Source organism: Kitasatospora sp. NPDC096204, from assembly GCF_044763205.1.
In the GTDB taxonomy this organism is placed as follows: domain Bacteria; phylum Actinomycetota; class Actinomycetes; order Streptomycetales; family Streptomycetaceae; genus Kitasatospora.
Window position 1 is genome coordinate 115343 of the sequence record NZ_JBIWFT010000003.1, and the last position, 57080, is coordinate 172422.

At 72.6% G+C, this 57080-nt stretch carries 51 protein-coding genes and 1 tRNA gene (1 of these 52 cut by a window edge); 12 read left to right on the plus strand and 40 right to left on the minus strand.

Annotation, left to right across the window (positions count from 1 at the left end):
- From ACIQ87_RS03955 to ACIQ87_RS03965, 3 genes are all read left to right on the plus strand, one after another.
- Positions 1–96, plus strand: the end of a protein-coding gene (locus ACIQ87_RS03955) for an AIM24 family protein (RefSeq protein ID WP_392873034.1). It extends 555 nt beyond the left edge of the window; only the last 96 of its 651 coding nucleotides appear in the window; its start codon lies off the left edge, out of view; it ends in the stop codon at positions 94–96.
- Between the two features lie 230 nt (positions 97–326).
- Positions 327–1139, plus strand: a complete 813-nt coding sequence (locus ACIQ87_RS03960) for an AIM24 family protein (protein WP_402401827.1) — start codon at positions 327–329, stop codon at positions 1137–1139.
- A gap of 40 nt (positions 1140–1179) precedes the next feature.
- Positions 1180–1695, plus strand: coding sequence for a MarR family winged helix-turn-helix transcriptional regulator (locus ACIQ87_RS03965; protein WP_402401150.1), 516 nt, complete (start codon positions 1180–1182; stop codon positions 1693–1695).
- An 84-nt stretch (positions 1696–1779) separates the two neighbouring features.
- Here ACIQ87_RS03965 and meaB read toward each other — a convergent pair whose 3' ends face one another.
- Positions 1780–2736 (minus strand): methylmalonyl Co-A mutase-associated GTPase MeaB, encoded by a 957-nt coding sequence (gene meaB, locus ACIQ87_RS03970; RefSeq protein ID WP_402401152.1) that lies wholly within the window; start codon positions 2734–2736, stop codon positions 1780–1782.
- 90 nt (positions 2737–2826) lie between these two features.
- Positions 2827–4020, minus strand: coding sequence for an acetyl-CoA C-acetyltransferase (locus ACIQ87_RS03975; protein WP_402401155.1), 1194 nt, complete (start codon positions 4018–4020; stop codon positions 2827–2829).
- A 254-nt stretch (positions 4021–4274) separates the two neighbouring features.
- Here ACIQ87_RS03975 and mce point away from each other — a divergent pair, with 254 nt between their 5' ends.
- The 3 genes from mce to ACIQ87_RS03990 all read left to right on the plus strand — a co-directional run bounded on the left by mce (position 4275) and on the right by ACIQ87_RS03990 (position 11424).
- Positions 4275–4715 (plus strand): methylmalonyl-CoA epimerase, encoded by a 441-nt coding sequence (gene mce / locus ACIQ87_RS03980; protein WP_402401158.1) that lies wholly within the window; start codon positions 4275–4277, stop codon positions 4713–4715.
- 508 nt (positions 4716–5223) lie between these two features.
- Entirely contained in the window at positions 5224–10377 is a 5154-nt protein-coding gene (locus ACIQ87_RS03985; RefSeq protein WP_402401160.1) for a hypothetical protein, read from the plus strand.
- Positions 10378–10494: 117 nt separating this feature from the next.
- Positions 10495–11424: a cellulose-binding protein gene (locus tag ACIQ87_RS03990; RefSeq protein WP_316526249.1), complete on the plus strand. Its 930-nt coding sequence runs from the start codon at positions 10495–10497 to the stop codon at positions 11422–11424.
- A 108-nt stretch (positions 11425–11532) separates the two neighbouring features.
- On the opposite strand, the gene ACIQ87_RS03995 is transcribed toward ACIQ87_RS03990, so the two are convergent.
- A complete protein-coding gene (locus tag ACIQ87_RS03995) occupies positions 11533–11853 on the minus strand; it encodes a hypothetical protein (RefSeq protein WP_402401163.1) in 321 nt (106 codons plus the stop codon).
- Complete coding sequence (locus ACIQ87_RS04000) at positions 11850–12647, minus strand: alpha/beta fold hydrolase (protein WP_402401166.1); 798 nt, start codon at positions 12645–12647, stop codon at positions 11850–11852. Before ACIQ87_RS04000 ends, ACIQ87_RS03995 begins: the two co-directional genes overlap by 4 nt.
- Before the next feature lie 93 nt (positions 12648–12740).
- On the opposite strand from ACIQ87_RS04000, the gene ACIQ87_RS04005 reads away from it, so the two are divergent.
- Together ACIQ87_RS04005 and ACIQ87_RS04010 are read left to right on the plus strand one after the other, a co-directional pair.
- On the plus strand, positions 12741–13745 hold the full coding sequence (locus tag ACIQ87_RS04005; RefSeq protein WP_402401169.1) for an ATP-binding cassette domain-containing protein: 1005 nt from the start codon (positions 12741–12743) through the stop codon (positions 13743–13745).
- A gap of 1 nt (position 13746) precedes the next feature.
- Positions 13747–14514: an ABC transporter permease subunit gene (locus tag ACIQ87_RS04010; RefSeq protein ID WP_402401172.1), complete on the plus strand. Its 768-nt coding sequence runs from the start codon at positions 13747–13749 to the stop codon at positions 14512–14514.
- Between the two features lie 37 nt (positions 14515–14551).
- Here the strand turns inward: ACIQ87_RS04010 and ACIQ87_RS04015 are convergent, their stop codons facing one another.
- Positions 14552–14875 (minus strand): ATP/GTP-binding protein, encoded by a 324-nt coding sequence (locus ACIQ87_RS04015; RefSeq protein WP_402401175.1) that lies wholly within the window; start codon positions 14873–14875, stop codon positions 14552–14554.
- A 371-nt stretch (positions 14876–15246) separates the two neighbouring features.
- Between ACIQ87_RS04015 and ACIQ87_RS04020 the strand changes: the two genes are divergently transcribed.
- Complete coding sequence (locus tag ACIQ87_RS04020) at positions 15247–16395, plus strand: LLM class flavin-dependent oxidoreductase (protein WP_402401830.1); 1149 nt, start codon at positions 15247–15249, stop codon at positions 16393–16395.
- Positions 16396–16477: 82 nt separating this feature from the next.
- Here the strand turns inward: ACIQ87_RS04020 and ACIQ87_RS04025 are convergent, their stop codons facing one another.
- Complete coding sequence (locus ACIQ87_RS04025; protein WP_392873067.1) at positions 16478–16870, minus strand: SCO5389 family protein; 393 nt, start codon at positions 16868–16870, stop codon at positions 16478–16480.
- A 481-nt stretch (positions 16871–17351) separates the two neighbouring features.
- On the opposite strand from ACIQ87_RS04025, the gene nucS reads away from it, so the two are divergent.
- On the plus strand, positions 17352–18011 hold the full coding sequence (gene nucS, locus ACIQ87_RS04030) for an endonuclease NucS (RefSeq protein ID WP_030057515.1): 660 nt from the start codon (positions 17352–17354) through the stop codon (positions 18009–18011).
- A gap of 4 nt (positions 18012–18015) precedes the next feature.
- Here nucS and ACIQ87_RS04035 read toward each other — a convergent pair whose 3' ends face one another.
- The 5 genes from ACIQ87_RS04035 to ACIQ87_RS04055 form a co-directional block, all read right to left on the minus strand.
- Positions 18016–20292: an ATP-binding protein gene (locus ACIQ87_RS04035; RefSeq protein ID WP_402401179.1), complete on the minus strand. Its 2277-nt coding sequence runs from the start codon at positions 20290–20292 to the stop codon at positions 18016–18018.
- A 259-nt stretch (positions 20293–20551) separates the two neighbouring features.
- The gene (locus ACIQ87_RS04040; RefSeq protein ID WP_402401181.1) at positions 20552–20881 is read right to left on the minus strand and encodes an STAS domain-containing protein; all 330 of its coding nucleotides are present in this window, start codon (positions 20879–20881) and stop codon (positions 20552–20554) included.
- A 359-nt stretch (positions 20882–21240) separates the two neighbouring features.
- Positions 21241–22110, minus strand: coding sequence for a 3-hydroxyacyl-CoA dehydrogenase family protein (locus ACIQ87_RS04045; protein WP_392873079.1), 870 nt, complete (start codon positions 22108–22110; stop codon positions 21241–21243).
- A gap of 199 nt (positions 22111–22309) precedes the next feature.
- The gene (locus ACIQ87_RS04050; protein WP_402401185.1) at positions 22310–22960 is read right to left on the minus strand and encodes a response regulator; all 651 of its coding nucleotides are present in this window, start codon (positions 22958–22960) and stop codon (positions 22310–22312) included.
- Positions 22957–24165, minus strand: coding sequence for a sensor histidine kinase (locus tag ACIQ87_RS04055; protein ID WP_402401188.1), 1209 nt, complete (start codon positions 24163–24165; stop codon positions 22957–22959). Before ACIQ87_RS04055 ends, ACIQ87_RS04050 begins: the two co-directional genes overlap by 4 nt.
- A gap of 155 nt (positions 24166–24320) precedes the next feature.
- Here ACIQ87_RS04055 and ACIQ87_RS04060 point away from each other — a divergent pair, with 155 nt between their 5' ends.
- Positions 24321–24914, plus strand: a complete 594-nt coding sequence (locus tag ACIQ87_RS04060) for a hypothetical protein (RefSeq protein ID WP_402401191.1) — start codon at positions 24321–24323, stop codon at positions 24912–24914.
- 8 nt (positions 24915–24922) lie between these two features.
- On the opposite strand, the gene ACIQ87_RS04065 is transcribed toward ACIQ87_RS04060, so the two are convergent.
- The 26 genes from ACIQ87_RS04065 to ACIQ87_RS04190 all read right to left on the minus strand — a co-directional run bounded on the left by ACIQ87_RS04065 (position 24923) and on the right by ACIQ87_RS04190 (position 52965).
- The gene (locus tag ACIQ87_RS04065) at positions 24923–25495 is read right to left on the minus strand and encodes a cob(I)yrinic acid a,c-diamide adenosyltransferase (protein ID WP_392873091.1); all 573 of its coding nucleotides are present in this window, start codon (positions 25493–25495) and stop codon (positions 24923–24925) included.
- 103 nt (positions 25496–25598) lie between these two features.
- Positions 25599–26099, minus strand: coding sequence for a DUF2550 domain-containing protein (locus ACIQ87_RS04070; protein WP_402401194.1), 501 nt, complete (start codon positions 26097–26099; stop codon positions 25599–25601).
- A gap of 148 nt (positions 26100–26247) precedes the next feature.
- The gene (locus tag ACIQ87_RS04075; RefSeq protein WP_030057524.1) at positions 26248–26631 is read right to left on the minus strand and encodes a F0F1 ATP synthase subunit epsilon; all 384 of its coding nucleotides are present in this window, start codon (positions 26629–26631) and stop codon (positions 26248–26250) included.
- Between the two features lie 186 nt (positions 26632–26817).
- Positions 26818–28263, minus strand: a complete 1446-nt coding sequence (gene atpD / locus ACIQ87_RS04080; RefSeq protein WP_402401197.1) for a F0F1 ATP synthase subunit beta — start codon at positions 28261–28263, stop codon at positions 26818–26820.
- 2 nt (positions 28264–28265) lie between these two features.
- Positions 28266–29180: a F0F1 ATP synthase subunit gamma gene (locus ACIQ87_RS04085; RefSeq protein ID WP_402401200.1), complete on the minus strand. Its 915-nt coding sequence runs from the start codon at positions 29178–29180 to the stop codon at positions 28266–28268.
- A gap of 32 nt (positions 29181–29212) precedes the next feature.
- A complete protein-coding gene (gene atpA / locus ACIQ87_RS04090; RefSeq protein WP_402401202.1) occupies positions 29213–30787 on the minus strand; it encodes a F0F1 ATP synthase subunit alpha in 1575 nt (524 codons plus the stop codon).
- A 156-nt stretch (positions 30788–30943) separates the two neighbouring features.
- Positions 30944–31759, minus strand: coding sequence for a F0F1 ATP synthase subunit delta (locus ACIQ87_RS04095; protein WP_402401205.1), 816 nt, complete (start codon positions 31757–31759; stop codon positions 30944–30946).
- Entirely contained in the window at positions 31756–32310 is a 555-nt protein-coding gene (locus ACIQ87_RS04100) for a F0F1 ATP synthase subunit B (protein WP_402401833.1), read from the minus strand. Before ACIQ87_RS04100 ends, ACIQ87_RS04095 begins: the two co-directional genes overlap by 4 nt.
- A 41-nt stretch (positions 32311–32351) precedes the next feature.
- Entirely contained in the window at positions 32352–32588 is a 237-nt protein-coding gene (gene atpE / locus ACIQ87_RS04105; RefSeq protein ID WP_031074289.1) for an ATP synthase F0 subunit C, read from the minus strand.
- Positions 32589–32679: 91 nt separating this feature from the next.
- Positions 32680–33492: a F0F1 ATP synthase subunit A gene (atpB, locus tag ACIQ87_RS04110; RefSeq protein WP_392913607.1), complete on the minus strand. Its 813-nt coding sequence runs from the start codon at positions 33490–33492 to the stop codon at positions 32680–32682.
- Positions 33493–33777: 285 nt separating this feature from the next.
- Entirely contained in the window at positions 33778–34221 is a 444-nt protein-coding gene (locus tag ACIQ87_RS04115) for a hypothetical protein (RefSeq protein ID WP_392873112.1), read from the minus strand.
- A 295-nt stretch (positions 34222–34516) separates the two neighbouring features.
- A complete protein-coding gene (locus ACIQ87_RS04120) occupies positions 34517–35806 on the minus strand; it encodes an MraY family glycosyltransferase (RefSeq protein WP_402401210.1) in 1290 nt (429 codons plus the stop codon).
- Positions 35807–35978: 172 nt separating this feature from the next.
- Positions 35979–37259, minus strand: coding sequence for a serine hydroxymethyltransferase (glyA, locus tag ACIQ87_RS04125; RefSeq protein WP_402401213.1), 1281 nt, complete (start codon positions 37257–37259; stop codon positions 35979–35981).
- Between the two features lie 143 nt (positions 37260–37402).
- Positions 37403–38044: a protein-tyrosine-phosphatase gene (locus ACIQ87_RS04130; protein ID WP_392874204.1), complete on the minus strand. Its 642-nt coding sequence runs from the start codon at positions 38042–38044 to the stop codon at positions 37403–37405.
- Between the two features lie 32 nt (positions 38045–38076).
- A complete protein-coding gene (locus ACIQ87_RS04135; RefSeq protein ID WP_392873119.1) occupies positions 38077–38724 on the minus strand; it encodes an L-threonylcarbamoyladenylate synthase in 648 nt (215 codons plus the stop codon).
- Positions 38725–38882: 158 nt separating this feature from the next.
- Positions 38883–39749 (minus strand): peptide chain release factor N(5)-glutamine methyltransferase, encoded by an 867-nt coding sequence (gene prmC / locus ACIQ87_RS04140; protein WP_360346986.1) that lies wholly within the window; start codon positions 39747–39749, stop codon positions 38883–38885.
- Positions 39750–39807: 58 nt separating this feature from the next.
- Positions 39808–40884 carry a peptide chain release factor 1 gene (gene prfA, locus ACIQ87_RS04145; protein WP_402401217.1) on the minus strand — a complete coding sequence of 359 codons (1077 nt, stop codon included), beginning with the start codon at positions 40882–40884 and terminating at the stop codon, positions 39808–39810.
- A gap of 145 nt (positions 40885–41029) precedes the next feature.
- A complete protein-coding gene (gene rpmE / locus ACIQ87_RS04150; RefSeq protein WP_030057539.1) occupies positions 41030–41251 on the minus strand; it encodes a 50S ribosomal protein L31 in 222 nt (73 codons plus the stop codon).
- A gap of 160 nt (positions 41252–41411) precedes the next feature.
- Complete coding sequence (locus tag ACIQ87_RS04155) at positions 41412–42527, minus strand: LCP family protein (protein WP_402401220.1); 1116 nt, start codon at positions 42525–42527, stop codon at positions 41412–41414.
- Positions 42528–42684: 157 nt separating this feature from the next.
- Positions 42685–44802, minus strand: a complete 2118-nt coding sequence (rho, locus tag ACIQ87_RS04160) for a transcription termination factor Rho (RefSeq protein ID WP_402401223.1) — start codon at positions 44800–44802, stop codon at positions 42685–42687.
- Positions 44803–45405: 603 nt separating this feature from the next.
- The gene (thrB, locus tag ACIQ87_RS04165; protein WP_402401225.1) at positions 45406–46344 is read right to left on the minus strand and encodes a homoserine kinase; all 939 of its coding nucleotides are present in this window, start codon (positions 46342–46344) and stop codon (positions 45406–45408) included.
- Between the two features lie 365 nt (positions 46345–46709).
- Entirely contained in the window at positions 46710–47810 is a 1101-nt protein-coding gene (gene thrC / locus ACIQ87_RS04170) for a threonine synthase (RefSeq protein WP_402401228.1), read from the minus strand.
- 10 nt (positions 47811–47820) lie between these two features.
- Entirely contained in the window at positions 47821–49113 is a 1293-nt protein-coding gene (locus ACIQ87_RS04175; protein WP_380667946.1) for a homoserine dehydrogenase, read from the minus strand.
- Between the two features lie 139 nt (positions 49114–49252).
- Positions 49253–50698: a diaminopimelate decarboxylase gene (lysA, locus tag ACIQ87_RS04180; protein WP_402401231.1), complete on the minus strand. Its 1446-nt coding sequence runs from the start codon at positions 50696–50698 to the stop codon at positions 49253–49255.
- A 90-nt stretch (positions 50699–50788) separates the two neighbouring features.
- Positions 50789–52450, minus strand: coding sequence for an arginine--tRNA ligase (gene argS / locus ACIQ87_RS04185; RefSeq protein WP_402401234.1), 1662 nt, complete (start codon positions 52448–52450; stop codon positions 50789–50791).
- An 83-nt stretch (positions 52451–52533) separates the two neighbouring features.
- Entirely contained in the window at positions 52534–52965 is a 432-nt protein-coding gene (locus ACIQ87_RS04190; protein WP_402401837.1) for a PleD family two-component system response regulator, read from the minus strand.
- A gap of 188 nt (positions 52966–53153) precedes the next feature.
- Here ACIQ87_RS04190 and ACIQ87_RS04195 point away from each other — a divergent pair.
- Positions 53154–53225: transfer RNA gene (locus tag ACIQ87_RS04195), tRNA-Arg, on the plus strand.
- 128 nt (positions 53226–53353) lie between these two features.
- Here ACIQ87_RS04195 and ACIQ87_RS04200 read toward each other — a convergent pair.
- The 3 genes from ACIQ87_RS04200 to ACIQ87_RS04210 all read right to left on the minus strand — a co-directional run bounded on the left by ACIQ87_RS04200 (position 53354) and on the right by ACIQ87_RS04210 (position 56993).
- Positions 53354–54325: a trypsin-like serine peptidase gene (locus ACIQ87_RS04200; RefSeq protein WP_402401237.1), complete on the minus strand. Its 972-nt coding sequence runs from the start codon at positions 54323–54325 to the stop codon at positions 53354–53356.
- Positions 54326–54456: 131 nt separating this feature from the next.
- A complete protein-coding gene (locus ACIQ87_RS04205; RefSeq protein ID WP_402401840.1) occupies positions 54457–55359 on the minus strand; it encodes a carbohydrate kinase family protein in 903 nt (300 codons plus the stop codon).
- An 80-nt stretch (positions 55360–55439) separates the two neighbouring features.
- The gene (locus tag ACIQ87_RS04210; protein WP_402401843.1) at positions 55440–56993 is read right to left on the minus strand and encodes an MFS transporter; all 1554 of its coding nucleotides are present in this window, start codon (positions 56991–56993) and stop codon (positions 55440–55442) included.
- Positions 56994–57080 lie beyond the last annotated feature (87 nt).

The following is a 57080-nucleotide window of genomic DNA, read 5'->3' on the forward strand; positions in this document are numbered from 1 at the left end:
CGCGACATGATCGGCCGCGGCTCGGGCGAGGCGTTCCAGCTGGAACTGTCCGGGCAGGGCGCGGTGTACGTCCAGGCGAGCGAGGAGAAGCTCTGATGTCCTACCCGCCGCAGCCCCCGTACGGCCCGCCGCACGACCAGCCGACCCAGCCCGGCTTCGCCGTCCCGCCGCCCCCGGCGAACTACGGTCCGCAGCCGGGGCAGGGCTACCCGCCGCCCCCGCCCGGGGGCTACCCGCCCCCGCCGCCCGCCCACCAGCCCCCGCCGCCCCAGCAGAAGCCGTACGCGCAGCAACAGCCTTACGCCCAGGAGCAGTTCGGCGGCCCGGTGGCCCCGCTGCCGACCGGCCACGGCGGCACCGGGCCGGTGGTGTGGGACGCCCACAGCCTGCCGGCCGGCGACAACGTCAACCCGTACGCCTTCTCGGTCGAACTGAACGGCTCGTACTTCCTGCAGAAGGGCAAGATGGTCGCCTACTACGGCGACATCACCTTCAAGGGCGTCGGCGCCGGGGCGGTCGACCGGCTGCTCGGGCAGCACTTCAACTCGCCGATGCACGCGGCGGACTGGGTGGTCGCCGAGGGCCGCGGCAAGCTGGTGCTGGCCGACCGGGCGTTCGACCTCAACTCCTACGACCTGGAGGACGGCAACCTGACCGTCCGCTCCGGCAACCTGCTGGCCTTCGACCCGACGCTGCGGCTCAAGCAGTCGATCATCCCGGGCTTCCTGACGCTGATCGGCACCGGCCGCTTCGTCGCCGCCTCCAACGGCCCGGTGCACTTCGTCGAGCCGCCGATCCGGGTGGACCCGCAGGCGCTGGTCGGCTGGGCGGACTGCCCGGCGCCGTGCCACCACTACGACCACGACTACATGCACGGGCTGATCGGCGGCCTGCGCCGGCTGACCGGCATCGGCGGCGCCTCCGGCGAGGAGCACCAGTTCGAGTTCATCGGCGCCGGGCAGGTGCTGCTGCAGTCGAGCGAGAAGCTGATGGCGGAGCGGTCGGTCGGGCAGGTCGGGGCCGAGGCGGGGGTGCCGGTCGGCGGCGTCCCGACCCAGCCGGCCGCGCACGGCGGCGGGAATCCGAACCTGCCGGGCCTCGGTAACCTGGGCGACCTCGGCCGACGTTTCGGCCTGTAAACTTGTACAAGATTGAACTAAACCGGCTATGCTAGTGGGCATGGAATCGCACACGATCGACACTGCGGACACCCCTCCGTCGCAGCCCGAGGAGGAGACTCCCTGGCTGACCGCCAGGGAGCAGCGGATGTGGCGCGCCCATCTGGAGGTCGCCAAGCTCCTGGATTACCAGCTCAGCCGCGAACTCCAGCCGCACAACCTCGCGATCAACGACTACGAGATCCTGGTCGTGCTCTCCGAGGCCCCGGAGCGCCGGATGCGGATGACCGACCTGGCGACCGCCACCCTCCAGTCGAAGAGCCGCCTCTCCCACCAGATCACCCGGATGGAGAACGCCGGCCTGGTCCTGCGCCAGGACTGTCCGGGCGACCGCCGCGGCCTCTACGCCCACCTCACCGAGCACGGCTGGGAGACCATGCAGCGGGTCGCCCCCGACCACGTGCGCAGCGTCCGGGCCCACTTCATCGACCGCTTCAGCCAGGAGCAGCTCGACGACATGTACCGGGCCCTCGCCCCCATCGCCGAACACCTCCGCGGCCTGCGCGGCAAGCCGTAGCACCCGCGCTCGGACGACGACCGCCCCGCCGCGATCCCGATCGCGGCGGGGCGGAACGCCTCACCCGGCCCACCGTTCGCGCGCTCAGCTCGCGGTGAGGCCCGCGACCAGCTCGTCGGCCGCGCCGTACGGGTCCAGGGCGCCCTCGGCCACCCGGTCGGCCAGGGCCGCCAGGTGGCGGTCGCCGCGCAGGTCGCCGATCCGGGCGCGCAGTTCGGCCAGCGCGATCGCCTCGATCTCCTCGGCGGCCCGGCGGCGGCGGCGCGCGGCCAGTTCGCCGTGCTCCTCCAGCCAGGCGCGGTGCTTCTCCAGCGCCTCGACCACCTCGTCCACGCCCTCGCCGCGGGCCGCGACGGTCTTGACGATCGGCGGCCGCCAGTCCCCCGCCTCCCGGGCCTCGCCGAGGCCCAGCATGTGGTTGAGTTCCCGCGCGGTGGCGTCGGCGCCGTCCCGGTCGGCCTTGTTGACCACGAAGACGTCGCCGATCTCCAGGATCCCGGCCTTGGCGGCCTGGATGCCGTCGCCCATCCCTGGGGCCAGCAGCACCACGGTGGTGTCGGCCTGGGCGGCGACCTCGACCTCGGACTGGCCCACCCCGACGGTCTCGACCAGGATCACGTCGCAGCCGGCCGCGTCCAGCACCCGCAGTGCCTGCGGCGCCGCCCAGGAGAGCCCGCCGAGGTGGCCGCGGGTGGCCATCGAGCGGATGAACACCTCGGGGTCGGTGGCGTGGTCCTGCATCCGGACCCGGTCGCCCAGCAGCGCGCCGCCGGAGAACGGCGAGGACGGGTCGACGGCCAGCACCCCGACCCGCTTGCCGAGCCGCCGGTAGGCGGAGACCAGCGCCGAGGTGGAGGTGGACTTGCCGACCCCGGGCGAGCCGGTCAGGCCCACCGTGTACGCCCGCCCGGTGTACGGCGCGAGCGCGGCCATCGCCTCCCGCAGCTGCGGCGCGGCGTTCTCGACCAGCGTGATCAGCCGGGCGACCGCCCGCGGCCGGCCCTCCCGGGCCTGCTCGACCAGCGTGGCGACATCGATCATCAGGAGCTCCTAGCGCAATGCCGTCGAATGCCGAAAGGGGCTGCGGACCGCCACACGCGGTCCGCAGCCCTGGGGATCAGATCCCGCCGGTCAGGCCTTCGGAACGCGCACGATCAGCGCGTCGCCCTGGCCGCCGCCACCGCACAGCGCGGCCGCGCCGACCCCGCCGCCGCGGCGCTGCAGCTCCAGCGCCAGGGTCAGCACCACGCGGGCGCCGGACATCCCGATCGGGTGGCCGAGCGCGATGGCGCCGCCGTTGACGTTGACGATGTCGGAGGAGACGCCCAGGTCCTTCATCGACTGGTGGGCGACGGCCGCGAACGCCTCGTTGATCTCGATCAGGTCGAGGTCGGCGACCTCCAGGCCCTCCTTGGCCAGCGCGTGCTTGATCGCGTTGGACGGCTGCGACTGGAGCGAGTTGTCCGGGCCGGCCACGTTGCCGTGGGCGCCGATCTCGGCGATCCAGCTCAGGCCCAGCTCCTCGGCCTTGGCCTTGCTCATCACGACCACGGCGGCGGCGCCGTCGGAGATCTGCGAGGAGGTGCCGGCGGTGATCGTGCCGTCCTTGGCGAAGGCCGGGCGCAGCTTGGCCAGGCCCTCGACGGTGGTGTCCGCGCGGATGCCCTCGTCCTGGCTGAACAGGACCGGCTCGCCCTTGCGCTGCGGGATGGCGACCGGGACGATCTCGGCGTCGAAGACCCCGTCGGCCTGCGCCTTGGCGGCCCGCTGGTGGGAGGCGGCGGCGATCTCGTCCTGCACCTCGCGCGGGATGCCCAGGCGGGTGTTGTGCTTCTCGGTGGACTCGCCCATCGGGATGTTCTCGTAGGCGTCGGTGAGGCCGTCGTGGGCCATCGCGTCGAGCATCGCGATCGCGCCGTACTTGAAGCCCTCGCGGGACTTCGGCAGCAGGTGCGGGGCGTTGGTCATCGACTCCTGGCCGCCGGCCACCACGATGTCGAACTCGCCGGCCCGGATCAGCTGGTCGGCCAGCGCGATGGCGTCGAGGCCGGAGAGGCAGACCTTGTTGACGGTCAGCGCCGGGACGTTCATCGGGATGCCGGCCTTGACGGCGGCCTGGCGGGCCGGGATCTGGCCGGCGCCGGCCTGGAGCACCTGCCCCATGATCACGTACTGGACCTGCTCGCCGGTGATCCCGGCCCGTTCCAGGGCCGCCTTGATCGCGACGCCGCCGAGGTCGGCACCGGAGAAACCCTTGAGGGAACCCAGCAGGCGGCCCATCGGGGTCCGCGCACCGGCAACGATCACAGAGGTGGTGTTGGTCATGGGACGGGCCCCTTCGCACGTCGTGGCCAGGTGAGGATGCGCTCAATGTACTGACCTGTTACCCGCCCGTCACCGGAGCGACGGTGTGATCGAGCGCACTGGCACCATCCAGTCAACACCGTGCCGACCCGCCCCGGGTGAACCGCCTGCCGTGTGAGCAGGCTCGCACGGCAGGCACTGGCGCGCGTCGCGGGCCATGCGCTGCACTGGGTGCACCTTCCCGCCACCACCTTCTCCCACCACCGGAGGCCGTCGTGCTGACCCGCATCGACCACATCGGCATCGCCTGCCGAGACCTCGACAAGACGGTCGAGTTCTACCGCGCCACCTACGGCTTCGAGGTCTTCCACTCCGAGGTCAACGAGGAGCAGGGCGTCCGCGAGGCGATGCTCCGGATCAACGGCACCGACGACGGCGGCGCCTCCTACCTCCAGCTGCTGGAGCCCACCCGGCCCGACTCCACCGTGGCCAAGTGGCTGGAGAAGAACGGCGAGGGCGTGCACCACATCGCCTTCGGCACCGCCGACGTGGACGGCGACTCCGAGGCCATCCGGGACAAGGGCATCCGGGTCCTCTACGACCAGCCGCGGATCGGCTCGATGGGTTCGCGGATCACCTTCCTGCACCCCAAGGACTGCGGCGGCGTACTGACCGAGCTGGTGACCTCCGCGCAGCAGGCCCACGACGAGCACTGATGCCCTCCTGGACCGCCCCGGGGCGCACCGCGCCCCGGCGGCGGCCGACGCCTGATCGGTCATGACCCGTCAGTAACCTGGCGGAAGAGCCGGAAAACACCCCTGCGGCCATTCCCCCGCAGTGCGCTCCCACTACAATGCCCAGGTGCGCGAAGGCTCCGGGGGACGGAGGCGACGGGCACGGCCGAAGACAGGCCAGTCCGCCCGCCGGCGGGCGGCCCGTCGCAAGGGGAGTCCATTACGCGGGCACGGCTGAACAGTCGCAAGACGGATCTGTCACCATTCTCCACAAGGCAAGAGTTCGCCCAGGAGTCCACCCGGACGGGGGAACGCGGAACCCCGCGATCCCACGCCCCGGACTCCGACGACCGCGGCGGGCGGCCCCGGCATGGCGGGGGACCGTCCACCGGCTGCGGATGCAAGGAGCCAGTCGGACCGGCACCCGGGATACGGGAGCCAGGCACCGGCCGGGTCGAGGACGCGACCAGGAGATGGATGGGACCGCGGAGTGCGGGGCAACGACCGCTACGAGGTTGACGATCACCTCTCCCAGTTCGAGGCCGAGATGGGTCGGACTCGGAAGGAGCGGGACAAGGCAGTCGAGCATGCCGAGGACCTCGCCTACCAGGTTGAGGTACTGCGGGCGAAGCTGCACGAGTCCCGCCGCATGCTCGCCCAGCCGCGCGCCTTCGACGCCGTCTCCGGCCAGGCCGAGCAGATGCTCCGCACCGCCGAGATGCAGGCCCAGCAGCTGCGCGCCGACGCCGAGCGCCAGCTGCGCGACTCCCAGGCCGCCACCCAGCGGATCATGGCCGAGGCCGCCGAGCGCACCGCCCGGCTGGAGGCCGACCTCGCCGCCCGCCGCCGCCAGCTGGAGGACGAGCTCACCGAGCTGCGCCGCTCCGCCGAGCAGCACGTCAACGGCTGGGCCGAGCAGACCAGGGCCGGCTCCGAGCAGGAGGCGCAGCGGCTGCTCCAGGAGGCCCGCGCCGAGGCCGAACGGATGGTCGCCGCCGCCCGCGCGGAGGCCGTCGCCCTCTCCGACCAGGCCCGCGCCCAGACCGCCGCCGACGTGGACGCCGCCCGCGGTGAGGCCCAGGCCGCCGCCGAAACCACCCTGCAGCGGGCCCAGAACGACGCCGAGCGCCTGCTGCGCGCCGCCTCCGAGCAGGCCCAGCAGGCCGGCGCCCAGGCGGCCGCCGACGTGGACGCCGCCCGGGGCGAGGCCCAGCAGCAGCTGGCCGCCGCGCACGCCGCCGCCGAGGGCCAGCTGGCCGCCGCCCGGGCCGAGATCGGCCGGCTCAAGGCGCAGGCCACCGCCGAACAGGAGCGGGCCGAGCAGCAGCTCGCCGCGGCCAAGGCCGAGATAGACCGGCTGCGCGCCGAGGCGATCGCCGAGGCGGAGCGCACCCGCCACGAGGCCACCGCGCTGCGAGCCCAGGCCGAGCAGGCCGCCGAGCGGCTCCAGGCCGACGCCGAGGCCGCCGCCGAGCGCAGGGTCGCCGACGGCGAGGCCGCCAACGAGCAGCGCTCGCAGACCGCCCGGGCCGAGGTGGCCCGGATGGTCGCCCAGGCCACCCAGGAGGCCTCGGCGATCCGTGCCGAGGCCGAGGCCGTCCGCACCGAGGCCGCCACCAAGCAGGCCGAGGCCGACGCCGCCAAGGCCGCCGCGGCCGAGGAGAGCGAACGGCTTCGCGCCACCGCCGAGTCGGTGGCCACCCAGCTGAAGACCGAGGCCGAGGCGGCGATCGCCGAGCTGCGCGCCCAGGCCGAGCGGGACCTCGCCGAGCTGCGCGCCCAGGCCGAGGCCGACGCCCGGCGACTGCGCGGCGAGGCCGAGGAGGAGGGCCGCGCGGCCGGCGCCAAGGACGCCACCGTCCACCTCGCCAAGGCCGCCAAGACCGCCGAGGAGATCCTCGGCCGGGCCAACAAGGACGCCGAGTCGGCGCGCGGCGAGGCCGCCGCCGAGGCCGAACGGATCCGCGCCGAAGCCGCCGCCGAGGCCCAGCGGCTGCGCGAGCAGGCCCAGGCCGCCGTCGAGCAGGCCCAGAACGCCGCCCTGGACGACGCCGCCGCGATCCGCGAGCGGATCGAGCAGATGCAGGACGAGGCGGCCCGGCTGCGGGCCGAGGCCGAGGAGCTGCGTGCCCAGGCCGCCGCCGAGGCCGACCGGGTGCGCGGCGAGGCCCGCCGGCAGGCCGTCGTCCAGATCGAGGAGTCGGCGAAGAACGCCGAGGAGCTGCTCACCAAGGCCAAGGCCGACGCGGACGAGCTGCGCGCGGGTGCCGCCGGGGAGATCGAGCGGCTGCGCGAGCAGGCCCAGGAGCAGGCCGCCGAGACCCAGGGACGGGCCGAGCAGACCCTCACCCGGGCCCGCGCCGAGGCCGAGAAGATCACCGGGGCCGCCGAGCAGCAGGGCCAGGACGCGCTCGCCGCCGCCAAGGCCGCGGCCGCCGAGAACCGCGCCGCGGCCGAGCGTGAGACCGCCGAACTCCGGCGCGACGCAACCGAGTTCGACCAGCGGGTGCGCGCCGAGGCGTCCGCCGCGGCGGAGGCCCTGACCACCGAGGCGCAGGCCGAGGCGAACGCCGTCCGGGACGCCGCGGTGGCCGACGCCGAGCGGGTGCGCACCGAGGCCGACACGGAGGCCGCCCGCACCCGGGCCGAGGCCGAGGCGGCCGCGAACGCGCTGCGCGAGGAGAGCCGGCGCGAGCGCGAGGAGGCCGCCGACGGGCTGCGGCGGGAGCGCGAGGAGACCTCCGAGCACCTGGACGCCGCCGAGTCCGCCCGCGAGGAGGCCGAGCAGGCCGCGGCGCGGACCCGGGCGGAGGCCGAGCAGGCCGCCGGGGAGCTGCGGGCCCTCACCCAGCGCGAGACCACCCAGCAGCGCGAAGCCGCCGAGGCCCACGCCGACCGCGTCCGCACCGAGGCCGAACAGCACGCCACCGACCTCACCGAACGCACCGCGGCCGAGACCGCCGAGGTCCGCGAGGCGGCCAACAAGCACGCCGCCGAGGTCCGCGAGGCCGCCGACACCTACGCGAACGAGCAGCACGCCACCGCCGACACGTACGCCGCCGAGACCCGCGAGCAGGCCGACGCCTACGCGAACGAGCAGCACACCGCCGCCGACACGTACGCCGCCGAGACCCGCGAGCAGGCCGACACCTACGCGACCGAGCAGCACGCCACCGCCGACACGTACGCCGCCGAGACCCGCGAGCAGGCCGACACCTACGCGACCGAGCAGCACGCCACCGCCGACGCGTACGCGGCGCGGACCCGGGCGGAGGCCGAGCAGGCCGCCGGGGAGCTGCGGGCCCTCACCCAGCGCGAGACCACCCAACAGCGCGAAGCCGCCGAGGCCCACGCCGACCGCGTCCGCACCGAGGCCGAACAGCACGCCACCGACCTCACCAAGCGCACCGCGGCCGAGACCGCCGAGGTCCGCGAGGCGGCCAACAAGCACGCCGCCGAGGTCCGCGAGGCCGCCGACACCTACGCGAACGAGCAGCACGCCACCGCCGACGCCTACGCCGCCGAGACCCGCGAGCAGGCCGACGCCTACGCGAACGAGCAGCACACCGCCGCCGACGCGTACGCCGCCGAGACCCGCGAGGCCGCCGACACCTACGCCGCCGAGCAGCACACCGCCGCCGACGAGGTGCTGAAGCGCGCCGAGGCCACCGCCGAGCAGCGCCGCGCCGAGGCCGTCAAGGACGCCAAGGCCACCCGCGAGAAGGCCGCCGCCGAGCTGGCCCTGGCCAACGAGCAGGCCTCGACCGTCCGGGCCGAGGCCGGCCGCGAGCTGTCCGAGGCCCGCGCCACCGCCGACGGCATCCGGGCCGAGGCGACCGCCGAGCTGGAGCAGGCCAAGGCCGACCGCGCCGAGCTGATCGCCGCCGCCAAGGCCGAGGGCGCCGAGCTGGTGGCCGTCGCCGAGGAGGAGGCCGCCGAGGTCCGCCAGGCGGTGGCCGGCATGCACGAGGCCGCCGCCGAGCAGATCGCCGCGCTCAAGGCCGCCGCCGAGGAGGCGGCCGCCGAGGTCCGCGAGGCCGCCGAGCAGGACGCCACCGAGCTGCGTATGCTCGCCGAGCGCGAGACCACCGAGCAGCGCGAGGCCGCCGACGCGTACGCCGCCGAGCTGCGCGCCCTGGTCGAGCGCGAGGCCGCCGAGCAGCGCGAGCTCGTCGACCGCGAGACCGCCGACCTGCGGGCCCGTACCGAGGCCGAGACCACCGCCCTGCGCGAGCAGACCGAGCTGGAGCTGGCCGCCGAGCAGGAGGCCGTCGAGAACGAGCTCGGCCGGCAGCGCGCCGAGGCCCTGGCCTACGACGAGCAGCTGCGCGCGGACGCCGAGGCCGAGCTGCGCGCCGCCCGGGAGGCCGCCGAGCAGCTGCGCGCCGACGCCCAGGCGCAGGCCGCCCGTACGGTGGCCGAGGCCGAGGCCCAGGGCGCCCGCAGCATCGCCGACGCCGAGGAGCTGTCCGCCGGCCTGCGCGCCGAGGCCGACGAGTACGCCCTCGCCACCCGCACCCTGGCCGACGAGTACGACTCCGCCACCCACTCCCGCGCCGACGCCTACGACGCGCAGACCCGGGAGGCCGCCGAGCAGTTCGACAAGGCCACCCGCGACCAGGCCAAGTCCGTCCTGGAGAAGGCCTTCGCGGACGCCGAGGCGCTCGGCGAGGACGCCCAGACCACGGCGCTGGCGACCACCGCCGCCGCCGAGGAGCAGGCGGACGCGATGGTGGCCGCCGCCCGCAAGGAGGCCGACCGGCTGGTCGCCGCGGGCGAGGCGGCCGGTCAGGCCGAGGTCGAGAAGGGCCGTTCCGACGCGGACGCCCTGCTCGCCGAGGCCCGCCGGGACGCGACGGCGATCCGCGAGCGCGCCGAGGAGCTGCGCGAGCGCACCGACGCCGAGGTCGAGGCCCTGCACGAGCGCGCCCGCAAGGAGAACGCGGCGGCCATGAAGTCGGCCGGCGAGCGGGTGGACGCGCTGGTGACGGCCGCCCAGGAGCAGCTGACCGAGGCCGAGGAGCAGGCGGTGTCCACCGTCGCCGAGGCCGAGGACCGCGCGGCGGCCCTGGTCGCCGCGGCCGAGGACCGCGCGGCCGAGCTGACCTCGGAGGCCTCCGCGGAGGCCAGCAAGGTCCGGCTGTCCGCCGTCCGCAAGGCCGAGGGCCTGCTGAAGGAGGCGGAGACCAAGCTCGCGACCTCCACCGACCGGGCCGAGTCGCTCATCGAGAAGGCCGAGGCCAAGCTGCGGTCCTCCGAGACCGAGGCCGAGGAGCGGCTGGACCGGGCCGCCGCCGAGGCGGAGAAGCGGCTGCGGGAGGCCGACGAGGCCGCGGACGAGCAGATCGAACTGGCGAAGGCGGAGGCCGAGCGGCTGCTCGCCGAGGCGAAGGCCGAGGCGAAGCGGGTCACCGACGAGGGCCGCCGCGAGCTGGACGAACTGGTGCGCCGCCGCAAGGACATCAACACCGAGATCTCCAGGGTCCAGGACGTGCTGTCCGCCCTGGAGGCGTTCGAGGCACCGTCACCGGTCGCCCAGGCCAACGGGGGAAACACCAAGAAGGACGGGGGCGCCAAGGCCGGTGCCGGAGTTGGCTCCCCCCGGTCGGGTGGCAATCGCTCCAAGAGCTCACCACCCGATTGAGCGGACATTGGCGGTCATTGTCCGTGAGAGAACGGCATATCGCCGTCGACACTCCGGTACCGTGTCAGGATTCCCTCAACCACCTCAGCGGTTTGACGACAGGAAGCCCAGAACCCCATGAGCGACAGTCACTCCCCTCACGGCTTCGACCTGGTGCGCCGTGGGTACGAGCGCGCCCAGGTCGACGAGCGGATCACCAAGCTGGTGGCCGACCGTGACAGTGCCTTGACCCGGATCAGCGCGCTGGAGAAGCGCATCGAGGAACTCCACCTGGAGACCCAGTCCGCCCAGGCGGCGGTCGTGGAGCAGGAGCCCTCCTACGCCGGTCTCGGCGCCCGGGTCGAGAAGATCCTGCGACTCGCCGAGGAGGAGGCCAAGGACCTGCGCGACGAGGCGCACCGCGCCGCCGAGCAGCACCGCGAGCTCGCCGAGGCCGCCGCGCAGCAGGTCCGCACCGAGGCCGAGAACTACGCCAAGGACCGCAAGGCCAAGGCGGAGGACGAGGGACTGCGGATCGTCGACAAGTCCAAGAGCGACGCCGCCCAGCTGCGCGCCGAGGCCAACAAGGACGCCCAGAACAAGCGCGAGGAGGCGGACGCCCTCTTCGAGGACACCCGCACCAAGGCCGCCCAGGCCGCGCTGGAGTTCGAGACCAACCTGGCCAAGCGCCGCGAGCAGTCCGAGCGCGACCTGGCCGCCCGTCAGGCCAAGGCCGAGAAGCGCCTGGCCGAGATCGAGCACCGGGCCGAGCAGCTGCGCCTGGAGGCCGAGAAGCTGCGCACCGACGCCGAGCGCCGCGCCCGCCAGACCGTCGAGACGGCCCAGCGCCAGTCCGAGGACATCGTGGCCGACGCCAACGCCAAGGCCGACCGGATCCGCAGCGAATCGGAGCGCGAGCTGGCGGCGCTCACCAACCGCCGCGACAGCATCAACGCCCAGCTGACCAACGTCCGCGAGATGCTGGCCACGCTGACCGGCGCGGCCGTGGCCGCCGCCTCGCTGCCGACCGACGACACCATGGGCGTGCCCGCCCAGCAGTCGCGCTGACGCACACCGGCCGAACGGCACGACGGGCCCTCACCCTCCCGGTGAGGGCCCGTCGGCTTTCGCGCCGTCATCGCCCCTGGCGCTGCCGGGCCCGTCGGGCCGGGGCCGTCACCTGGGGTAGGCGCCGTCCGGCCGCTGGTACCCGCTGCTGAGCTGGTTGCCCTCGTCGTCGGAGACGGTGCCGAACCAGGAGGTGCACCAGACCGACACCGAGTCCGGCCAGTACTGCACCTCGAAGGGGTGCCCGGACCCGTAGTCGCCGTACGAGGTGACGATGAAGGTCTCCCCCGGGCGCATCCAGTAGTCCTCGCCGAGCGGTTCCAGCGTCAGTTCGAGCAGCCCCTCGCCCCGGTTGGTCACGGGCATCCGGCCGGTCACCTCCAGCGCCGAGAAGTCCCAGGCCGCCGAGTCCTGGCTCTCCTGGCTCATCCGACGGCCACCCGGGCGAGCAGGGCGCGCACGGCGGTGTCGAAGGCCCCGGGTGCCTCCAGGGCGCTCAGGTGGCCCACCCCCGGCAGGACGGTCAGCTCGGCGTCCGGCCGGGCCCGCAGCATCGCCTCGGCCTCCTCCACCGCCACCAGGGCGTCCTGGGCGCCCGCCACGATCGAGACCGGCACCCGCAGGCCGGCCAGCACGTCCAGGGCGTCCGGGCGGGCCGCCATGGCCCGCTGGGCCCAGGCGACGGCGGCCGGCGGCGCGGCGGCGACCAGCTCCTGCACCCGCTCCACCAGGTGCTGCGACTCCGGCCCGAGCTGCCCGGCCGCGACCTGCTCGTCCAGCAGCAGCCGCACGCTGTCCCGCGCGGTGACGGCGGCGGCGATCCGCTCCCGGTTGGCCCGTACGGCGTCGGTGTCGGCGGTGGCCCGGGTGTTGGCCAGCAGCAGGCCGGACAGCCGGCCGGGGTGGCGGCGGGCGAAGGCCAGCGCCACGTAGCCGCCCATGGAGAGCCCGCCGACCACCGCGCGCTCGATCCCGGCCGCGTCCAGCAGCAGGGCGAGGTCGTCCGCGACCAGGTCCAGCGAGGGCTCGTCGCTCCCCAGCGCGGTGCCGCCGAACCCCCGCTGGTCGGGGGCGAGCACGCGCACTTCGTCCCCGGTCAGCCCGGGCAGCTCGTCCAGTTGGGAGGACCACATCGAGGCGTTCAACGGAAAGGCGTGCAACAGCACGAGTGGTGTTCCGGTACCGCTCTCGCGGACCGACACTGCGGAGGGACTCTGGGTCATGCGCCCAACCTATTCCGGCACGCCCGGCGGGCCCACTCAGCGGGCCGCGATACCCCCTTTGTCCTAGCCTGGCAAGGAACTGAGGGAGCACGAATGATCGAGCTGCACGAGCTGACAAAACGTTACGGCAAGACGCTTGCGGTGGACCGCCTCAGCTTCCGGGTCCCCCAGGGCGTGGTGACCGGCTTCCTCGGCCCCAACGGCGCCGGCAAGTCCACCACGATGCGCATGATCCTCGACCTCGACCGCCCGACCGCCGGGCGGGTCACCATCGACGGCAGGCACTACGGCCAGCTCAGCGAGCCGCTCAAGTACATCGGCGCGCTGCTGGAGGCCAAGGCCGTCCACCCCGGCCGCACCGCCCGCGACCACCTGCTCTGGCTCGCCCAGAGCAACCGCATCCCCGAGCGCCGGGTGGACGAGATGCTCGCCCTGGTCGGGCTCACCCCGGTCGCCCGCAAACGGGCCCGCGGCTTCTCGCTCGGCATGGGCCAGCGCCTGGGCATCGCCTCCGCCCTGCTCGGCGACCCGGAGATCATCATGTTCGACGAGCCGGTCAACGGCCTGGACCCGGAGGGCATCCTCTGGGTCCGCAACCTGATGAAGCGCCTCGCCGCCGAGGGCCGGACGGTCTTCGTCTCCTCCCACCTGATGAGCGAGATGGCCGTCACCGCCGACCACCTGGTGGTCATCGGCCGCGGCCGCCTGCTCGCCGACCTGCCGATGCCGGAGTTCATCCGGCGCAACTCCCGCTCCGCCGTACGGCTGCGCAGCCCGGAACCCCAGCGGCTGCTCGACGTCCTGGCCGAGGCCGGCCTGCGGCACGAACCGGGCCCGGACGGCTCCTACGAGGTGGTCGACGGGGACATCGCGCACCTCGGCGGGCTGTTCGCCGGGCACGGCGTGGTGCTGCACGAGCTCAGCCCCCAGCAGGCCTCGCTGGAGGACGCCTTCATGCAGATGACGGCCGACGCGGTCGAGTACCACGCGGGCGAGGGGCCGGGCCGGGACGCGGCCGGCGCGCCCGCCGAGTGGGGCGCCGGCTGGAAGGCGGACGGCGCCCGGCAGACCACCATGGCACGGCAGGAGAAGATCTGAGATGGCGTCCTTCCCCGCGGTCCTGCGCTCCGAGTGGACGAAGATCCGCACCGTCCGCTCGACGCTCTGGACGCTCGCGCTGACCTTCGTCGTCACGGTCGGCGTCGGCGCGCTGCTGTCGCTGCTCACCAACAACAACTTCACCGAGTTCCGACGGCACGACCCCAACCCGTTCGACCCCACCAGCACCGCCTTCTCCGGCATCGTGCTCGGCGAACTGGTGATCATCGTGTTCGGCGTGCTGGCGATCGGCAACGAGTACAGCAGCGGCATGATCCGGCTCACCCTGGCCGCCGTCCCGCAGCGCGCCACCCTGCTCGCCGGCAAGCTGGCGGTGCTCGGCGCGCTCGCGCTGGCGGTCTCGGTGGCGACGGCCTTCGTCACCTTCTTCGCCGGCCAGGCGCTGCTCGGCTCGCACTCCACCACGATCACCGAGCCGAACGTGCTGCGCGCGGTGTTCGGCGCCGCGCTGTACCTGACGATGCTCTGCCTGTTCGCGGCGGGCGTCACCACGATGCTGCACAACCAGACGCTCGCGCTCGGCGTGCTGGTGCCGTTCTTCTTCCTGCTCTCACCGATCCTCTCGGCGGTGCCGAAGGTCAAGACCCTGGCCCACTACTTCCCCGACTACGCGGGCTCCCGGATGACGCTGGTGTACGAGCAGCAGGGCCAGCCGTACGGGCCGTGGGCCGGCTTCCTGATCTGCCTCGTCTGGACGGCGGCGGCCCTGGTCGGCGGCGTGCTGGTGCTCAAGAAGCGCGACGCGTAGCCGGGCCCGCGACCCGCGGCGGCCCCGCGGCGGGCCGTCAGTACCGCGGAGCGCCGCGGCCCCGCAGCAGGTTGGAGGCCCGGCGCTCCCGCGCCCCCCAGCAGGCCCGGTGCCAGTGCCGCCGGTCGTCCACCCCCGCGCCGTGCGTCGGCCAGGCCACCACGTGGCCCATCCCCGGCGGGATCTCCTGGTCGCAGCCCGGGCAGCGGTAGAACCGCCCCGCCGTCCCGGCGACCGTCTGGACCACCCACTCGTCGCCCTGATAGGTCTCGGTACGGCGCAGCGAACCGCCGAGCGGGGCGGTCGGCTCCGCACTCTCCTGGGGGGCGGCGCTCTTGATCCGGTTGCGGCGCGGCGACACGGCGGACTCCCTCTCCTCCTGGGCCTGGGTCGTTCCAGCCTACGGCCGACCGGGCTACCCCACGGCTCCTACCACGGCCCCGTCCGGTACTTCGGCGTTTTTGCCGAGATCCACCCGATCATCGGGGAAATCCAGGGTTCCGCGTGCCATTGGCACATGACATCGGATACCCACAAGGGGAGAAGGCGGGGCCCGCAGACCCTGCGCGCACCCGAGGAGGACCAACGATGAGCAAGACCAGCGCCCGCGCCGAGAGCGGTCGGCCCGCCCCCGGCCCGACGCTGACCTCCGTCCCCCCGGTGACGGCCGTCGCGGGCGAGCCGCTGCCGGCGGCCCTGCGGGCGGGCGCGGTGCCGCCGTCCACCGGTCCGGTGCGGGTCGGCCTGTTCCTGCTGTCCGCGCAGTTCCCCGGACAGGGCCACGGCGAGGCGCTGGAGCGCACCGTCAGCGCGGCCGTCGAGGCCGAACGCTCGGGCCTGGACAGCGTCTGGCTGGCCGAGCACCACTTCGTGCCGTACGGGGTGTGCCCGGACGCCGCCACGCTGGCCGCGATGCTGCTCGGCCGCACCCGCCGGATCGGCGTCGGCACCGCGGTCAGCGTGCTCTCCACCCGCCACCCGGTGGGGCTCGGCGAGCAGGCCGCGCTGCTGCACCTCACCTCCGGGGGACGGTTCACGCTCGGAGTGGGCCGCGGCGGGCCGTGGATCGACCTGGACGTGTTCGGCGGCGGCGTGGACGCCTTCGAGACCGGGTTCCCGGAGCGGCTGGACCTGCTGCTGCGCTGGCTGCGCTGCGCCCGGGTGGGCGCGGACGGCCCGCAGTTCGCCTTCCCCGAGGTCGCCGTGGTGCCCCGGGCCACCGAGCCGCTGCGGCGGGCGGGCCTGGTCAGCTGGCTCGGCCTGGGCGAGCGGTCCGGCCCGGTGCGCTTCCCGCGCCAGCGCCGGGACGACGAGGGCCTCGGCGAGGAGCTCACCGCCGACGGACGGCCGGTGGCCGGCCCGCCCGTGGTGGTCGCCTGCACCTCGCCGGGCGGGGTGCGGCTGGCCGCCGAGCGAGGCCTGCCGATGCTGCTGGGCATGCACTCCGGGGACGACGACAAGCTGCGGATGCTGGAGCTGTACCGGGCCGCCTGGCTGGCCGCCGGGCGCAGTGAGGAGCAGCTGCGCCGGGTCGGCCGTCAGCACGTCGCGGCCGGGGTGGCCCAGGTCGACGACCGCGCCGCGGCGGCCCGCTCCACCCTGCTGAACGCGATGCCCGGCTGGTTCGAGTACGGGCTCGGCGCGCACCGCACCGTGGACGGCCGCGAGCGCAAGATGCGCGACCCGCGTCAGTACACCGAGCTGCTCTGCGACCTGCACGCGGTGGGCACCCCGCGGCAGTGCGCCGACCGGCTGGCGGCCACCGCCGAGCGCACCGGCATCCGGCGCTTCGCCCTGCTCGCCGAGGGCAGCGGCGACCAGGAGGCGACCCTGCACAACATCGCCCGGCTCGGCTCCGAGGTGCTGCCGCAGCTGGGCTAGGGCCTGGCCGGGCCCGGGCCGCCGCCCCTCCCCCGCACCCGGGGACGGGGCGGCCGGCGCCGCGGCGCGGTACGGCCGGGGCTCAGCAGTCCCGCAGTTCCTCGGACTGGTTGAGCAGCTGTTCCCGGACCGAGGTGAAGCGGTCGTACCGCGCCTCGTTGGCCTCCGACGGCAGGAACACCGCCACCCGGTGGCAGTTCTGGAACGCCAGCCGGACCCCGAAGTGGCGCTGGAGGGCGCCCCGGATGGCATCGCTGGCGAGGGCGCGCAGCAGCTGGCCCCGGGCCTTCTCGCTGGGGGGCGGTACCTGGTTGTCGGCGAAGTCGGTGCCGTCGACCTTCGCCTGGGCGACCAACGAGCTGATCAGGTCCCAGGCGTACGGCAGCGAGACGCGGACGCAGTCGACGAATTCCCGCTCGTCGACCTCGCCCCGCTCGGCCTTCTCGAGCAGGGCCGGTGAGACGTCGAGCGACATGGATTCTCCTCTCGCGGTCCACCCGCGCGGCGCCCGGGTGGTCGTGCGTAGGTCAAGCTCACAGTGAGGGTGGCTGATTCGCGCGGGACGTCCGGAACACCGAGGGACAGGGGTTTCCGGCACCTTCGCGACAGCGGCGGCACCACGGGACGTGACGTCCTGGACACCGAACGCGCTCAGAACAGCGTGGCAGTCAACGGCGCGACAGGCCTGTCATTCCTGCGGATTGCTTCGGAAATATGTTGCGCTGCACGGGATTGGCCGGATCCCGTCGGATCGTTCATCTGAAGTCTCCATCCCCGTTGACAGCGATCCCGCGAGCGTGCCGTCACACACCGTAGCGACCCGAAGGGGGCGGCGCCAGACCTCGACGGGCGGGGAGCGGGACCACAGGCCCTCCATGGTGGACGGGTTCGCGCTTCCTTCACCCTGCCGTCGCGGAATCGCATCAACTGGCCCCGGTGGGCTAGCGTGGTCGACCGTGCGTCTCGTAATTGCCCGCTGCTCAGTCGACTATGCCGGTCGGCTCTCCGCCCATCTGCCCTCCGCCACCAGGCTGATCCTGGTCAAGGCCGACGGCAGCGTCAGCATCCACGCCGACGACCGCGCCTACAAGCCGCTCAACTGGATGTCCCCGCCGTGCGCCCTCAAGGAGGCCGACGGGGTCTGGACGGTGGAGAACAAGGCCGGCGAGAAGCTCATCATCACGCTGGAGGAGGTGCTGCACGACTCGTCCCACGAGCTCGGGGTCGACCCGGGCCTGATCAAGGACGGCGTGGAGGCACACCTCCAGGAGCTGCTCGCGGACCGGATGGAGGTGCTCGGTGCCGGCTGGTCGCTGATCCGCCGCGAGTACCCCACCGCGATCGGCCCGGTCGACATCCTCTGCCGCGACTCCGACGGCGCCACGGTGGCCGTCGAGATCAAGCGCCGCGGCGAGATCGACGGCGTCGAGCAGCTCACCCGCTACCTCGAACTCCTCAACCGGGACCCGCTGCTGGCCCCGGTCAAGGGCGTCTTCGCCGCGCAGGAGATCAAGCCGCAGGCCCGCGTCCTGGCCACCGACCGCGGCATCGGCTGCGTGGTGCTGGACTACGACGAGCTGCGCGGCATCGACGACGACAAGCTCAAGCTGTTCTGACCGCTCAGGACGGTCCCGGGGCGGCCGGACTCGTCGTCCCTCCCGGGGTCGTCGGCGATCCCGACGTGGCCGGCGGCGACGTCGGGGTGGACGCCGGGGAGGACGGGCTGCGGCTCGGCTCCGTCGGCTGCGACGGCCCCCCGGTCGACTGGGACTGACCCGGCTGCGGGGCCGGCGGTTGCGGCTGGCCCGGTGCGGGCGACTGCGGCTGCTGCGTGGGCTGGGACTCGCCCGCGCTCGGCGAGGAGCTCGGCTTCCTCGTCGGCGAGGCGCTCGGCGAGTGCGAGGCGCTGCCGCTCGCGGACGGCTCCGGGCTGCCGCCCTGCCCCGCCGGGCTGCCCGGCCCGGCACCTGTCGCCCCCGGCCCGGCGCTGCCGGAGGACTGCGGGAACGGCGGGTCCTCGGCGCCGCTGCCGCGGTCCGGCCGGCTGGTGTGCGGATCGTTCCCCTTGACCTCCTCCGGCCCGCTGAAACTCATCGCCACCGCCGTGCCGAGCACCCCCAGGGTCAGCACCGCCGTGGAGAGCACCGCCGCCCGGCGCCGCCGGCTGGACTTCAGGCCGGCCGGCACCCGGGCCGCGATCTTGCGGATCACCGGGGCGCGGCCGGGCGCCGCCGCCGCGGGCGCGGCGGCGGGCAGCTGCCGGCCGTCGGCGCGCAGCAGGTCGAGCATCCGGCGCGCGGCGGCCACCCCGCGCTGCTCGCCCGCCGTGTTCCGCAGGGTGAGCGCGGTCTCCAGTTCGGCGATGGCCCGGGAGGGCTGCTGGACGCAGATCGCGTGCACGCCCGCCTCGTGGTGGAACCAGGCCTGGTCGACCACCGAACCGGTGCGGCGGGCCGCCTCCAGACCGAGCTGGAGCACCCGCTCCCAGGCGCCCCAGCGCAGCGCCAGCGCCAGCGCGGGCGCCGCCGCGCGGGCGAGCCTGACCACCGCGTCGTGCCGCCCGGCGGTGCGGTCGGCGAGCAGCACCCCGATCATCACCTCCGCCTCGGCGGCGATCTGCTCCAGCGTCACCGAGCTGTGTCCGACCCACCAGGCGAAGTGCCGGGCGGCGCCGTCGACGCAGCCGCGGGGCGGCCAGTGCGGGGCGAGCAGGTCGAGCGCGCCGGCGGTCAGCCGGTGGTGCCCGCCGATGGACACCGCCAGTCCGGCGTCGGTGAGTTCGGCGAGGGCGGCCTCGCCCTGGCCGACGTCGATCAGCGCCGGCAGGTGCGGCGCGGCGGGGCACTCGCCGCCGAGCGCGACGGCCAGGCGCAGCACGGCCTGGGCGGGTTCGCTCAACCCCTCGGCGAGCCGGACCGCGGGCGAGGCGGTCTGCGCCACCGAGGGCAGCGGGACGGTGCGGCGCAGCGCGTTCTCCCGGATCGCCGGGTCCGGGTCGTGGGCGGGCTCCTCGACGGCTCCGAAGACGTCCATCCGGTCGTCCTCGGCGGCGACCAGCGCGTCCACCGCGAGGTCCCGCTGGCGCAGCAGCGCGGCGGCCTGGACGAAGCGCAGCGGCAGGCCCTCGGACTCGAACCAGAGGTCCACCGCCCAGGCCTTCTCGTCGACGTCCAGCGGCCGCCCGGCCAGCCGGGCGGTGAGGGCGAGGCAGGCGGAGCGGGAGAGCCCGGCCACCAGGTGGTCCTGGAGCCGGGAGCCGGCGGGCAGCGGCGGGCCGTCCGGGGCGGCGGAGATCAGGAAGGCGCAGCCGGGGGCGGCGGCGAGCAGCTGCTCCAGCTCGGCGCCGGAGGGCTCGGCGGCGTCGATCACCACGATCGCGCCGACCTCGGCGAGGTGGGCGGCCAGCTGCCCGGGGTCGGGGCGGTAGCCGGGCGCGTGGTGGGTGGCCGTGAAGAGGTCCTGGAGCAGGTCGGGGACGGTCCGGCGGTGGCCGCAGAGCTGCACCACACCGCCGGGGGCGAGGTCGGCGGCGGCCTCGGCGACGGCCGACAGCAGTGCGCTGCGGCCCGAGCCGGCCTGGCCGACCAGGCGTATCGACCGGCCCTCGGCGAGCAGGCCGAGCAGTTCGGTGATGTCGGCCTCGCGGTCCAGCAGCGGCAGGTCGGCGGGCCCGGCGCCGAGCGCGAGCGGGCCGACCGCGCGGCCGACGCCGCCGACCGGGCCGCGGGCGGGCTCGCTGCGTTCGATCCGGCGCGGGTGCGGCCGCCACTCCTCGGGACAGGGCCCGGCCTCGGAGCCGTCCGGAGCGCCGACGCCCACCAGCAGGCCACCGGAGACCAGTTCGCCGCCACGGGTGCGGACGGCGTCCTGCCGGAACTCCCCGGATGGCTGTGCCACGTTCTGCTCCGCATCGTGCTCGGCCGTCGGCGCCCCGCGCCGTCCGGCTGACGTCCCGGTAGCGGCCGCGGCCGGGCTGGAGGCAGCCCCGGCGGCCGTCTTCTGACGGGCAGACTCTTGCACATTCGGACCCGCCCGTGCAGGGCGGTCCGCGGCGTACGACCGGCCGGTGGCGCTGACCAGCGACGTTGCGCGGGTGGGGCCGGGGGGTGCGCGGGCGCGCGGTCCGGCGCGCGGCGCCGGAGCGGATGCGGAGCGGCTAGAGCGCGACCCCGTGCGCCTCGGCGACGCCGGTCACGCCGTCGACGGCCAGGATGCGGTGCAGCTTGGTGGCCACCAGCAGCCGCTGGAGCTGGGCCGGGACGGAGCGCAGCACCAGCCGGCGGCCGATCCGGCCGGCCCGCCGGTGGGTGCCCATGATCACGCCGAGCCCGGTGGCGTCCCAGAACTCCAGCCGGGCGAGGTCGAGCACGAGGTCGCCGAGGCCGCCGTCCACGGCCTGGTGCAGCCGGGCCCGCGCGTCGGCGGCGGTGCGCACGTCGAGGCGGCCTTCGATGGCCAGCGCCGTGTGGTCGCCGGTGATGCGCATGCTCTCCTCCTTCGCCTGGACGGCCTGGTGCGGGGCGGGTCCGCCCCGGTCGTACCGGGTGCGGGAGCGATGGGTGCATCCGGGCGGGCCGCAGCCCCACACCCGGACCCGGGCGGAATGCCGGGTTCCTTCATCTGAATCTGACGGTGAACCGGCTCCACAGGTTGCTGGTTCCGGCCAGATCTGAAGCAACTTCACCCGTCCGAGGGAATATACGCAGGTCGACCCCACACCTACGCTCGATTACCGCCCAAATCACCCGTCTGCGGCACCCCGCGTGAGGAAACTCACCCGGCCCGGCGGAGCGGGCCGTACGATGCTCCGATCGCACGGCCCGGCGGCCGTTCAGCCCGGCAGGCTCACTTGCCCTCGTACGGGTAGAAGCCACGGCCGCTCTTGCGGCCCAGGTCACCGGCGGTGACCATGCGGGCCATGATCTCCGGCGCGGCGAACTTCTCGTCCTTGGTCTCGGTGTAGATGTTGTCGGCGGCGTGCAGCAGGATGTCCACGCCCGTCAGGTCGGCGGTCTGGAGCGGGCCCATCGCGTGGCCGAAACCGAGCCGGCAGGCGGTGTCGATGTCCTCGGCGGTGGCCACGCCCGACTCGTACAGCTTCGCGGCCTCGACGACCAGCGCGGTGATCAGGCGGGTGGTCACGAAGCCGGCCACGTCGCGGTTGACCACCACGACGTCCTTGCCGACACCCTCGGCGAAGGCGCGGGCGGCGGCCAGCGTCTCGTCGCTGGTCTTGTAGCCGCGGACCAGCTCGACCAGCTTCATCATCGGCACCGGCGAGAAGAAGTGGACGCCGACGACCGACTCCGGGCGCTCGGTGGCGGCGGCGATCCGGGTGATCGGGATGGCGGAGGTGTTGGTGGCCAGCACGGCGCCGTCCTTGGCGAGCTTGTCGAGCTCGCGGAAGACGCCCTCCTTGACCTCCAGCTTCTCGAACACGGCCTCGACCACGATGTCGGCCTCGGCGACGGCGCCCAGGTCGGTGGTGGTGGTGATCCGGCCCAGCGCGGCCTCGGCGTCCTCGGCGCTGAGCTTCCCCTTGGCGACGAACTTCCCGTAGGAGGCGCGGATGCCCGCCAGGCCCCGCTGGAGCGCCTCCTCGGTGACGTCCCGCAGCACCACCGGGTGGCCGGCCTGCGCCGACACCTGGGCGATGCCGGCGCCCATCAGGCCGGCACCGATCACGGCGATCTGCTTGCTGGACGCATTGCTCATGGCTGGGTCTCCCGATGCCGTCGCCGCCCCGCGGGCGGGCCCTGAAGGCGGCTCAGGGCAGGGGTCACCGCCGGCGAGCCGCGTCGCTCGTTTCCGGGACTCTAATGCCCAAATCCCCGGTGCAGTAGCAATCGAGAGTGTGATCTGCAACCGACCTGGTCAGGCGCTCGGACGGCCGGGCGGACGGATGGCCGTACGGTCAGACGGTCATCCCGAGGTCCTGGGCCAGGATCGCCGCCTGCACCCGGCTGCGCAGCCCCAGCTTCGCCAGGATGCGGCTGACGTGCGTCTTGGTGGTCGCCTCCGCCATCACCAGCCGGGCCGCGATCTCCCCGTTGGACATCCCCGCCCCGATGCAGGCCAGCACCTCCCGCTCACGGCCGGTCAGCGCCCCCACCGCGGCCCTGGCCTCCGGCCCGACCGGCCGCTCGGGGCGGGCGAAGGCCCCGATCAGCCGCCTGGTCACCGAGGGCGCCAGCATCCCGTCCCCGCGCGCCACCGTGCGGATGCCCTCGACCAGGGTGTCCGCCTCCAGGTCCTTGAGCAGGAACCCGGACGCGCCGGCCCGCAGCGCGCCGTAGACGTACTCGTCCAGGTCGAAGGTGGTCAGCACGAGCACCTGGCCGGCCCCGGCGGCGACCACCTGGCGGGTCGCCGAGACTCCGTCCAGCCGGGGCATCTGCACGTCCATCAGCACCACGTCGGGCCGCAGCTCCAGCGCCAGCCGGACGGCCTCCTCGCCGTCGGCGGCCTGCCCGACCACCTCGAACTCCGGCTCGGCGCGCAGGATCATCACCAGCGCCGCCCGTACCGCCGCCTGGTCCTCGGCCACCAGCACCCGGATCGTCATGCCCGCCCCTCGTTCCCGTGGGCGCGCGGCAGCACCGCGCGCACGCTCCAGTACCCGTCCTTCGGCCCGGCCTCGAAGCTGCCGCCGAGCAGCCCGGCCCGCTCCGCCATGCCCACCAGCCCGGCCCGGGCGCCGGGCAGTTCGCGGCCCGGCCCGGCCCGGTAGGGACTGTCGACGGCGATCCGGAGTTCCTCGGGCGCGAACTCCAGCCGCAGACTGACCAGTCCGGGCCCGGCGTGCTTGAGCGCGTTGGTCAGCGACTCCTGGACGATCCGGTACGCGGCCAGCCCGACCGGCACCGGGAGTTCGCCCCGCTCGCCGCGCTCGTCCAGCTCGAAGTCCAGCCCGACGTCCTGGCCCGCCGCCCGGGCCTTGGCCAACAGGGTGTCCACCGCGGCCAGGTCGGGCGCCGCGTACGACTCGTCCACCTCTCCCCCGCCGCTGTCCCGGAGCAGTCCGATCATGCGACGCATTTCGGCCAATCCCTGGACGCTGTTCTCCCGGATCACCGCCAGCACCTCCACCAGTGGGTCGTCCTCGGCCAGCCGGCGCCGCCTGGCCACCGACTGCGCGCCGGTGGCGTGGATCGCGATCGCCGACAGGTGGTTGGCCACCACGTCGTGCAACTCCCGTGCCATCCGCGCCCGTTCGGCGCCGATCGCCTCGCGCCGGTCCATCTCCGAGAGCAGCGCGGTCTGTTCCGCCCGCAGCCGCTCGGTCTCCGCCTCCTGCCGGTGCTTGCGCACCACGTCACCGGTCCACACCGGCCCCAGGAAGACCAGCGCGCTGACCACCACCACCAGCAGCGCGAGGGAGGTGCCCCCGTTGATCGCCGCCAGCGTGGAGAGCGCCAGCACGGTGGCCCCACCGGTCAGGTGCAGTACCCGGGACATCCTCGGGCTGCCGTAAATCACCGCCGCGTACAGCAGATCGGTGTACATGATCAGCGTGGCCACCAGGTTGCCGGCGAACACGCTCCCCGCGAAGACCAGCCCGCCGAGCGACACCGCCAGCACCGGCCTGGTCCGCCGGACCAGCTCCAGCCCCGCCATCACCAGCAGCGGCGGCAGCACCACCCAGGGCGGCACCCGGCCCGCCTGGTCGTACGCCCTGAAGACGATCAGCACCGAACCGCCGAGCAGCCCGAACAGGGCGATCAGCTGGTCCTGGCGGCGCGGGGACAGGGCGGGGAAGGGGAGCGGCACGTTCCCATCTCACCACTCCCGCGCCCCGCCCGGCTCCGGTCCACGGAGGAGCCCGCTACATCGAAGGATGCAGGCCCGGACGGCACCACGCGACGACGACACCGGCGCGCCCGCGCCCGAGGCTGGGAGCACCACGCAACGTCCGGGAGCAGAACGTGATCGTCACCCTCATCGTCGCGGCCGAGATCTCCTTCTGGATCCTGCTCGGCCTCGGCCTCGCCATCCGCTACCTGCTCCGGTGGCGCCGCGCCAGCACCGCGCTGCTGGTCGGCCTGCCGGTGGTGGACCTCACCCTGTACGCCCTCACCGTCCTCGACCTGCGCGGCGGCGCCACCGCGAGCTGGACGCACGCCCTGGCCGCGAGCTACGCGGGCTTCTCGATCGGCTACGGCCCCTCGCTGGTGCGCTGGGCCGACCGGCACTTCCAGCACCGCTTCGCCGGCGGCCCCAAGCCGCCGCCCTCACCGAAGTACGGGCCGGAGCGGACCAGGTACGAGTGGCAGATCGCCGGCCGGACCGTCGTGTCGGCCGCGATCACGCTCAGCCTGATCACCCTGCTCGTCCCGCTCTCCGCGGGCGCTGCCCACTTCGGCACCTTCCTCCAGTGGTACCTCAAGCTGGGCATCGCGGCCGTCGTCAACGTGATCGTGGCCGGCTGCTACTCGCTCTGGCCCAAGGAGCCGCCGGCCGGCGTCCTGGTCGAGAACGGCCGGGTGGTCAAGGAGAGGACCCCGGCCGACCGGCCCTGAGAAGGCCCCTAGCGGTTCTCGCCCGGCACCCAGAGCACGTCGCCGCGCTCCTTGTTGGCCACCCGGGCCAGGATGAACAGCAGGTCGGACAGCCGGTTGAGGTACTTCGCGGTCAGCGGGTTGACGCTGTCGCCGTGCTCCGCGATCGCCGCCCAGGTCGAGCGCTCGGCCCGCCGCACCACCGTGCAGGCCAGGTGGAGGTGGGCCGCCCCGGGCGTGCCGCCGGGCAGGATGAAGCTGCGCAGCTTCTCCACCCGAGCCAGGTACTCGTCGCAGTCCGCCTCCAGCCGGTCGACGTAGGACTGCAGCACCCGCAGCGGCGGGTACTTCGGGTCCTCCACCACCGGGGTGGACAGGTCGGCGCCGACGTCGAACAGGTCGTTCTGGACCCGGACGAGCACCGCCGTGATGTCCTCCGGCAGCTCGCCGACGGCCAGCGCCACCCCGATGGCGGCGTTGGCCTCGTTGGCGTCCGCGTACGCGATCAGCCTCGGGTCGGTCTTGGTGGTCCGGCTCATGTCGCCGAGCGCCGTGGTGCCGTCGTCGCCGGTACGGGTGTAGATGCGCGTCAGATTGACCATGCGGCCAGGGTAGCCGCCGGGTTAGGCGGCGTTAACCCGCACTACGCGACATTCACCCTCCCCCGGCCTCCGGCCGGGGTGCCCCATCCCGAGAGCCCCGTCGCTACGCGACATTGACTCTCTGCCCCGGCGGGGCCGCCTCCAGCCAGGCCAGGAAGCCGGTCAGCGCGTCCTCGCTCATCGCCAGCTCCAGCGGCGCCCCGTCGTGCAGGCAGCGCAGCACCACCGATCCGGAGAGCAGGGCCAGCTCCTCCTGGCCCTCCGGGTAGCGCCGGCCGAGCACCTCGATCTCCCGGCGCGGAAGCACCTTGCGCGGGCGCGGGGCGTACGAGAAGACCCGGAACCACTCGATCGAGTCACCGCTGTAGCGGCCGATACCAAAAACCCACCCCTTGCCGTCGGTCGGGGGGACCGGGGCCGAGGTGGGTTTGCCGTTCTCGTCGAGGTCGGGCTGCGTCGAGGCGTCGGCAGGCATTTTGAGCCGGTAGCTGCAGTCGAAGGTGCCGCCGACCCGCTGGATCAGGCGGCGCCGGACGGCGAAGGCCATCAGCCCGATCACTCCCAGGGCCACGACCGCCGCACACACCACAAGCGCGAGGACCATGCTCACCTACCTCCTCGCTACCCGCGTTCCCCGTAGCGGTCGTATCAAGCGACCGCGCTGACCTACCAACTACGACGACAGTCCCGGGGTCACGCTCACGCGTCCCCGGGACCGTCGGTCGACCCCGCTAAGCCGGGGTCCGGCGCACTCAGGCGTGGGCCTTGAGGCCGCGCGCCGCGAACAGACGGACCTCGGCGCGCCGCTCGGCGTGCTCGTCCAGGTCCGACTTGGCCTTCTCCAGTGCGCGCTCGGCACGCGCGACGTCGATCTCGTCCGCCAGCTCGGCGATCTCCGCGAGCAGAGACAGCTTGTTGTCGGCGAAGGAGATGAAGCCGCCGTGCACCGCGGCGATCACGGTGCCGCCGTCCACCGTGCGGATGGTGACCGGGCCGGTCTCCAGCACGCTCAGCACCGGGGTGTGGCCCGGCATGATGCCGGTGTCACCGGAGGCCGTACGGGCGACGACGATGGTGGCCGCACCGGACCACACCTTGCGGTCGGCTGCGACCAGCTCGACGTGCAGCTCAGCCAACGTGGGCTCCTAGGCTCATGCAACGCCCGATTACTCGGGAGTTTCGGTAAGAATAACGGCCCCGCGCCTCCGGCATGAAACCGGCGGCACGGATTTGACCGGAATCACAGCCGATGCGACGTGAGGGGTGGTCCCCAGGCTCGGGGGCCACCCCTCACGGTCACGCACAGCTGCTACCGGCCGCGATTACTTCTTCGCCAGCTCGGCGGCGTTCTTCTCGAGGTCCTCGATGCCACCGCACATGAAGAAGGCCTGCTCCGGGACGGAGTCGTACTTGCCGTCCGCGATCGCGTTGAAGGCCTCGATGGTCTCCGACAGCGGCACGGTCGAACCCTCGACACCGGTGAACTGCTTCGCCACGTAGGTGTTCTGCGAGAGGAAGCGCTCGATGCGACGGGCACGGTGGACCGTGACCTTGTCCTCCTCGGACAGCTCGTCGATACCGAGGATCGCGATGATGTCCTGGAGGTCCTTGTACTTCTGCAGGATCCCCTTGATACGGATGGCCGTGTCGTAGTGGTTCTGCGCGATGTACCGCGGGTCGAGGATGCGGGACGTGGAGTCCAGCGGGTCGACGGCCGGGTAGATGCCCTTCTCCGAGATCGGGCGCGACAGAACGGTGGTCGCGTCCAGGTGGGCGAAGGTGGTGGCCGGCGCCGGGTCGGTCAGGTCGTCCGCGGGGACGTAGATCGCCTGCATCGAGGTGATCGAGTGACCGCGGGTCGAGGTGATGCGCTCCTGCAGGAGGCCCATCTCGTCGGCCAGGTTCGGCTGGTAGCCCACCGCGGAGGGCATGCGGCCGAGCAGGGTCGACACCTCGGAGCCGGCCTGGGTGAACCGGAAGATGTTGTCGATGAAGAGGAGCACGTCCTGCTTCTCGACGTCACGGAAGTACTCCGCCATGGTCAGCGCGGACAGCGCGACGCGCAGACGGGTGCCCGGCGGCTCGTCCATCTGGCCGAAGACCAGCGCGGTCTTGTCCAGAACGCCCGAGTCGACCATCTCGTCGATGAGGTCGTTGCCCTCACGGGTGCGCTCGCCGACACCGGCGAACACCGACACACCACCGAAGTTCTCGGCGACGCGGTAGATCATCTCCTGGATCAGAACGGTCTTGCCGACACCGGCACCACCGAACAGACCGATCTTGCCACCGGTGACGTACGGGGTGAGCAGGTCGATGACCTTGATGCCCGTCTCGAACATCTCGGTCTTGGACTCGAGGTCCTTGAACTCCGGGGCCTTGCGGTGGATCGGCCAGCGGACCTGGACCTGCGACTCGAACTCGTCCTTGTCGACGTTCAGCACGTCGCCGAGGGCGTTGAAGACCTTGCCCTTGGTGATCTGGCCGACCGGGACGGAGATCGCGGCACCGGTGTCGGTGACCTGCGAACCACGGACCAGGCCGTCGGTCGGCTGCATCGAGATGCCGCGGACCATGCCGTCGCCGAGGTGCTGGGCGACCTCGAGGGTCAGGGTCTTCCGGCCCGTGCCGTCGGGGTTGTCCACCTCGACGTGCAGGGCGTTGTACATGTCCGGAATCGCGTCGACGGGGAACTCCACGTCGACGACCGGGCCGATGACCCGCGCGACGCGGCCCGTCGCCGTGGTCGGCTCAACAGTGGTGGTCATACTCATTCGCTCCCGCGGCTCGCGTCAGCGAGCGCGTTGGCGCCACCGACGATCTCGCTGATTTCCTGGGTGATCTCGGCCTGACGGGCCGAGTTGGCAAGCCGCGTGAGCGACTTGATGAGCTCGCCGGCGTTGTCCGTCGCGCTCTTCATCGCACGGCGGCGGGCGGCGTGCTCGGAAGCGGCCGACTGCAGCAGCGCGTTGTAGATCCGGCTCTCGACGTACCGCGGCAGCAGCGCGTCCAGGACGCCCTCCGCCGACGGCTCGAAGTCGTACAGCGGGAAGATCTCCGCCTTGGCCGGCTTCTGGTCGCTGAGCTGGACCTCGTCCAGCTTCAGCGGCAGCAGCCGCGCCTCGACCGCGTTCTGCGTCAGCATCGACACGAACTCGGTGGAAACCAGGTGGAGCTCGTCCACGCCGCCCGTCTCGGCCGTGAAGGCCTCGATCAGGTCGGCCGCCACCGTCTTCGCGTCACCGTACGTCGGCTTGTCCGAGAATCCCGTCCACGAGCCCGCGATCGCCAGACCGCGGAACGTGTAGTACGAGACGCCCTTGCGGCCGACGATGTACGTCACCACGTCCTTGCCCTCGGCCCGCAGGCGCTCGGCGAGCACCTGCGAGGCCTTGATGGCGTTGGTCGAGTAGCCGCCGGCCAGGCCGCGGTCCGCCGTGATCAGCAGGACCGCCGCGCGCTTGGCGTTCGGGTTCTCGGTGGTGAGCGGGTGCTTGGCGTTGGACCGGGTGGCCACCGCCGTCACCGCCCGGGTGAGCTCGTCGGCGTACGGAGTGGAGGCGGCCACCGCGCGCTGCGCCTTGACGATGCGCGACGCGGAGATCATCTCCATCGCCTTGGTGATCTTCTTCGTCGCGGTGACAGAGCGGATCCGGCGCTTGTAGACCCGAAGCTGTGCTCCCATGGGTCGTTACGTCCTTTCCCTCGCTACCGGACTCAGGCCTGCTCGGAGAGCAGCTTGCCGTCAGCGGTCTGGTAACCCTGCTTGAACGCCTCGATCGCGCTGGTCAGCGCGTCGATGGTGCCGTCGGCCAGCAGGCCGGTCTCGACGATGCCGGCGAGCAGGTCCTTGTGCTGCAGGCGGACGTGGTCCAGGAACTCGCGCTCGAAGCGGCGGATCTCGGCGACCGGGACGTCGTCCAGCTTGCCGTTGGTGCCGGCCCAGATGGAGACGACCTGCTCCTCGACCGGGAACGGCTGGTACTGGCCCTGCTTCAGCAGCTCGACCATGCGCGCACCGCGCTCCAGCTGGGCCTTGGAGGCCGCGTCCAGGTCGGAACCGAAGGCGGCGAAGGCCTCCAGCTCGCGGTACTGGGCGAGGTCCAGACGCAGGCGGCCGGCGACCGAGCGCATGGCCTTGATCTGGGCGGAGCCACCGACGCGGGAGACCGAGATGCCGACGTTCACGGCCGGGCGGATGCCGGCGTTGAACAGGTCGGACTCCAGGAAGCACTGGCCGTCGGTGATGGAGATGACGTTGGTCGGGATGTACGCCGAGACGTCGTTGGCCTTGGTCTCGATGATCGGCAGACCGGTCATCGAGCCGCCGCCCAGGGCGTCGTTCAGCTTGGCGCAGCGCTCCAGCAGGCGGGAGTGCAGGTAGAAGACGTCACCCGGGTAGGCCTCGCGGCCCGGCGGGCGGCGCAGCAGCAGGGAGACGGAGCGGTAGGCCTCGGCCTGCTTCGACAGGTCGTCGAAGATGATCAGGACGTGCTTGCCGTCGTACATCCACTCCTGGCCGATGGCCGAGCCGGTGTACGGGGCGAGGTACTTGAAGCCGGCCGGGTCGGAGGCGGGAGCGGCCACGATGGTGGTGTACTCCAGCGCGCCGGCCTCCTCCAGGGCGCCGCGGACGGACGCGATGGTGGAGCCCTTCTGGCCCACGGCGACGTAGATGCAGCGGACCTGCTTCTCCGGGTCGCCCGAGCGCCAGTTGTCGCGCTGGTTGATGATCGTGTCGACGGCCACCGCGGTCTTGCCGGTCTGGCGGTCACCGATGATCAGCTGGCGCTGGCCACGGCCGATCGGGGTCATCGCGTCGATGGCCTTGATGCCAGTCTGCAGCGGCTGCTTGACCGACTTGCGGGCCATGACACCGGGGGCCTGCAGTTCCAGGGCGCGGCGACCGGTGGCGGCGATGTCGCCCAGGCCGTCGATCGGGTTGCCCAGCGGGTCCACGACGCGGCCGAGGTAGCCGTCGCCGACCGGAACCGAGAGGACCTCGCCGGTGCGGCGCACGGTCTGGCCCTCTTCGATGCCGCCGAACTCACCCAGGACGACGACACCGATCTCGCGGGTGTCGAGGTTCAGCGCGAGGCCGAGCGTGCCGTCCTCGAACTTCAGCAGCTCGTTCGCCATGACCGAGGGCAGGCCCTCGACATGCGCGATGCCGTCCGCCGCGTCAGTGACCGTGCCGACCTCTTCCACAGAAGCGGCGTCCGGCTGGTACGACTGGACAAAGTCGGCCAGCGCGTCCCGGATCTCCTCCGGACGGATCGTAAGCTCCGCCATCAGGCTTCCCTGCTCTCCTAGTTTGCGATCCTCGGCCCGCCATTGAGGGCCGCAAGTATTCGACTCTCGGCCGGGTCTTGCGAACCGGCCGTACGATTTGCCGGCTCCTTGGGGAACCGGTTTCCCGACCGAGGGTCGGATGTGCTGCTTCGGTGCTCAGCCTTCGAGCGACTGGCGAGCGCCCTCGAGGCGGCTCGACACGGTGCCGTTGATGATCTCGTCGCCGATCTGCACCCGGACGCCGCCGACGACCTCGGGGTCGACGTCGATGTTCAGGTGGACCTGGCGGCCGTACATCCGGGCCAGAGCACCGGACAGGCGCTCCTTCTGGGTGTCCGACAGCGGCACCGCGGTGGTGACCAGGGCCACCACGCGGCCGCGACGCGCGGCGGCGAGCTTCGAGTAGGACTCGAGACCCTGCTCCAGGCTACGGCCACGCGGCACGTTGACGACGGCGGTGACCAGCCGGACGGTGCCGGCGTTGGCGCGGCCGCCGAGCAGCTTCTTGATCAGCTCGGCCTTCGCGACGGCACCGGCCTTCGGCTCGGTCAGCGCGGCACGCAGCTCGTGCGAGCCGCTCACCACCCGGCCGAAACGGAAGAGCTCGTCCTCGACGTCGTCCAGGGCGCCGGCCTTGTCCGCGGCGATGATCTCCGCGTAGGCGGCGAGCTCCTCGGTCGCGTCCACCAGGTCGCGCGAGCCCGACCAGCGGGAGCGGACCAGACCGGAGACCAGGTCGACGGCCTCGCCGGAGACCTGACCGGTCAGCAGCGAGGTGACCAGCTGGGCCTTGTCCTGGCCCGACCGGGAGGGGTCGGTCAGGACGCGGCGCAGCGACACCTCACGGTCCAGCACGGCCGTGACGGCGGCGAGCTCCTCGGCGAGCTTGGCCGCGTCCACCGAGGTGGAGTCGGTCAGGCTCTCGAGGTTCTGCCGGCCGGCGGCGAGGGCCTCACGGCTGGCGCCGATCACTTGGCCGCACCCTGAGCAACGGCGGCCTTGGCCTCCAGCTCGTCCAGGAAGCGGTCGATGACGCCGCTCTGCCGGGTGTGCTCCTCGAGGGACTCACCCACGATGCGGGACGCCAGCTGGGTGGCCAGCGAGCCCACGTCCTGACGCAGGGCGGCAGTGGCCTGCTTCTTGTCCGCCTCGATCTGGGCGTGACCGGCGGCGACGATGGCCTCGCGCTGACGCTGGCCCTCCTCGCGCATCTCGGCGAGCTGGGCGGCACCCTGCTCGCGAGCCTGCTCGACGATGCGGGCAGCCTCGTGGCGCGCCTCGGCGAGCTCGGCGCGGTACTGCTCAAGCAGGGCCTGGGCCTCTGCCTGGGCGGCCTCGGCGCGCTCCATCCCGCCCTCGATCGCGTCCCGGCGCTCCGACAGCACCTTCTCGATGCTGGGGAGGAGCTTCTTGCCGAGCAGACCGAAGACGATGAAGAAGCAGAGCAGGCCGATGATGATCTCGGGCCACGCGGGGAGGAGAGGGTTCATCTTCTCCTCGGACGCGAGCTGGACGATCGCCATGCTCATATCTGGACCTTCCTCAGAAAGGGTCTACGGCGGGATTACTTGTTGCCGAAGACGAACGGCATGACGATGCCGATGAGGGCGAGCGCCTCGGTCAGCGCGAAGCCGATGAACATGTTGGAACGGATGAGACCGGCAGCCTCGGGCTGGCGGGCCATGGCCTGGACACCGTTACCGAAGATCAGACCGACGCCGATGCCGGGGCCGATGGCGGCGAGGCCGTAGCCCAGGGAGGCGACGGAACCGTAGACAGTGCCCTCAGCGAGGATGCTCATTGACGTTGTCCTTTGCAGGGTGGTGAACCGGTGGTGATTGGCCACCGGGCGATCCGGGAGGTGGTTCTCGGCGGGGCCGCGGCCCCGGGGCTCAGTGCGCCTCTTCCAGGGCACCGGCGATGTAGCTGCTGGCCAGCATCACGAAGATGTAGGCCTGCAGGAACTGGACCAGCAGCTCGAAGGCGGTCAGGCCGACGGCGACGATGAACGAGGCCGAGCCGTACAGCGCGCCCAGGGACGGGCTGAGCAGGTACCAGGAGGCGATGGAGAACATCACGATCAGCAGGTGGCCGGCGAACATGTTCGCGAAGGCTCGGACCGCGAGCGTGAAGGGGCGCACGAAGATGTTCGAGAAGAACTCGATCGGCACCAGGATGAACATGACCCAGCCGGGGATGCCCGACGGCCAGCAGAGGTTCTTCAGACCGCCGACGAAGCCGTGCTTCTTGAAGGTCAGCGTCATGTAGGTGATCCACACGACCGCCGCGAGGCCGGCCGGGAACGCGATCGCCGCCGTCACCGGGAACTGCGCGAACGGGATGATCGACATGATGTTCATCAACCAGATGAAGAAGAACATCGAGACGAGCATCGGGACGTACTTCTCGCCCTTCTTGCCGATCGTCTCCAGCACGATGGAGCGCTTGACGAAGTCGTACCCGATCTCACCGACCAGCTGCAGCTTGCCGGGGACGAGGCGCGGCTTGGCAAAGGCGGCCCAGAAGAACACGACGACCAGGAGCGCGACGATGATCGACAGCAGCATCGGCTTGTTGAACTCGATGCTGCCGATCGTGAAGATCGGCTTGAACTGGAACTCGTTCAGGCCCGGGGCCGGGAAGCCACAGCCAGCGTCCCCGAAGTGGCAACTGCCTGAGGCGAGGGACGTGAGTTCAGCACTCACCGCGGACTCCTTCGTCGTGACGCATGGTTACGGCAACCTCGGTGTGTCGGCGTGGCCTGCGACCACGGAGCGGCACTGGTACTTGATGGGTTTCTCGCCGACCCCGCGCGCCAGTGCACTGCACCACAGCGGGATCATCGAAGACTGCGCGGATCAGGGGGGCGATCCGTCCGCTCTCCGGACAGACCAGGCCTCTTCCCGTACTCCGTTGTTGCGACGGACGATAGCAGCCCGTCAGTGCGGCATAAACACCGCCCCCCTCGTTGGGGGGACAGCCGGGCCTCGTCACTGTTGACGCCCCTTGTCGGAGGGCTTGTCGCCCTTCTTTTCGGAGGCGTCGGGGTCGACGTAGAAGGTCTTGGCCTTGAGCGCGCCGCGCACCTGGAAGCCCGTCCAGATCAGGGCACAGCCGAGCAGGGTGAAGGCGAACGCCTGTCGGTTGAAGAGCTCGGTGTCCTTGAAGACCGCGAGCACGATGCCGACCAGCAGGATCTGCGTGGTGTACACCAGCAGCGCCGCAGCCATCATGATCTGCGGGTTCGACCTGGTCAGCCGGTCGAGCGCGATCTGACCGAAGGTGAAGAAGGCCATCACGAGGAGTGCGCCGAAAAGGGCGCCGAGCAGCCCCTTCCCACCGGCGACTGCGAAGGAGATCGCCATGGCGATGATCCCGGCGGCCGCAGTGGGAATCGCGGCGCCTCGGAGGATCCGGGCGTCGGTGGACGGCATGTCGGCAGCTCCGGCGGCATGTCGATGTGGCGGGGGACGGGCACAGCGGTGGCGGGTGACACCGGACCGAGGCATCGCCGTGGGCCGCCAGGGAGAAGCGGGCCCGGCGAGGGAGACCGACAGGGACGGAAGTCATCCACCTGTGAGGTCTTTCGGCGTGTTCTCGGTACTCGTGAACGGTATCACAAACTATTTGATGAGAGCTTTACCATGAATGTGTGGCACCTGTCACACCAACGGCGCAACGGCTCCGCCATTCGGGTGAACGGCTCCTGACCTGGCATCAACTCCCTTGTCAGCGACGGCCGGTGGCCTCGCCCTGGTGGCCGACCGCGGAGGAGCCCACGGCCGGGTCCCGACCGGCTTCACCGAGGAGTTGCTTGTCCTTCGCCGACAGTTCGGCCATCGGACCACTCTGGTGCCGGCGGTAGCGCGGGGGGAGGAAGGACTGCACCGCCCGCGGGGCGCGCGGCCGGAACCACGGGGTGAGCAGCACGACCAGGCCGACCAGGCAGAGGCCGGCGAGTGTCAGGACGACGGTGCGGCCGGTGTTGGTCACCGAGAAGGCCACCGAGCCGAAGGCGATCAGCGCGGCCCAGAAGTACATGATCAGTACGGCGCGGCTGTGCGAGTGGCCGACCTGGAGCAGCCGGTGGTGCAGGTGGCGCTTGTCCGCGGCGAACGGGGACTGACCGGCCCAGGTGCGGCGCACCACCGCGAGCAGCAGGTCGGCCAGCGGCAGGGCGATGACCGTCAGCGGCAGCAGCAGCGGGATGTAGATCGGCACCAGGGCGTGCACGGCGGCGGTCTGCGAACCGGCCTCGTTGCTGATCAGGTCCGGGTCGACCCGGCCGGTGATGGAGATCGCGGCGACGGCCAGCATCAGGCCCAGCATCATCGAGCCGGAGTCGCCCATGAAGATCCGCGCGGGGTGCATGTTGTGCGCCAGGAAGCCCAGGCACATGCCGATCAGCAGCACGCTGAACAGCACGGCGGGGGCCGCGTCGGAGATCGTGTAGCCGTACCAGAGGCGGTAGCTGTACAGGAAGAACGCCATCGCGGCGATGCAGACCATGCCGCCGGCCAGACCGTCCAGGCCGTCGATGAAGTTCACCGCGTTGACCATGACGACGACCAGGGTGACCGAGATGATCATGCCCTGGGTCGGGGTCACCGAGACCGGGCCGGAACCGGGCACCGGGAGGGTGATCACCGTGACGCCCTGCCAGACCATCACACCGGCGGCGATCATCTGGCCGCCGAGCTTCACCAGCGCGTCCACGCCCCACTTGTCGTCGAGCACCCCGAGCAGGAACATGATCCCGGCCCCGGACAGCAGCGCGCGGATGTCGGTGCCCTGCGAGAACACCTTGCTCAGGTTGTCGAGCTGGGAGGCGACCAGGATGCCCGCGCAGAGTCCGCCGAACATCGCGATGCCGCCGAGCCGCGGCGTGGGCTCGCGGTGCACGTCGCGGGCGCGCACCGGGGGCATGGCACCGGCGGCGATGGCGAACTTCCGGACCGGGCCGGTCAGCAGGTAGGTGACGGCGGCGGTGCAGAACAGCACCAGCAGATACTCACGCACCACTGGCCTCCTGCATCACTGTCGAACGGGGAGGTACCGAAGGTACTCCCCCGCCTGCCCGGGGTTCGAGGTGCGTCGCCACGGCACACACCTTATTGAGTCGGACGCCCGGACCGCGCATCGCGGTTCGCCCTCCCGGGTAGGAGTTTCGAATGCCCGCGCGAGCACTCCGTCAGGCCCGGTCGGCGAAGGCCAGCGCCAGCTCCCGCACCCGCGCCGCGGCCGGGGCCACGGCGCCGCCGGCGAGCACCTTCGCGATCAGCCCGGCGATCTCGGCCAGTTCCGGCTCCCCCATCCCCTGGCTGGTCACCGTGCCCGTGCCCAGCCGGATGCCGGAGGTCTCGGCGGCCGGCGCCGGGTCGTACGGCAGTGCGGCCTTGCCCAGCAGCAGCCCGGCCGCCGCGCAGCGGCGCTCGGCCTCCGCGCCGCTGACGCCGAGCGGGCTGACGTCGGCGGTCACCAGGTGGGTGTCGGTCCCGCCCGTCAGAGGGCGCATACCGGCCTCTGCGAGCCTCGCGGCGAGCAGTCGCGCCCCGGACACCGCCCGCTGCGCGTACGCCCGGTATTCGGGCCGGGAGGCCTGCGCGAGGGCCACCGCCTTGCCGGCCACCTCGTTCATCGCCGCGCCGCCCTGGCTGAACGGGAACACCGCCCGGTCGATCCGCTCGGCCAGCTCCGCCGTGCACAGCAGCAGCCCGCCGCGCGGACCGCGCAGCAGCTTGTGGGTGGCGGCGACGGTGACGTCCGCGTACGGCACCGGGGAGGGCGCCACCCCGGCCGCGATCAGCCCGGTGGTCTGCGCGACGGTGGCGACCAGGTAGGCGTCCACCTCGTCGGCGATCTCCCGGAACGCCGCCCAGTCCGGGTGCCGGGGGTGGGAGATCGAGCCCACCACGACGGCCTTGGGGCGGTGCTGCCGGGCCAGGTCGCGGACCTGGTCCAGGTCGATCAGCCCGTCGTCCTCGCGCACGCCGTAGCCGGTGAAGTCGAACCAGCGGCCGGAGAAGTTGGCGCGCGAGCCGCAGCTGAGGTGGCCGCCGTGCTCCAGCGACATCGCCAGCACCCCGTCACCGGGCCGCAGCAGCGCCGCGTACGCCGCCAGCATCGCCGAAGTCGCCGACCGGGGCTGGACGTTGGCGTGTGGGGCGGCGAACAGTTCGCGGGCCCGGTCGATCGCCAGCAGCTCGGCGGCGTCCGCCAACGCGCAGCCGGTGTGGTGCCGGCGGCCCGGGTAGCCCTCGGCGTACTTGTCGATCAGCGGGCCGGTGAGCGCCGCCAGGACGGCCGGGCTGGTCAGGTTCTCCCCCGCCAGCAGCTGGATCGTTTCGGCGCGCCGCTCGGCCTCCGCGGCCAGCAGGTCGGCCAGCTGGGGATCGGCGCGGTGCAGTGCCTCGGACGCCCAGGGGCGCCCGGTCGTCGCGGTCGGGCCGGTCGCGGCATCGGTGACGGTCATGGCGGGGCTCCCGGACGCTGCGGGGACTGTGTCACCCAGCGTAGGACCGCCGTCGCCGCCCGGCCCGCCGAGCCGCGGCCGGACGGCCCCATTCGGCGCCGGGGCCCGCGTCCCGGGCCCGTCGACGACGGGGCCCGGGGGCGTCAGCGCGGCGCGGGGACGCCGGTGAGCGCGGTGACCACCGGGTCGACCGCGTGGAATATCTCCTCGCCGCAGTTGCGGAACATGCCGATCGGCGCCCCGTACGGGTCGTCCAGCTCGTCCGACTCCGGGGTGGCGGCCAGCAGCCAGCCGCGCAGCGCGGCGGCCGCCCGGACCAGCGCGCGGGCCCGCTCGGTCACGTCGGCGCCGCGCCGGGGGTCCGGCAGGGTGCCCGGGTCTATCGTCCGCACCAGCCGGGTGAACTCCTTCAGCGTGAAGGTGCGCAGGCCCGCCTCGTGGCCCATCGAGATCACCTGGGCCCGGTGGTCCAGCGTCGCGGTGAGCACCAGGTCGGCCTCGACCACGTGCTCGTCCAGCAGCTCGCGGCCGGTGAAGCCACCGCTGTCGGCGCCGTACTCGTCCAGCACGGTCGCGGCGTGGTCCTCCATCGGCGCGCCCACGTGGCCCCAGGTGCCGGCGCTCTCGACCAGGATCCGCCCGGCCACCCGGGGGCTCAGCCGGGTGTCCAGCTCACGCCGGGTCAGCCGCTCGGCGATCGGCGAGCGGCAGATGTTCCCGGTGCAGACGAACAGGATCCGGAAGTGGTCCAGCGGCCTGGGGCCCACACTCAGGTACGGCGCCATGCCCGGCCCGGAGTGGAGCGAGGCGGTCGGCGTCAACTGCCGGCCTCCAGGTCGGGGACGACCTCCCTCAGCTGCTCGACGCTGATCGCACCGGCCCGCAGCAGGACCGGGACCTTGCCGGTGACGTCGACGATCGACGAGGTGGCGGAGTCCACGGCCGGCCCGCCGTCCAGGTAGACCGAGATCGCGTCGCCGAGCTGGGCCTGCGCCTCGTCGCAGGTCAGCGGGGAGGCCCCGCCGATCCGGTTGGCGCTGGAGACGGCCATCGGGCCGGTGGCGTTCAGCAGCTCGATGGCGACCGGGTGCAGCGGCATCCGGACCGCGACGGTGCCGCGGGTGTCGCCGAGGTCCCAGCGCAGCGAGGGCTGGTGCCGGGCGACCAGGGTGAGCCCGCCGGGCCAGAAGGCGTCGACCAGCTCCCAGGCCTGCTCCGAGAAGTCGGTGACCAGGCCGTGCAGGGTGGTCGGCGAGCCGACCAGCACCGGGGAGGGCGTGTTGCGGCCGCGACCGCGGGTGGCCATCAGCTCGCCGACGGCCTCCGGGGAGAAGGCGTCCGCACCGACCCCGTACAGGGTGTCGGTGGGCAGCACGACGAGTTCGCCGCGGCGGATGGCCGAGGCGGCCTCGCGCAGACCGGTGGCGCGGTCCCCGGCATCGGCACAGTCGTAACGGCGGCTCATCGGTGCGGTCCCCTTCCGGAGTGGCTCATGGCGTTACAGCGCGGCCTTGCGAGCAGTCGTGCAGTGCTTGACGTTCACGGCCCGACCCTTCGGGCGGTCGTACGGTGCTCGACTGTTCACGACCCGACCCTTCGGGCGGTCGTACGGTGCTCGACTGTTCACGACCCGACCCTTCGGGCGGTCGTGAAACGCGGCCGGTTGTTCAGGTCCCGGTGGTCGGCGGTGTCCGTCCAGCCGTGTTCCTCGTTGAAGATCCACGGCACCTGGCCGCCCTGCTGGTCGGCGTGCTCGATCACCACCGCGCCGCCCGGGCGCAGCAGCCGGGCCGCGACGCGCTCGATGCCGCGGATGGTGTCCAGGCCGTCCTCGCCGGAGAACAGCGACATCTGCGGGTCGTGGTCGCGGGCCTCCGGCGCGACGTACTCCCACTCGGTGAGCGGGATGTACGGCGGGTTGGAGATGACCAGGTCGAAGCGGCCGTCCCAGGAGCGGTCGTCCTCGAAGGCCTTGGTGGCGTCACCCGCGTGCAGGGTGACCCGGGCACGGTCGGGGCTGGCCTCGATGTTGCGCCGGGTGTACTCCAGCGCGCCCTCGTCCAGTTCGAAGGCGTGCACGGTCGAGCGCGGGAGTTCCTGGGCCAGGGCGAGCGCGATCGCGCCGGAGCCGGAGCACAGGTCCACCACCAGCGGCTCGGCCACGTCCATGTCGCGCACCGCGTCTATCGCCCACTCGACGACCGTCTCGGTCTCCGGCCGGGGCACGAACACCCCGGGGCCGACCTCCAGTTCGAGGTAGCGGAAGAACGCCCGCCCGGTGATGTGCTGGAGCGGTTCGCGCGCCTCGCGGCGGGAGACCGCCTCCCAGTAGCGGGCGTCGAAGTCGGCGTCCTTCACCGTGTGCAGCTGGCTGCGCTTGACGTTGTGGACGTAGGCGGCGAGCTCCTCCGCGTCGAAGCGCGGCGACGGCACGCCGGCCGCGGCCAACCGCTGGGTGGCCTGGGCCACCTCGGCGAGCAGCAGGTTCATCCGTACGACCTCTTGTCTCTCCGGCTCCGGGCGAAACGCGGGCTGGGGCGCGCCGGTCTCAGTTCTCTTGGGCCGCGGCGAGCTTGGCCGCCGCGTCCTTGTCGACGCAGGACTGGATCACCGCGTTCAGGTCGCCGTCCAGGACCTGGTCCAGGTTGTACGACTTGAATCCGGTGCGGTGGTCCGAGATGCGGTTCTCGGGGTAGTTGTACGTGCGGATCCGCTCGGAGCGGTCCACCGTACGGACCTGGCTGCGGCGCGCGTCCGAGGCCTCCCGCTCGGCCTCCTCCTGCGCGGCGGCCAGCAGCCGCGAACGCAGGATGCGCATCGCCTGCTCCTTGTTCTGGAGCTGGCTCTTCTCGTTCTGGCAGGACGCCACGATACCGGTCGGCAGGTGGGTGATCCGGACCGCGGAGTCGGTGGTGTTGACCGACTGGCCGCCGGGGCCGGAGGACCGGTAGACGTCGATCCGCAGGTCGTTGGCGACGATCTCGACCTCGACCTCCTCCGCCTCGGGGGTGACCAGCACGCCCGCCGCGGAGGTGTGGATGCGGCCCTGCGACTCGGTGGCGGGGACGCGCTGCACGCGGTGCACGCCGCCCTCGTACTTCAACCGGGCCCAGACGCCCTGGCCGGGCTCGGTGTTGCCCTTGGTCTTCACGGCCACCGAGACGTCCTTGTAGCCGCCGAGGTCGGACTCGTTGGAGTCGATGATCTCGGTCTTCCAGCCGATCCGCTCCGCGTAGCGCAGGTACATCCGGAGCAGGTCGCCGGCGAACAGCGCGGACTCCTCGCCGCCCTCGCCCGCCTTGATCTCCAGGATGACGTCCTTGTCGTCACTCGGGTCGCGCGGGACGAGCAGCAGCCGCAGTTCCTCGGTCAGCTCGTCGCGGCGCGCCTCGGAGTCCTTCACCTCGGCGAGGAACTCCGGATCCTCGGCCGCGAGTTCGCGCGCGGCCTCGATGTCCTCGCCGGCCTGCCGCCACTGCCGGTAGACCCGGGTGATCGGGGTCAGCTCGGCGTAGCGCTTGGCCAGCTTGCGGGCGTTGTTCTGGTCCGCGTGGACGGACGGGTCGGCCAGCCTCGTCTCGAGGGCGGCGTGCTCGACGAGGAGCTCTTCGACTGCCTCGAACATGGGGTGGCCTTCTTCCCGGGGACTCGGAAACGTGTGGGGGAGGGACTCGCGGCGTCGGGGATCCGCGGGGGACGCGAACGGCGCCGGCCCCCAAGCGCCCCCGACAACGAGTACGGGGGCACCGGGAACCGGCGCCGAGGGAGCGCTAGGCCTTCGCGCTGTGCTGCTTGCCGAAGCGGGCCTCGAAGCGGGCCACGCGGCCACCGGTGTCGAGGATCTTCTGCTTGCCGGTGTAGAACGGGTGGCACTGCGAGCAGACCTCGGCGCGGATCTCGCCACTGGTCTCGGTCGAGCGGGTGGTGAACTCGGCGCCACAGGTGCAGGTCACGCGCGTGACCACGTACTCGGGGTGAACGTTGGGCTTCAAGGGGTTCTCCTAGGTTTCGGGAGGGCACCGGGTCGGCGGCTGGAGCGCCGCACGTGAACCGGGACCGACGGACCAGTCTGCCAGGACCGGCCGCATCTTCCCAAACCGGGTCGCGTTCCGGGATATTCCGGGCCCCCCGCGCAACCGGCGACGGCGTCCGTCAGCGCGGGGCGGTGGCCTTCGCGCCCGGCTTCCCCGCGGTCCGCGCCGGGGCCGACGGCGTGGCCGTGGGGGCCGCCTGGGCGGGGTTCTCCGGCTGCCCGGCGACGACCGCCGGCGGGAACGGCCGGTCGGCCCTGAGGGCCGTCCAGACCTGCCCGGCCGCCGGCTGCTGCGGGACCACCCGGTTCGGGTCGCCGGGGGCGGTCTCCACCGGCAGGGTGACCATGCTCAGCTGGTCCGGGCCTATCCCCTTGAGCTCCTGGGCGAGCCCCACCAGCGAGTTCACCGAGCCGAGCGCGGAGTCGGTGGTGATGCTCCTGGTCACGGTGTCGCCGACGGACCACAGCTTGACCGGGTCGGTGAGCATCCCGCTGCCCCCGACCTGTTGCAGCAGCGACTTCACCATCTGCTTCTGGAGCTCGATCCGGCCGAGGTCGCTGCCGTCGCCGACGCCGTGCCGGGTGCGTACGAAGGCCAGCGCCTGCTGTCCGTTCAGGCGGTGCTCGCCGGGCGGCAGGTCGAGCCCGCTGTCCTTGTCGTGGATGGCCACCGTGGTGGTCACGGTGGCCCCGCCTATCGCGTCCACGACCCGGGCGAAGCCGGCGAAGTCGATCTGCAGGTAGTGGTCCATCCGCAGCCCGGTGAGCTGCTCGGTGGTCTTGACCGCGCAGACCGCGCCGCCGGCCTCGAAGGCGCTGTTGTACATCGCGCGCTTGGCGCCGGGCGTCGTCCGGCCGCTCGGGTCGGTGCAGTCGGGGCGGGTGACCAGGGTGTCGCGCGGGATCGAGACGATCTGGGCGCGGGAGTGGTCCTGGTTGATGTGCACCACCATGGCGGTGTCCGAGCGGGCGGTGTCGCCGGTGTCCCCGCCGGCCATCGAGCCGTTGTCGCCGCCGCGCGAATCGGAGCCGAGCACCAGGATGTTGAAGGAGCCGTCGGTGGCGGCCGGCGGCCGGGCGTCGCCGAGTCCGCCGTCGATGTCGACGCTCTTGATGTTGCCGTCGAGTCTGAAGTAGCCGAGGAGGGCGCCGCCGACGACGAACGCGGCGAACGCGCAGGCGGCCGTCCGCAGGAGCCTGCGGCGACGACTCGTAACCCTCTTGTGTTCGGCCATACGGTCCAGAGTAAATCGGACAACATGATCCAAATAGCCCCAAGTTGTCCCGAGTCTGGAACAAACCCGAGTCCGGAACAAAGCGGCCCGGACGCGCGGAACCCCGGACCGCTCGCGCGATCCGGGGTTCCGTGCTTCGACAGCCGTCCGGCTACGGTCAGTCGCCGGAGCCGGGGGTGGTCTTGGCGATCTGCATCAGGAACTCGGCGTTGCTCTTGGTCTGCTTCATCTTGTCCAGGAGCAGCTCGATCGCCTGCTGCGAGTCGAGCGCGTGCAGCACCCGGCGCAGCTTCCAGACGATGGCCAACTCCTCGCTGCCGAGCAGGATCTCCTCCTTGCGGGTGCTGGAGGCGTCCACGTCGACGGCCGGGAAGATGCGCTTGTCCGAGAGCTTCCGGTCGAGCTTGAGCTCCATGTTGCCGGTGCCCTTGAACTCCTCGAAGATCACCTCGTCCATGCGCGAGCCGGTCTCGACCAGCGCGGTGGCCAGGATGGTCAGCGAGCCGCCGTTCTCGATGTTGCGCGCGGCACCGAAGAACTTCTTCGGCGGGTACAGCGCGGTCGAGTCGACACCACCGGACAGGATGCGGCCGGAGGCCGGCGCCGCCAGGTTGTAGGCGCGGCCGAGGCGGGTGATCGAGTCCAGCAGGATGACCACGTCGTGGCCCAGCTCGACCAGGCGCTTGGCGCGCTCGATGGCCAGCTCGGCGACGGTGGTGTGGTCCTCGGCCGGGCGGTCGAAGGTCGAGGAGATGACCTCGCCCTTCACCGACCGCTGCATGTCGGTGACCTCTTCCGGACGCTCGTCGACCAGGACGACCATCAGGTGGCACTCGGGGTTGTTGTGGGTGATCGCGTTGGCGACCGCCTGGAGCACCATGGTCTTGCCGGTCTTCGGCGGCGCGACGATCAGACCGCGCTGGCCCTTGCCGATCGGCGACACCAGGTCGATGATCCGGGTGGTCAGCACGCCCGGGTCGGTCTCCAGGCGCAGCCGCTCCTGCGGGTACAGCGGGGTGAGCTTGTTGAACTCGGGACGGCCGCGGCCGCTCTCCGGGTCCATGCCGTTGACGGAGTCCAGGCGCACCATGGCGTTGAACTTCTCGCGGCGCTCGCCCTCGCGCGGCTGACGCACCGCACCGGTGATGGCGTCACCCTTGCGCAGGCCGTTCTTGCGGACCTGGGCGAGCGAGACGTAGACGTCGTTCTGGCCCGGCAGGTAGCCGGAGGTGCGCACGAACGCGTAGTTGTCGAGGATGTCGAGGATGCCCGCGACCGGGATCAGGACGTCGTCCTCGCCGATCTGCGGCTCGACGGGGCCGGCCTCGAAGCCGTCGCGGCCACGGCGGCCACGGCGGTCGCGGTAGCGCCCGCGCCGGCCCCGGCGGCCCTCGCCGAACTCGTCGTCCTCGTAGCCGCCCTGCTGGGCCTGCGGCTGCTGGGCCTGCTGGGCCTGACGGCCCTGCTGCTCGCCCTGGCCGGCCTGCTGCTGGCCGCCGCCCTGCTGGGACTGGCGGTCGGTGCGGTCGGTGCGGTCGGTGCGCTCGCGGCGGCTGCGGCGGTCGCGGCGGGACTCGCGGCCCTCGCCGTCGGCCTCGCCGCCCTCCTGGCGGTCGGTGCGCTCGGTGCGCTCGGTGCGCTCGCCGCCCTCGCGGCGCTCACGGCGCTCACGGCGGTCGCGACGGCTCTCGCGGCCGTCCTCGCGACCCTCGAAGCCGCGGGTCTCGGCCGGGCGGGCCTCGGCCTGCTTCGGCTCGGCGACGGCGACGGTGGCGGCCTCGGCGGCGGCCTCCGCGGCCGGGGCGACGGGCGCGCCGGCGGCCGAGGTGGCGCGGCGGCGGGTGCGCTCGGTACGGGCCGGCGCGGCGGTCTCGGCGGCGGCCTGGACCGGGATCTCGATCTGGGCCTGCGGCTCGGCGGCGGCCGGGGCCTCGGCCTTGGCGGCGGCCTTGGCGCGGCGGGCCGGCTTCTCGGCCGGGGCCTCGGCGTCCGCCTTGGCGGCGGTGCGCTTGGCGGCCGGGGCGGTGCCACCGGCGGCGAGCAGCGGGTCCCCGCCGCTCTTCTCCTTGATGGTCTCGATCAGCTGGCTCTTGCGCATGCGTCCGGTACCGGTGATGCCAAGGTCCGCGGCGAGCTTCTGGAGCTCGGCCAGGACCATGCCGTCCAGGCCCGCGGCGGCACTGCGGCGGCGCCGCGCCGGGGCAGCGGGGGCGGCGGCTGCGTCCGACGCGTCGGCGTCCGGGCGCGCGCCCATCAGATCGGTGGAGTCGCTCACTAAGGGTCCTTCCCTGGAGCGGACGTCGGCCTGTCTGGCTCGGCGACCGGTTGTGCTGTCCTGACCAACGCTCGACTGCGTCGGTCCGAGGCGGTGATCCCTCGAATGGCGGGAGCCCGTCGAGGGAGAGCTACGTACGAGGTGCGGTGCGTGAAGCACGGTGGTGCTGAGTGGCGCGTGGGCCGGTCGTGTGTCGACCTCCCCTGAGGGCGTAACCCCCACGCTCCCTGCGAATCCCGGGCCCCCGTCGCGTGACGGTGGCCCGCGCTCCGCCCGTCCTGGCCTCTAGGTGGGAGGCCGCGGGTGGGAGTCAGGTGCCGTCACGGCTTCGGGATGCGGCCGCATGTCGCGCAGGCAGGCTGCGTACGCGCTGCGGTGGGCTCCCGGAGAATCGTCGCCCCGTGCATCGCCGGGACTCCACTGCCGTGGAGCGCTGGGATCGGGACGCGGCGCACCTAGCCCCGGAGGGCACCTGGTGCAGCAATGAGGTTAACACTACCGACCCCCTCACACATTCCCCAGCCTTGCGCTTGCCAATCGTGTCCGCAGGACCCGGCTCGGCAGAGCGCCGGTGCCGGGCCCCGAGCGGCCCGTTCGGGCTGCTCAGACGTCCAGCGGGAGCACGACGGCCCCGGTGCGGTCGACGTCCAGCCGGTGCGCGGCGAACGCCGGGTCCCCGCCGTGGCCGTGGTGCCCGGCGAAGGAGAGCACCTTGTCGGCGCCCGCCTCGTCGGTGAGCGCCAGGACGGTCGGGCCGGCGCCGGAGATGACCGCGGGGACCCCCTCGGCGCGCAGCGCGCCGACCAGCGCGGCGCTGTCCGGCATGGCGGAGGCGCGGTAGTCCTGGTGCAGCCGGTCCTCGGTGGCGGCGAGGAGCAGTTCGGGGCGCCGGGTCAGCGCCTCCACCAGCAGTGCGGAGCGGCCGGCGTTGACGGCCGCGTCGGCGAGCGGGACGGTCCTCGGCAGCAGCCCGCGCGCGGTCTCGGTGAGCACCTCGCCGGCCGGCACGAACACCACCGGGACGACCTGCTCGGACGGCTCCAGCGCGATCGCCCTGGCCGACTCCTCGTCGGTCCAGGCGATGGTGAAGTTGCCGCGCAGGCAGGCCGCGACGTTGTCGGGGTGGCCCTCCAGCTCGGAGGCGAGGGCCAGCAGCGCGTCGTCGTCCAGCGCGGACGGGCCGCCGATGGTCACCGCGCGGGCGGCCACGATGCCGGCGCAGATGGCGGCCGAGGAGGAGCCGAGGCCGCGGCCGTGCGGTATCCGGTTGGCGCAGACCACCTCGAGGCCCCGCGGCTGGCCGCCGAGCCGGTCGAAGGCGGCGCGCATCGAGCGGACCAGCAGGTGGCGCTCGTCGCGCGGAAGCGTGTCGGCACCCTCACCGGCGATGTCGACGGAGAGGCCGGAGTCGGCGACCCGGACGACCACGTCGTCGTACAGACCCAGCGCGAGCCCGAAGGCGTCGAAGCCCGGGCCGAGGTTGGCGCTGGTCGCGGGAACCCTGACCCGGACGGCGGCGGCACGGAACGCGGGACCGGCCATGCGGTGGACTCTCCTGGGGAAATCGGGCGGCGCGGAGCGCGTCGTCGGTGCGAGGGTGGGGAAACGGACCGAGGCCCCTCGGGGGCGGGCGGTCACGGCGGTCGGCGAGGCCCGGATCCGCCCGGGCCCGGGGCATGTGCCACACGGCCGAGGCCAGAGTATCGAAGAGAGGTTCCCCAGCGGTACACCCCGTGGGCCTTCGATCTGGTGTGTTGCCGGTTCTGGCCGGAATGCGCACCCCTCCCCGCCGGGGGAAAGGGCGGAAAGGGATCGCGACGTGAAGCCCGATTGACACAAAAGTGTCAGCGGGGAACCCCGACGGGCCGACCCCCGAAAGGGGCGGCCCGTCGGTGTGTCAGGCCCCGTTACCGGTCGAGCAGTCCGAGGCTGCGGGCGGCCGCCTCCGGGTCGACCGGGACGACCTGCGGCTGCGGCGCGCCGGCCACCGCCCAGTCCGGGTCCTTCAGACCGTTGCCGGTCACGGTGCAGACGATCCGCTGGCCCGGGTCGACCAGGCCGGCCTCCGCCTTGGCCAGCAGACCGGCCACCGAGGCGGCCGAGGCGGGCTCCACGAAGACACCCTCCTGCGAGGCCAACAGCCGGTAGGCGGACAGGATCTGACGGTCCGTCACCTTGTCGATGAGGCCGCCGGACTCGTCCCGCGCGGCGAGCGCGAAGTCCCAGGAGGCCGGGTTGCCGATCCGGATCGCGGTGGCGATGGTCTGCGGCTTGAGCACCGGCGCGCCGTCCACGATCGGGGCGGAGCCGGAGGCCTGGAAGCCCCACATCCGCGGGGTGCGGGTGGCGAGGCCGTCCGCGGCGTACTCGCGGTAGCCCCTCCAGTACGCGGTGATGTTGCCCGCGTTGCCGACCGGCAGGACGTGGATGTCCGGGGCGTCGCCGAGCATGTCGACGATCTCGAAGGCCGCGGTCTTCTGGCCCTCGATCCGCACCGGGTTGACCGAGTTGACCAGAGCCACCGGGTACTTCTCGGACAGTTCACGCGCAAGGGTGAGGCAGTCGTCGAAGTTCCCGTCGACCTGGAGGATCCGGGCGCCGTGCACCAGCGCCTGGCCCATCTTGCCGAGGGCGATCTTGCCCTGCGGGACGAGCACCGCGCAGACCATCCCGGCCCGCACCGCGTAGGCGGCGGCGGAGGCCGAGGTGTTGCCGGTGGACGCGCAGATGACCGCCTGGGCGCCCGCCTCCTTGGCCTTGGAGATGGCCATCGTCATCCCGCGGTCCTTGAAGGAGCCGGTCGGGTTGGCGCCCTCGACCTTGAGGTAGACCTCGCAGCCCGTGCGCTCGGACAGCACCTGGGCGGGGACCAGGGGCGTGCCGCCCTCCAACAGGGTGACCACCGGGGTGGCCGCGGTGACCGGAAGACGGTCCCGGTACTCCTCGATCAGGCCGCGCCACTGGTGGGTGTGCGCGCCTCGGACGACGTTCTCGGCAACGGCGTTCATGGCTGGTTCCTTATTCCCCTTCGACCCGCATGATGCTGGCCACGTCCCGCACGCTGTCCAGCGCGCGGAGCTTGTCGACCGTCGCCGACAGCGCGGCGTCGGTGGCACGGTGGGTGACCACGACGAGCGAGGCGTCGCCGTCGCGGCCCTGCTGGCGCACGGTGTCGATGGACACGCCGTGCTCGGCGAAGACGGACGCCACCTGGGCGAGCACACCCGCGCGGTCGTCCACGTCCAGGCTGACGTGGTAGCGGGTGACCACCTCGTCCATCGGCTTGGCCGGCAGCCGGGTGTACACCGAGTCGCCGGGACCGGTGGCGCCGGCCAGCTTGTTGCGGCAGACCGCGACCAGGTCGCCGAGCACCGCGGAGGCGGTCGGCGAACCGCCCGCGCCGGGGCCGTAGAACATCAGCCGGCCGGCCGCCTCGGCCTCGACGAACACCGCGTTGTAGGCCTCGCGGACGGAGGCCAGCGGGTGCGACAGCGGGATCATCGCCGGGTGGACGCGCGCGGTGACGGACTCGCCGTCCGCGGCCCGCTCGCAGATCGCGAGCAGCTTGACCACGCAGCCCATCTCCTTCGCGGAGGCGATGTCGGCCGCGGTCACCTCGGTGATGCCCTCGCGGTAGACGTCCGCCGCGGTGACCTTGGTGTGGAAGGCGATGCCGGCCAGGATCGCGGCCTTGGCGGCGGCGTCGAAGCCCTCGACGTCGGCCGTCGGGTCGGCCTCGGCGTAGCCCAGCGCGGTGGCCTCCTCCAGCGCCTCCGAGTAACCGGCGCCGGTGGTGTCCATCTTGTCGAGGATGAAGTTGGTGGTGCCGTTGACGATGCCCAGCACCCGGTTGACCTTGTCGCCCGCGAGGGACTCGCGCAGCGGGCGCAGCAGCGGGATCGCGCCCGCCACCGCGGCCTCGTAGTACAGGTCCACCCCGGCCTCGGCGGCCGCGGCGTGCAGCTCGGTGCCGTCCTTGGCGAGCAGCGCCTTGTTGGCGCTGACCACCGAGGCGCCCTGCCGGAAGGCCGACAGGATCAGCGATTTGGACGGCTCGATGCCGCCCACCACCTCGACCACCACGTCGATGTCGCCCCGGTTGACCAGGGCCTCGGCGTCGGTGGTGACCAGGTGCTCGGGGACGCCCGGGCGGGTCCGCCCGGCGCGGCGGACCGCGATCCCGGCCAGCTCGACCGGAGCACCGATGCGAGCGGCGAGGTCGTCGGCCGTCGTCGTCATGATGCGCGCCACCTCGGAGCCCACCACACCACAACCCAGCAACGCCACCTTCAGCGGGCGCGTACGCATCATCCGACTCCGCTCTGCATTCATTCGTGCTTCGGTATTTCCGGCGGGTTTTCCTGGACCGCCGGAAACTTCGGTCCGTACCAGTCTCCGGGACTTTCCGTACGGATCTACGGTCGTTCCATGATCTGAGACAAGGATTTCGTCATCCGATATCCAGACGCAGGAGATCCTCCTCCGTCTCGCGCCGGACGATCACCCGCGCCGCACCGTCCTTGACGGCGAGCACCGGGGGCTTGAGGGCGTGGTTGTAATTGCTCGCCATCGACCGGCAGTAGGCGCCGGTGGCGGGAACCGCGATCAGGTCGCCGGGGGCCAGGTCGGCCGGCAGGAAGGCGTCCCGGACGACGATGTCACCGGACTCGCAGTGCTTTCCGACCACCCGCACCAGCATCGGCTCCGCGTCGCTGGTGCGCGACACCAGGGCCACCGAGTACTCGGCGTCGTACAGCGCGGTGCGGATGTTGTCGGACATCCCGCCGTCCACGCTGACGTAGGTGCGCAGGCCCTCCAGCGGCTTGACGGTGCCGACCTCGTACAGCGTGAACGCCGTCGGGCCGACGATCGCGCGGCCCGGCTCCACGCTCAGCCGGGGGGCGTTCAGGTTCGCGGCGGCGCACTCGCGGCGGACGATCTCGGCCAGCGCGGCCGCGATCTCGGCCGGCTCGCGCGGGTCGTCCTCGCTGGTGTAGGCGATGCCGAGGCCGCCGCCGAGGTCGATCTCGGGCAGCTCGACGCCGTGCTCGTCGCGGATCCCGGCCAGCAGGCCGACCACCCGGCGGGCGGCCACCTCGAAGCCGGCCATGTCGAAGATCTGCGAGCCGATGTGCGAGTGGATGCCGCGCAGCTCCAGGCTGTCGTGGCCGAGCACCCGGCGCACCGCCTCGGCGGCCGCGCCCCCGCCCGCCCGTCGCCCACCACCACCCTCGACCGAGCCGCTTCGCGGCGCGGCCAGGTTCAGGGAGAGCCCGAACTTCTGGTCCTCGTGCGCGGTGGCGATGAACTCGTGGGTGTGCGCCTCGACGCCGACGGTGATCCGGATCAGCACCGGCTGGCGCACGCCCTGGCGGGCGGCGATCGCGGCCAGGCGCTCGATCTCCTCGTAGGAGTCGACCACGATGTGCCCGACGCCGGTCTTCACGGCGTTCTCCAGCTCGTCCGCCGACTTGTTGTTGCCGTGCAGCGCGATCCGCTGCGGCGGCATCCCGGCGGCCAGCGCGACCGCCAGCTCGCCCGGGCTGCACACGTCGAGGTTGAGGCCCTCCTCGTGCAGCCAGCGCACGACGGCCTTGGAGAGGAACGCCTTGCCGGCGTAGTAGACGTCCGCGTCGGCGCCGAAGGCGTCCCGCCAGGCGCGGGCCCGGGACCGGAAGTCCTCCTCGTCCAGCACGTAGGCCGGGGTGCCGAACTCGGCGGCCAGCCGCTTGACGTCGATGCCGCCGACGGTGGCCACACCCTCGGCGTTGCGGGCGACGGTGCGCGACCAGACCTTGGGGTCGAGCGCGTTCAGGTCGGCGGGCGGGGCCTGGTAGTGGCCCTCGGGCAGGACGTCGCCGTGGCGGGGGCCTGCGGGGTGTGCGGAACGGCTCATGGTGCTGGGTTCCTTCGAGACCTATGGCGAGGGGCGGCGACGGTCCCCGTTGACCGTCAGCCGCCCCCGCCGTGCGCTTGGGGGTGGTGCCTACATCCGCTCGGGCGCCGTCACGCCCAGGAGCGTGAGGCCGTTGGCGAGCACGGTGCGCGTCGCCTCGACCAGCCAGAGGCGGGCGCGGTGCGTGTCGGTGAGCTCCTCGTCGCCCTTGGGCAGGAACATGCAGTTCTCGTACAGGCGGTGGTATTTGCCCGCGAGCTCCTCCAGGTAGCGCGCGACCCGGTGCGGCTCGCGCAGCTCGCCGGCGGTGGCCAGCACCCGCGGGAACTCCGCGAGGTGGCCGAGCACGTCGGACTCCCACTCGGTGGCCAGCAGCTCGGGCTTGAACTGCTCGGCCGTGCCCTTGTCCACGCCCAGCTCGGCGGCCTTGCGCGCCACGCCGCACATCCGGGTGTGGGCGTACTGGACGTAGAAGACCGGGTTCTCGGTGGTCTGGCTGGTCAGCAGGTCGATGTCCAGCGTGATCGTCGAGTCCGTGGAGGAGCGCGCCAGGGTGTAGCGGGCGGCGTCCACGCCGATCCACTCGACCACGTCGTCGATCGTGATGATGTTGCCGGCCCGCTTGGACATGCGGACCTCTTCGCCGTCGCGAAGCATCTTCACGAACTGGCCGATCTTCACCTCGATGTTGCGGTTCATGTCGTCGCCCGCGCAGGCCGAGATGGCCTTGAGGCGGTTGACGTAGCCGTGGTGGTCGGCGCCCAGCATGTAGAGCGCGACCTCGGCGCCGCGGTCCCGCTTGGACAGGTAGTACGCGGCGTCGGCGGCGAAGTAGGTCTTGTCGCCGTCGGCCTTGATCAGGACGCGGTCCTTGTCGTCGCCGAAGTCGGTGGTGCGCAGGAAGACCGCGCCCTCCTGCTCGAAGACGTGGCCCTGGTCGCGCAGCCGGTCGATGGCCTTCTCGACGGCGCCGGAGTCGTGCAGCGTCTTCTCCGAGAACCACACGTCGAAGTGGGTGCCGAACTCGTCCATCGAGCGCTTGATCTCGGCGATCATGAGCTTGAGGCCCTCGGTGCGGAAGACCTGCAGCTGCTCGGCCTCGGGCAGGTCGAGCACACCGGGGATCGCCCCGGTGAGCGCCTTGGCGATGTCGACGATGTACTCGCCGACGTACCCGCCCTCGGGCACCTCGCGGCCGTTCGCGGCGGCCTGCAGCGAGGCGGCGAACTTGGTGATCTGCACACCGGCGTCGTTGAGGTAGTACTCGGTGGTGACGTCGGCGCCGGAGGCGCGCAGCACACGGGCCAGCGAGTCGCCGACGGCGGCCCAGCGGACGCCGCCGATGTGGATCGGGCCGGTCGGGTTGGCGGAGACGAACTCCAGGTTGATCTTCAGGCCCTGGAGGGCGTCGTTGCGGCCGTAGGCCGCGCCCGCCTCGACGACGGTGCGCGCCAGCGCGCCGGCGGTGGCGGTGTCCAGGGTGATGTTCAGGAAGCCCGGACCGGCGATGTCGACCTTGGCGACGCCGGTGATCCCTCGCAGGCGCTCGACCAGCAGTTCGGCAACGGCTCGCGGCGGCTTGCCGGCCGCCTTGGCGAGCTGGAGGGCCACGTTGGTCGCGTAGTCGCCGTGGTCCCTGTTCTTGGGCCGGTCGACCGTCACGTGCTCGGGCACGGCGACGGCCAGCTCGCCCGCCTCGACGGCGGAGCTCACTGCGGCCTGGATTGCCTGGGAAAGGTCTGCGGGGGTCACGACGCCAAGCGTAGGCGAGACGGGGTGCCCGCCCGCCACTCGGTTTACCGGTTGAGACGCCGCCGCGCCGTCGTTACGGGGTCTCAGCCGCGATCGGTGCGTTCTGTTCGCTCAGGGCGAACTGCATCGGGCGGTCCGCCGGGGTGCCCCGCGAGCCGCATCAGCCGCCGGACCAGGGCCACCAGGTCGGCCGGGTCGAAGGGCTTGCCGAGGTAGCCGTCCACCCCGACCGTCTCCCCCAGGTCGAGGTCCGCCGGGGTGCAGGCGCTCACGATCGCGATCGGCAGCCGGCGGGTGTCCGGGGTGGCGCGCAGCCGGGCCGCCGTCCGCAGGCCGTCCAGTCGCGGCATCACCACGTCCAGCGTGACCACGTCGGGCTGGACCCGGCGGATGACCTCCAGGCACTCGGCGCCGTCGGCGGCGGTCACCACCTCGAAGCCCTCGAGCTCCAGGTTGACCCTGATCAGCTGGCGGATCACCTCGCTGTCGTCCACCACGAGGACCCGCCCTGACACTCCCGACACCTCACCGAGGGTATCGGCGGCCCCGCCGCCCCGTCCGGCCTTTGGGCACTTCCGCTCCCCCGCCCGGCGACGCCGCCGGCGGTGCCCGGACGATCTTCCGGGAAACCCGTGCACGGACCACGTCCGAAGCCTGGTAGTGTTCTCCACGTCGGAAGCGCGAGCGGCCGACAGGCCAACAGGCCCCCGTAGCTCAGGGGATAGAGCACCGCCCTCCGGAGGCGGGTGCGTAGGTTCGAATCCTACCGGGGGCACTCACGCAGCGATTGCGAGAGTGTAACGAGCATCGCGAGAGTGTAACCGAGGCCCAGTTCAGTGGAGTTGATCCACCGACCTGGGCCTTCGTCGTGTTTCCGGGCCCGCCCCTGACGGGCCCGTGGGCTCAGGAGGCGGCCGCCTCGGCTTGGGCGTACAGCTCGGCGATGGTGTGGTCGAAGTAGGCGCTGTACGAGACGTCGTCGGTGTCGCCGCCCTGCTGGTAGCCGCCGATCGCGCCGACCACGTCGCCGGTGGCGGTGTCGATCCAGGGGCCGCCGCTGGTGCCGGAGGGGTAGGCCGGGCAGTGCACGACCCGCTGGGAGGCGCTCTGCCGCGCGGTGGCGTTGGTGCACAGGACCGGCTCCTCGGAGTCGGCGGGGTAGCCGTAGAGGCGGACGGTCGCGTCGAAGGGCTCGTCGGCGCCCAGCCGGTTGCCGCCGACCACGTCCTCGACGTTGCGGCCGTTGCTGGGGGCGGTCTCCAGGATCGCGAAGTCCTCGGCCACGTCGCCCTTCCGGGACCAGTCGGCGGTGGTGTGGATCGCCGTCACCTGCCAGGTGCCGTACGGGGCGGAGCCGTCCCGGTAGCCGGGGGCGAAGGTGACGCCGTCGGTGCCGCTGAGGCAGTGCGCCGCGGTCAGCAGCAGGTTGCCGGTGGCGCTGTGCAGCACGCTGGCGGTGCAGAAGTGGTCGCCGGCCGCCGGGGCGCCGCTGAACAGCGCGCCGACGGTCTCGGACTCGCGGTCACCGGTCGGAGCCGAGCGGGTGGTGCCGAGGGCGACGTCCGGGGTGGGGGTGGCCGTCGCGGGAACGGGGTCGGCCGTCGCGGGAGCGGCGGCCGCGGTGGCGTCCGAGGAGGGCGCGGGGGCCGCGACCGGGGCGGGCGGGGCGGAGGCCGCCGGGTCGGTGGCCGGGAGCGGCGCGGCGGCGGCCCGGGTGCTGCGGGCCGCCTTCCCGGCGGCCGTCGTGTCGGACAGGTCCAGCCCGGGCGCCCCGGTCAGCGCGACGGCGATCACCACCGCGGACAGCGCGGTGAACAGGGACGGGACCAGCAGTCCGCGGCGGCGGCGCGACGTCTGGCGGCGGTGCTTGCCCATGCCTGTTTCTCCTGCCGGGGCGATCGGGGGGCGGCCTTCGACCAACGACTATGGCGCCTCAGCCTGGTAGCGGTGTGACGGGCTCCTGGGAGCTCCATGAGAAACCCGTCGACCGCCCGCGCCCCCCGGTGTCAGGATCCGGCGAGCACCGCGTCCAGTTCGTCGGCTCCGACGAAGGCGGTGTGCGTCCCGGCGGCGGTGCAGGCGAAGGCCCCGGCCACCGTACCGGCCCGGGCGCAGTCCAGCGGCGACCGCCCCCGGAACCACGCGTACAGGAATCCCGACACGAAGGCGTCGCCGGCGCCGTTGCTGTCCACCACCGGGCGGCCCGGGTCGACGGCCGGCAGATGGCGCGGCGCGGGGTCGTCCCGGGTGAGCAGGTGGCAGCCCTCGGCGCCGGCGGTGGCGACGACCACCTGTGCGCGCCCCTCGGCGAGGATCCCGCGCATCACCTCCTCGTGGCGGCCGCGGCAGCCGGCCACCGAGAGGAAGACCAGGTCGGAGCCGAGCGCGTAGTCGCGGTGGTGCGGGTCGGTGCCGTCCCAGTCGTGCAGGTCGGTGGAGGTGGTGCGGCCGAGGCGGTGCAGGTCGCCGTACATGTCCCGGTTGACGCCGGTGATGGACAGGTGGACGTGCCGGCTGCGCTCGGCGTACGGCTGGTAGAAGTCGCGCGGCAGCCGCAGGTCGGCGGGGTGGCGGCCGTCGAAGAAGGAGAACCGGCGGCCGTCCGCGTCCACCAGGTTGACCCCGCGCGGGGTGCCGTGCGGGCTCACCAGGTGGGCGAAGTGCAGGCCGTGGCGCGCGTAGTGGGCGCGGATCAGGTCGCCCTGGGCGTCGTCGCCGAGGAAGTCGATGAACGCGGTCCGCAGGCCCAGGTGGTGGGCGCCGAGGGCGACCCCGTTGCCGGTGTGGCCGACGTAGTCCCGCACCGGTCCGACGAACAGCGAGTCGCCGGGCGGGATCTCCAGCCGCTCGACCCGGACGATGGTGTCCACGCCGGTACCACCGACGACGAGCAGGTCGAACTCGGGCAGCACGGCGCCTCCTTGATCCCTGAACGGTGCCAGGAGTCAAGCAGGCGCCGGAGGTTGACTGCAAGACCTTGCTGCAAATTTCAGTCGGCCGGTGGCCGCTCCCCTCCCGCTTCGCCGCGGACCTCGGCCCCGGTCCGGACGTTCGCCCTGACATCGGCCCGGGCCACGGCCCGCGGGCTCGGGCGACCGTCCACCGCCCGCGCCCCGGACGCCGCCCGCGCGGCCTCCGTCGCCTCCGCCCGCGCGCCGACCGGGACGACGGTGGCCTCGCCGGGCGCCGGCCGGTGGTCGATCATCAGCACCGCGACCAGCGCGGCCACCAGCAGGACGCCCATCGCCACCCACGTCGCGGCCACGTAGCCGTGCACCGCGCCCTGGGCCCGCACCGCCGGGTCGGACGCGACCCGGGTGGCCAGGAAGCTCGCGGTGGCGCTCGCCGCGACCGTGTTCAGCAGCGCGGTGCCGACCGAACCGCCCACCTGCTGCGCCGAGTTGAGGGTGGCCGCGGCCGCACCGGCCTCGTTCGGGGCGACCCCGAGGGTGGCCAGGCTCATCGCCGGCATGAACACCAGGCCCATACCGAGACCGATCAGCAGTTCGGCGGGCAGCACCAACCCGGCCCACGGGCTGTCCACCCGCATCCGGGCCAGCCAGGCCAGGCCACTCGCGACCAGCAGCAGGCCGGGGCCGACCAGGAACCGGGTCGGCACCCTGATCATCATCCGGGCCGCGAAGCCCGTCGAACTCAGCACGATGGCGACCGTCATGGGCAGGAAGGACAGGCCGGTCACGACCGGCGAGAAGTGCTTGATGACCTGGAGGTAGTAGGTCAGGAACAGGAACGTGCCGAACATGCCGACCATCGCCAGGCCCACCGAGAGCGCGCCGCCGCCGCGGTTGCGGTCGGCGACGATGTGGACCGGCAGCAGCGGGTGCGCGGTGCGCCGCTCGACCAGGACGAAGGCCGTGAGCAGCAGCACGCCCAGGACCAGCGGACCGATCACCAGGGCGTCGCTCCAGCCCCTGGTCACGGCCTCGGAGGTGCCGTAGACGATCGCCAGCAGGCCGCCGCAGCCGAGCAGCGCCCCGGGCAGGTCCAGCGGCGTCCGGCGGCCCTTCTCCACGTGGTCGCGCTTCAGCACCTCGAACGCCGCGAAGGCGGTGACGGCGGCGATCGGCACGTTGACGAACAGGCACCAGCGCCAGTCCAGGTACTCGGTCAGCAGACCGCCGGCGATGAGGCCGATCGCGGAACCGCCGGCGGCGATCGCGCCGAAGATGCCGAAGGCCGTACCGCGTTCGCGCGGATCGGAGAAGGTGGTGGAGAGCAGCCCCAGCGCGGAGGGCGCGAGCAGGGCGGCGAACGCGCCCTGGAGGGCACGGGCGCCGAAGAGCATGGCGGGGCCGACCGCCGCGCCGCCGAGGGCGGAGGCGAGGGCGAAGCCCAGCAGGCCGACGGTGAGGACGCGCTTGCGGCCGAAGAGGTCGCCCAGCCGGCCGCCGAGCAGCAGCAGACCGCCGAAGGCGAGCGTGTAGGCGGTGATCACCCACTGCCGGTCGGCGTCCGAGATGCCCAGCTCCCGCTGGGCGGACGGCAGTGCGATGTTCACGATGGTGACATCGAGGACGATCATGAGCTGGGCGGTGGCGATGACAGCCAGCGCCCACCAGCGGCGACGGTCCGCATCCTCATGACCGGTGACGGTTTGCGCAGTCACGGC

Excerpts from the sequence above, each read along its gene's own strand:
- ACIQ87_RS04025 (WP_392873067.1), bottom strand. The coding sequence starts at position 16,870 with ATGTCGCTCGACGTCTCACCGGCCCTGCTCGAGAAGGCCGAGCGGGGC.
- glyA (WP_402401213.1), bottom strand. The coding sequence starts at position 37,259 with ATGACCGTCACCGATGCCGCGACCGGCCCGACCGCGACGACCGGGCGC.
- ACIQ87_RS04100 (WP_402401833.1), bottom strand. The coding sequence starts at position 32,310 with ATGGCGATCGTCCAGCTCGCGTCCGAGGAGAAGATGAACCCTCTCCTC.
- atpD (WP_402401197.1), bottom strand. The coding sequence starts at position 28,263 with ATGACCACCACTGTTGAGCCGACCACGGCGACGGGCCGCGTCGCGCGG.
- ACIQ87_RS03975 (WP_402401155.1), bottom strand. The coding sequence starts at position 4,020 with ATGACCAACACCACCTCTGTGATCGTTGCCGGTGCGCGGACCCCGATG.
- ACIQ87_RS04070 (WP_402401194.1), bottom strand. The coding sequence starts at position 26,099 with ATGGTCCTCGCGCTTGTGGTGTGTGCGGCGGTCGTGGCCCTGGGAGTG.
- ACIQ87_RS04175 (WP_380667946.1), bottom strand. The coding sequence starts at position 49,113 with ATGATGCGTACGCGCCCGCTGAAGGTGGCGTTGCTGGGTTGTGGTGTG.
- ACIQ87_RS03965 (WP_402401150.1), top strand. The coding sequence starts at position 1,180 with ATGGAATCGCACACGATCGACACTGCGGACACCCCTCCGTCGCAGCCC.
- ACIQ87_RS04000 (WP_402401166.1), bottom strand. The coding sequence starts at position 12,647 with ATGACCCAGAGTCCCTCCGCAGTGTCGGTCCGCGAGAGCGGTACCGGA.
- lysA (WP_402401231.1), bottom strand. The coding sequence starts at position 50,698 with ATGAGCCGTTCCGCACACCCCGCAGGCCCCCGCCACGGCGACGTCCTG.
- ACIQ87_RS04085 (WP_402401200.1), bottom strand. The coding sequence starts at position 29,180 with ATGGGAGCACAGCTTCGGGTCTACAAGCGCCGGATCCGCTCTGTCACC.
- atpE (WP_031074289.1), bottom strand. The coding sequence starts at position 32,588 with ATGAGCATCCTCGCTGAGGGCACTGTCTACGGTTCCGTCGCCTCCCTG.
- ACIQ87_RS04005 (WP_402401169.1), top strand. The coding sequence starts at position 12,741 with ATGATCGAGCTGCACGAGCTGACAAAACGTTACGGCAAGACGCTTGCG.
- prmC (WP_360346986.1), bottom strand. The coding sequence starts at position 39,749 with ATGAACCTGCTGCTCGCCGAGGTGGCCCAGGCCACCCAGCGGTTGGCC.
- ACIQ87_RS04210 (WP_402401843.1), bottom strand. The coding sequence starts at position 56,993 with ATGATCGTCCTCGATGTCACCATCGTGAACATCGCACTGCCGTCCGCC.
- ACIQ87_RS03990 (WP_316526249.1), top strand. The coding sequence starts at position 10,495 with ATGAGCGACAGTCACTCCCCTCACGGCTTCGACCTGGTGCGCCGTGGG.
- thrC (WP_402401228.1), bottom strand. The coding sequence starts at position 47,810 with ATGAACGCCGTTGCCGAGAACGTCGTCCGAGGCGCGCACACCCACCAG.
- thrB (WP_402401225.1), bottom strand. The coding sequence starts at position 46,344 with ATGGCCGGTCCCGCGTTCCGTGCCGCCGCCGTCCGGGTCAGGGTTCCC.
- ACIQ87_RS04130 (WP_392874204.1), bottom strand. The coding sequence starts at position 38,044 with ATGGCGCCGTACCTGAGTGTGGGCCCCAGGCCGCTGGACCACTTCCGG.
- prfA (WP_402401217.1), bottom strand. The coding sequence starts at position 40,884 with ATGTTCGAGGCAGTCGAAGAGCTCCTCGTCGAGCACGCCGCCCTCGAG.
- ACIQ87_RS04045 (WP_392873079.1), bottom strand. The coding sequence starts at position 22,110 with ATGAGCAATGCGTCCAGCAAGCAGATCGCCGTGATCGGTGCCGGCCTG.
- ACIQ87_RS04010 (WP_402401172.1), top strand. The coding sequence starts at position 13,747 with ATGGCGTCCTTCCCCGCGGTCCTGCGCTCCGAGTGGACGAAGATCCGC.
- ACIQ87_RS04200 (WP_402401237.1), bottom strand. The coding sequence starts at position 54,325 with ATGGGCAAGCACCGCCGCCAGACGTCGCGCCGCCGCCGCGGACTGCTG.
- meaB (WP_402401152.1), bottom strand. The coding sequence starts at position 2,736 with ATGATCGATGTCGCCACGCTGGTCGAGCAGGCCCGGGAGGGCCGGCCG.
- atpA (WP_402401202.1), bottom strand. The coding sequence starts at position 30,787 with ATGGCGGAGCTTACGATCCGTCCGGAGGAGATCCGGGACGCGCTGGCC.
- ACIQ87_RS04040 (WP_402401181.1), bottom strand. The coding sequence starts at position 20,881 with ATGCGCATCACCGGCGACCACACGGCGCTGGCCATCGAAGGCCGCCTC.
- ACIQ87_RS03995 (WP_402401163.1), bottom strand. The coding sequence starts at position 11,853 with ATGAGCCAGGAGAGCCAGGACTCGGCGGCCTGGGACTTCTCGGCGCTG.
- ACIQ87_RS04050 (WP_402401185.1), bottom strand. The coding sequence starts at position 22,960 with ATGACGATCCGGGTGCTGGTGGCCGAGGACCAGGCGGCGGTACGGGCG.
- ACIQ87_RS04115 (WP_392873112.1), bottom strand. The coding sequence starts at position 34,221 with ATGCCGTCCACCGACGCCCGGATCCTCCGAGGCGCCGCGATTCCCACT.
- ACIQ87_RS04135 (WP_392873119.1), bottom strand. The coding sequence starts at position 38,724 with ATGAGCCGCCGTTACGACTGTGCCGATGCCGGGGACCGCGCCACCGGT.
- ACIQ87_RS04065 (WP_392873091.1), bottom strand. The coding sequence starts at position 25,495 with ATGGTCAATCTGACGCGCATCTACACCCGTACCGGCGACGACGGCACC.
- ACIQ87_RS04155 (WP_402401220.1), bottom strand. The coding sequence starts at position 42,527 with ATGGCCGAACACAAGAGGGTTACGAGTCGTCGCCGCAGGCTCCTGCGG.